The 57671-nt window shown below is 40.9% G+C and carries 44 protein-coding genes (1 of these 44 running past the window's edge); 18 read left to right on the plus strand and 26 right to left on the minus strand.

What is annotated here, in order from left to right; genetic code table 11:
• Nucleotides 1-78 precede the first annotated feature (78 nt).
• The gene (locus tag ACRRSQ_RS16535; protein WP_440876880.1) at nt 79-1752 is read right to left on the minus strand and encodes a response regulator; all 1674 of its coding nucleotides are present in this window, start codon (nt 1750-1752) and stop codon (nt 79-81) included.
• Nucleotides 1753-1906: 154 nt separating this feature from the next.
• Here ACRRSQ_RS16535 and ACRRSQ_RS16540 point away from each other — a divergent pair, with 154 nt between their 5' ends.
• Nucleotides 1907-3286: a DEAD/DEAH box helicase gene (locus ACRRSQ_RS16540; RefSeq protein ID WP_440876881.1), complete on the plus strand. Its 1380-nt coding sequence runs from the start codon at nt 1907-1909 to the stop codon at nt 3284-3286.
• Between the two features lie 19 nt (nt 3287-3305).
• On the opposite strand, the gene ACRRSQ_RS16545 is transcribed toward ACRRSQ_RS16540, so the two are convergent.
• A complete protein-coding gene (locus ACRRSQ_RS16545) occupies nt 3306-3758 on the minus strand; it encodes a YaiI/YqxD family protein (protein WP_440876882.1) in 453 nt (150 codons plus the stop codon).
• Nucleotides 3759-4017: 259 nt separating this feature from the next.
• Here ACRRSQ_RS16545 and ACRRSQ_RS16550 point away from each other — a divergent pair, with 259 nt between their 5' ends.
• The 3 genes from ACRRSQ_RS16550 to ACRRSQ_RS16560 are packed head-to-tail and all read left to right on the plus strand — an operon-like array spanning nt 4018 to nt 6152.
• The gene (locus ACRRSQ_RS16550) at nt 4018-4494 is read left to right on the plus strand and encodes an acyl-CoA thioesterase (RefSeq protein ID WP_440876883.1); all 477 of its coding nucleotides are present in this window, start codon (nt 4018-4020) and stop codon (nt 4492-4494) included.
• 27 nt (nt 4495-4521) lie between these two features.
• A complete protein-coding gene (locus tag ACRRSQ_RS16555; protein WP_440876884.1) occupies nt 4522-4911 on the plus strand; it encodes a DUF2750 domain-containing protein in 390 nt (129 codons plus the stop codon).
• Nucleotides 4911-6152 carry a DEAD/DEAH box helicase gene (locus ACRRSQ_RS16560; protein ID WP_440876885.1) on the plus strand — a complete coding sequence of 414 codons (1242 nt, stop codon included), beginning with the start codon at nt 4911-4913 and terminating at the stop codon, nt 6150-6152. The genes ACRRSQ_RS16555 and ACRRSQ_RS16560 overlap by 1 nt, the downstream gene beginning before the upstream one ends.
• Nucleotides 6153-6157: 5 nt before the next feature.
• Here ACRRSQ_RS16560 and ACRRSQ_RS16565 read toward each other — a convergent pair whose 3' ends face one another.
• Entirely contained in the window at nt 6158-6583 is a 426-nt protein-coding gene (locus tag ACRRSQ_RS16565) for a hypothetical protein (protein ID WP_440876886.1), read from the minus strand.
• A gap of 182 nt (nt 6584-6765) precedes the next feature.
• On the opposite strand from ACRRSQ_RS16565, the gene ACRRSQ_RS16570 reads away from it, so the two are divergent.
• Both ACRRSQ_RS16570 and ACRRSQ_RS16575 read left to right on the plus strand, forming a co-directional pair.
• Nucleotides 6766-6963 (plus strand): cysteine-rich CWC family protein, encoded by a 198-nt coding sequence (locus ACRRSQ_RS16570; RefSeq protein ID WP_440876887.1) that lies wholly within the window; start codon nt 6766-6768, stop codon nt 6961-6963.
• A gap of 149 nt (nt 6964-7112) precedes the next feature.
• Complete coding sequence (locus ACRRSQ_RS16575; RefSeq protein ID WP_440876888.1) at nt 7113-14441, plus strand: M4 family metallopeptidase; 7329 nt, start codon at nt 7113-7115, stop codon at nt 14439-14441.
• Between the two features lie 57 nt (nt 14442-14498).
• On the opposite strand, the gene ACRRSQ_RS16580 is transcribed toward ACRRSQ_RS16575, so the two are convergent.
• The gene (locus ACRRSQ_RS16580; protein ID WP_440876889.1) at nt 14499-15230 is read right to left on the minus strand and encodes a helix-turn-helix domain-containing protein; all 732 of its coding nucleotides are present in this window, start codon (nt 15228-15230) and stop codon (nt 14499-14501) included.
• 172 nt (nt 15231-15402) lie between these two features.
• Between ACRRSQ_RS16580 and ACRRSQ_RS16585 the strand changes: the two genes are divergently transcribed.
• From ACRRSQ_RS16585 to ACRRSQ_RS16615, 7 genes are all read left to right on the plus strand, one after another.
• On the plus strand, nt 15403-16560 hold the full coding sequence (locus ACRRSQ_RS16585; protein WP_440877003.1) for a Gfo/Idh/MocA family protein: 1158 nt from the start codon (nt 15403-15405) through the stop codon (nt 16558-16560).
• A gap of 42 nt (nt 16561-16602) precedes the next feature.
• Nucleotides 16603-17655, plus strand: a complete 1053-nt coding sequence (locus ACRRSQ_RS16590; protein WP_440876890.1) for a sugar phosphate isomerase/epimerase family protein — start codon at nt 16603-16605, stop codon at nt 17653-17655.
• 34 nt (nt 17656-17689) lie between these two features.
• A complete protein-coding gene (locus ACRRSQ_RS16595; protein ID WP_440876891.1) occupies nt 17690-18943 on the plus strand; it encodes an MFS transporter in 1254 nt (417 codons plus the stop codon).
• Nucleotides 18936-19559 carry a gluconate 2-dehydrogenase subunit 3 family protein gene (locus ACRRSQ_RS16600; RefSeq protein WP_440876892.1) on the plus strand — a complete coding sequence of 208 codons (624 nt, stop codon included), beginning with the start codon at nt 18936-18938 and terminating at the stop codon, nt 19557-19559. The genes ACRRSQ_RS16595 and ACRRSQ_RS16600 overlap by 8 nt, the downstream gene beginning before the upstream one ends.
• Before the next feature lie 19 nt (nt 19560-19578).
• Nucleotides 19579-21312 (plus strand): GMC oxidoreductase, encoded by a 1734-nt coding sequence (locus ACRRSQ_RS16605; RefSeq protein ID WP_440876893.1) that lies wholly within the window; start codon nt 19579-19581, stop codon nt 21310-21312.
• A gap of 8 nt (nt 21313-21320) precedes the next feature.
• Nucleotides 21321-22184, plus strand: a complete 864-nt coding sequence (locus ACRRSQ_RS16610) for a sugar phosphate isomerase/epimerase family protein (RefSeq protein ID WP_440876894.1) — start codon at nt 21321-21323, stop codon at nt 22182-22184.
• Between the two features lie 315 nt (nt 22185-22499).
• Nucleotides 22500-23321, plus strand: a complete 822-nt coding sequence (locus ACRRSQ_RS16615) for a nucleotidyltransferase domain-containing protein (RefSeq protein ID WP_440876895.1) — start codon at nt 22500-22502, stop codon at nt 23319-23321.
• A 111-nt stretch (nt 23322-23432) separates the two neighbouring features.
• Here ACRRSQ_RS16615 and ACRRSQ_RS16620 read toward each other — a convergent pair whose 3' ends face one another.
• The 10 genes from ACRRSQ_RS16620 to ACRRSQ_RS16665 all read right to left on the minus strand — a co-directional run bounded on the left by ACRRSQ_RS16620 (nt 23433) and on the right by ACRRSQ_RS16665 (nt 34640).
• Entirely contained in the window at nt 23433-25451 is a 2019-nt protein-coding gene (locus tag ACRRSQ_RS16620) for a hypothetical protein (protein WP_440876896.1), read from the minus strand.
• Nucleotides 25452-25453: 2 nt separating this feature from the next.
• Nucleotides 25454-26434, minus strand: a complete 981-nt coding sequence (locus tag ACRRSQ_RS16625; protein WP_440876897.1) for a hypothetical protein — start codon at nt 26432-26434, stop codon at nt 25454-25456.
• Nucleotides 26424-27116 (minus strand): hypothetical protein, encoded by a 693-nt coding sequence (locus ACRRSQ_RS16630; protein WP_440876898.1) that lies wholly within the window; start codon nt 27114-27116, stop codon nt 26424-26426. The genes ACRRSQ_RS16625 and ACRRSQ_RS16630 overlap by 11 nt, the downstream gene beginning before the upstream one ends.
• Nucleotides 27117-27493: 377 nt before the next feature.
• Nucleotides 27494-28675 carry an NAD(P)/FAD-dependent oxidoreductase gene (locus ACRRSQ_RS16635; protein WP_440877004.1) on the minus strand — a complete coding sequence of 394 codons (1182 nt, stop codon included), beginning with the start codon at nt 28673-28675 and terminating at the stop codon, nt 27494-27496.
• Nucleotides 28676-28686: 11 nt separating this feature from the next.
• Nucleotides 28687-29217 (minus strand): non-heme ferritin, encoded by a 531-nt coding sequence (gene ftnA / locus ACRRSQ_RS16640; protein WP_440876899.1) that lies wholly within the window; start codon nt 29215-29217, stop codon nt 28687-28689.
• Between the two features lie 562 nt (nt 29218-29779).
• Nucleotides 29780-29935, minus strand: a complete 156-nt coding sequence (locus tag ACRRSQ_RS16645) for a hypothetical protein (RefSeq protein ID WP_440876900.1) — start codon at nt 29933-29935, stop codon at nt 29780-29782.
• A 74-nt stretch (nt 29936-30009) separates the two neighbouring features.
• Nucleotides 30010-31953 carry a methyl-accepting chemotaxis protein gene (locus ACRRSQ_RS16650; protein ID WP_440876901.1) on the minus strand — a complete coding sequence of 648 codons (1944 nt, stop codon included), beginning with the start codon at nt 31951-31953 and terminating at the stop codon, nt 30010-30012.
• 167 nt (nt 31954-32120) lie between these two features.
• Entirely contained in the window at nt 32121-32909 is a 789-nt protein-coding gene (locus tag ACRRSQ_RS16655) for a class I SAM-dependent methyltransferase (RefSeq protein ID WP_440876902.1), read from the minus strand.
• Complete coding sequence (locus ACRRSQ_RS16660; protein WP_440876903.1) at nt 32902-33615, minus strand: DNA-3-methyladenine glycosylase I; 714 nt, start codon at nt 33613-33615, stop codon at nt 32902-32904. The genes ACRRSQ_RS16655 and ACRRSQ_RS16660 overlap by 8 nt, the downstream gene beginning before the upstream one ends.
• Nucleotides 33616-33725: 110 nt before the next feature.
• Nucleotides 33726-34640 (minus strand): LysR family transcriptional regulator, encoded by a 915-nt coding sequence (locus tag ACRRSQ_RS16665; protein ID WP_440876904.1) that lies wholly within the window; start codon nt 34638-34640, stop codon nt 33726-33728.
• Nucleotides 34641-34764: 124 nt separating this feature from the next.
• Here ACRRSQ_RS16665 and ACRRSQ_RS16670 point away from each other — a divergent pair, with 124 nt between their 5' ends.
• From ACRRSQ_RS16670 to ACRRSQ_RS16680, 3 genes are read left to right on the plus strand one after another with little or no spacing between them, the layout of a single operon-like run.
• Nucleotides 34765-35544 carry a (Fe-S)-binding protein gene (locus tag ACRRSQ_RS16670; protein WP_440876905.1) on the plus strand — a complete coding sequence of 260 codons (780 nt, stop codon included), beginning with the start codon at nt 34765-34767 and terminating at the stop codon, nt 35542-35544.
• 2 nt (nt 35545-35546) lie between these two features.
• Nucleotides 35547-37037 carry a LutB/LldF family L-lactate oxidation iron-sulfur protein gene (locus ACRRSQ_RS16675; RefSeq protein WP_440876906.1) on the plus strand — a complete coding sequence of 497 codons (1491 nt, stop codon included), beginning with the start codon at nt 35547-35549 and terminating at the stop codon, nt 37035-37037.
• Complete coding sequence (locus ACRRSQ_RS16680; protein WP_440876907.1) at nt 37024-37713, plus strand: LutC/YkgG family protein; 690 nt, start codon at nt 37024-37026, stop codon at nt 37711-37713. Before ACRRSQ_RS16675 ends, ACRRSQ_RS16680 begins: the two co-directional genes overlap by 14 nt.
• Before the next feature lie 142 nt (nt 37714-37855).
• Here the strand turns inward: ACRRSQ_RS16680 and ACRRSQ_RS16685 are convergent, their stop codons facing one another.
• The 3 genes from ACRRSQ_RS16685 to prlC form a co-directional block, all read right to left on the minus strand.
• The gene (locus tag ACRRSQ_RS16685) at nt 37856-38551 is read right to left on the minus strand and encodes a hypothetical protein (RefSeq protein WP_440876908.1); all 696 of its coding nucleotides are present in this window, start codon (nt 38549-38551) and stop codon (nt 37856-37858) included.
• A 98-nt stretch (nt 38552-38649) separates the two neighbouring features.
• Nucleotides 38650-39336, minus strand: coding sequence for a hypothetical protein (locus tag ACRRSQ_RS16690; RefSeq protein ID WP_440876909.1), 687 nt, complete (start codon nt 39334-39336; stop codon nt 38650-38652).
• A gap of 192 nt (nt 39337-39528) precedes the next feature.
• Entirely contained in the window at nt 39529-41574 is a 2046-nt protein-coding gene (gene prlC, locus ACRRSQ_RS16695; RefSeq protein ID WP_440876910.1) for an oligopeptidase A, read from the minus strand.
• 216 nt (nt 41575-41790) lie between these two features.
• On the opposite strand from prlC, the gene gorA reads away from it, so the two are divergent.
• A complete protein-coding gene (gene gorA, locus ACRRSQ_RS16700; RefSeq protein WP_440876911.1) occupies nt 41791-43143 on the plus strand; it encodes a glutathione-disulfide reductase in 1353 nt (450 codons plus the stop codon).
• 138 nt (nt 43144-43281) lie between these two features.
• Here gorA and fbaA read toward each other — a convergent pair whose 3' ends face one another.
• The 8 genes from fbaA to ACRRSQ_RS16740 form a co-directional block, all read right to left on the minus strand.
• The gene (fbaA, locus tag ACRRSQ_RS16705) at nt 43282-44361 is read right to left on the minus strand and encodes a class II fructose-bisphosphate aldolase (RefSeq protein ID WP_440876912.1); all 1080 of its coding nucleotides are present in this window, start codon (nt 44359-44361) and stop codon (nt 43282-43284) included.
• Between the two features lie 58 nt (nt 44362-44419).
• Nucleotides 44420-45037, minus strand: a complete 618-nt coding sequence (eda, locus tag ACRRSQ_RS16710) for a bifunctional 4-hydroxy-2-oxoglutarate aldolase/2-dehydro-3-deoxy-phosphogluconate aldolase (protein ID WP_440876913.1) — start codon at nt 45035-45037, stop codon at nt 44420-44422.
• Between the two features lie 75 nt (nt 45038-45112).
• Nucleotides 45113-46048, minus strand: a complete 936-nt coding sequence (locus ACRRSQ_RS16715) for a sugar kinase (RefSeq protein ID WP_440876914.1) — start codon at nt 46046-46048, stop codon at nt 45113-45115.
• A gap of 17 nt (nt 46049-46065) precedes the next feature.
• Entirely contained in the window at nt 46066-47397 is a 1332-nt protein-coding gene (locus ACRRSQ_RS16720) for an MFS transporter (RefSeq protein WP_440876915.1), read from the minus strand.
• On the minus strand, nt 47397-47744 hold the full coding sequence (locus tag ACRRSQ_RS16725; RefSeq protein ID WP_440876916.1) for a cupin domain-containing protein: 348 nt from the start codon (nt 47742-47744) through the stop codon (nt 47397-47399). Before ACRRSQ_RS16725 ends, ACRRSQ_RS16720 begins: the two co-directional genes overlap by 1 nt.
• Nucleotides 47745-47754: 10 nt before the next feature.
• Nucleotides 47755-49962: a heparinase II/III domain-containing protein gene (locus ACRRSQ_RS16730; RefSeq protein ID WP_440877005.1), complete on the minus strand. Its 2208-nt coding sequence runs from the start codon at nt 49960-49962 to the stop codon at nt 47755-47757.
• 90 nt (nt 49963-50052) lie between these two features.
• A complete protein-coding gene (locus tag ACRRSQ_RS16735; RefSeq protein WP_440876917.1) occupies nt 50053-52308 on the minus strand; it encodes a chondroitinase-B domain-containing protein in 2256 nt (751 codons plus the stop codon).
• A gap of 88 nt (nt 52309-52396) precedes the next feature.
• Nucleotides 52397-55726 (minus strand): TonB-dependent receptor, encoded by a 3330-nt coding sequence (locus ACRRSQ_RS16740; RefSeq protein WP_440876918.1) that lies wholly within the window; start codon nt 55724-55726, stop codon nt 52397-52399.
• A gap of 311 nt (nt 55727-56037) precedes the next feature.
• On the opposite strand from ACRRSQ_RS16740, the gene ACRRSQ_RS16745 reads away from it, so the two are divergent.
• Nucleotides 56038-56778 carry a FadR/GntR family transcriptional regulator gene (locus tag ACRRSQ_RS16745; protein ID WP_440876919.1) on the plus strand — a complete coding sequence of 247 codons (741 nt, stop codon included), beginning with the start codon at nt 56038-56040 and terminating at the stop codon, nt 56776-56778.
• Nucleotides 56779-57214: 436 nt separating this feature from the next.
• Here the strand turns inward: ACRRSQ_RS16745 and ACRRSQ_RS16750 are convergent, their stop codons facing one another.
• Nucleotides 57215-57671, minus strand: partial view of an NAD(P)-dependent oxidoreductase gene (locus ACRRSQ_RS16750; RefSeq protein ID WP_440876920.1) — the 3' portion only. The gene runs 422 nt beyond the window's last position; 457 of the gene's 879 nt are visible here — the last part of the coding sequence; its start codon lies beyond the right edge, outside the window; the stop codon is at nt 57215-57217.

A 57671-nucleotide genomic window follows, 5' to 3' on the forward strand; every position in this document is an offset into this window, starting at 1 on the left:
CCCGAGTGGCCAAAGGGATCAGACTGTAAATCTGACGGCTCCGCCTTCGGTGGTTCGAATCCACCTCCCTCCACCATCTTATTTTTGCAATGAATAAAATTTTTGTTTTAACTTGATAAAACGCTGGTTTTTTTCGTTTATCTTTTTGTTTTTCTTCAACTCTTTTATCAACTCTCTCGCTTTATTAAGCAATTCATCATTTTCGTCTTTTTCAAAGGCAACAAGAAGCACTTGTAATACGTTAATCTTAATTCCATTGTGATTGGGGTAAATAATTAATGCTTCTTTTAGGCTATCTAATGCTTGTTGGTACAGTTCGTTGTGATAGAAAGTAATTGCCTTTTCAACAGCTATCTGTGCTTTTTGTTTTTCGGTATTGGTCAGGTTTGTCAGGTTATCGTCTTCATGCTCAAGTAAAAACTCCTGATTGTCTTGCTTAAATTGTTCCATCTTAAACAGCAAGTTATTGGCTTTTACTTTGCGATCGAGTTTAAACAAGTTATTGGCAATATCAGCCATGCTCGATACGGGTAACTCATCAATACGTCGTTCCAAAATATTTTCTGCACGTTTTAAACATGCTTCATATTCGCCGATATTATTGACCGAATAATGCAACCTAGCATTAAATAATCCAGTTTGAATACTGACCTCTGGAGAGGTGAATTCTCTGCTGGTTTGACTAAGTACTTTAAAAACGCGATTGTTCAAAGCCTTGGTTTGTTGCAAAGGCAACTCTACTGAATATTCTAAACTCGCATCGGCTAACGAAAATGCAATTGCAGGTTCTTTATGCATCGTATTTTGGGCCAAATCGTTCGTCTGAAAATACGCATTAGTCGCTTGTTGATAATTGGTATTGGTATAGCAAATATGGGCGTATTTATTCATACGTGTATAGCTACGTGGCGATATTTCAATGGCTTTGGCTAAAGTCGCTTCAGCAGCGAGCAAATCGTTTTCTAACTGATGAGTTGTTGCGAGCCAATCATAAGCTGACAAATAGTAAGGATGGTTTTTAATAATGGTTTCAAAATACTTTTTAGCATCAGTATAATTTTTTTTATGCAGTGCTATTTTTCCTAAACCTATGTCTGCCCATTGGCAGTTTGGCGTTTTAGAAAAATTCATATAAATTTGGTTTGCTTGGTCAAACTGCTTTAATTGAAAATATTGTCGAGAAATTATTCCCGCACATTCAAGAGCGTAAGGGCTGTTGTCGTCGATTTTTTGTTGGCATAAATAAATCACTTTTTTGTGTTCATTGTTATCTAGTGCTTTATAGATAAACTGCATCGCCTTAATCTTTTTGAAAGAGCGGTCAATGCGAGTGGTTAAGTCTTTTAGGGTATACGGCTTAGCTAAATATTCATTGGGCTTGTGCTCTAATGCCGCTAACACCATTTCTTGTGATAGTTCCGCGGTGATCATAATTACGATACAGTGGCGTGATATGAGCTTTTTGAGGCGTAATTCTTCTAAAAGTTGCTGGCCGTTTTTTTTCCCTTGGCCTAAATCATAACCGAGTAAAATACAGTCATAATCAAAACTTTCACACAAAGATAAGATTTCATTTATTCGACTACTTTCGTCTACTCGAGCACAGCCTAAATTTTGAATGAAGTTCTTTAATGTTGCGCTAGATTGCTTAACAGAATCAACAATTAAAAATTTTGTATTGGTAAAATCAATTTGTGACATAAGACCTTTGGATGAGAGTACTGCACCAATAATGTTTTTAGACGAATTCATCTGAATAGTCTAGTCTATTTGACTAAATAAAGTACTAAGTATTTTGCTTTTGGGTTTAGGTTGAGCGCATAAATTGCACTTATATGCTTGATACTGTATGCTGCACCGCCGCTGAATTTCAGCCAATTTTTCACATCTAACTAGAGATCCATATATGAGTTTTAATACCTTAGGTTTATCTGCTCCAATTCTTGATGCAATTAATGAGCAAGGGTATAGCGAACCATCTCCAATTCAAGCTCAGGCGATCCCTGCAGTGCTTGCCGGAAAAGATGTGATGGCAGCAGCGCAAACAGGCACAGGTAAAACCGCAGGTTTTACTTTACCTATTTTAGAGCGTCTATCTGGTGGCAATAAAGTTAAAGCTAATCAAGTAAGGTGTTTAATTTTAACGCCAACACGTGAATTAGCCGCGCAAATATCAACAAGTGTCGAAAACTACGGCAAAAAGTTACCTTTAAATTCGACCGTGGTCTTTGGCGGTGTGAAAATTAACCCGCAAATGATGCGTTTACGCCAAGGGGTAGATATTTTGGTGGCAACGCCTGGTCGCTTATTAGACTTATACAATCAAAACGCGTTGAACTTTAAACAATTGGAAATACTTGTACTTGATGAAGCTGACCGTATGCTAGATATGGGGTTTTTAAGAGATATTAAAAAGATCTTAGCTTTGCTTCCTAAGCAGCGTCAAAACCTACTCTTTTCCGCAACTTTTTCTGATGACATTCGTCAACTGGCTCGTGGTTTAGTTCATCAACCGGTCGAAATCTCAGTTAGTCCTAAAAATTCAACCGCAGACACAGTTGAACAGTGGGTTTATCCGGTAGATAAAAAGAAAAAACCAGTATTATTGACGCAGTTAATTAACGAAAATAATTGGCAACAAGTGCTCGTGTTTATGAAAACAAAACATGGCGCAAATAAATTAACTCGTATACTTGAAGCGGCTGACATTAACGCTGCTGCTATTCATGGTAATAAAAGCCAAGGTGCTCGAACAAAAGCGCTAGCGGGCTTTAAAGACGGCCGAATTAATGTTCTTGTTGCAACAGATATTGCTGCCCGTGGTATCGACATCGATCAATTACCGCAAGTGGTTAACTATGAACTGCCAAATGTGCCTGAAGACTATGTGCATCGTATTGGACGTACAGGGCGTGCAGGAGCAGAAGGCAAGGCTATCTCATTAGTCTGTGCTGACGAAATTGATTTGCTGAATGATGTCCAACACCTAATTCAGAAGCATTTGCCACGTGAAATTATTGCTGGCTTTGAGCCAGTTAATCCATTACCTGAATCTCGACAACTACGCCCATTAAAAGCGAAAAAACCAAAGAAACCGAAACCGCAAAAGCAGCAACCAACCTCAGGTAAAGTTGAACATAAAGATGGACAACGTTCTGGTGAAAATGCGCGCGGCCATAAACCAACCGGTAAAAATCGACGTCATGTCGATGGTAATAAAACCAATAAAAAACCTGCGCAAAACAACAGTAATCGAAACCCTCGTCGCGCCAAACCAGCGAGCTAATCCAATATAACAGTACTAATTAACTGCGTGCTTGTTTTGCTAGTAGCTTATCTAAGTTATTAGCAAAGGCTTGACGATCGGCTTGGCTTAAAGGTGGCGCACCGCCCGTTTCAACACCACTTGAACGCAGTGTATCCATGAAATCACGCATGTTTAATCGTGCACGAATATTACTTTCAGTATAAAGCTCGCCTCGTGGATTTAACGCTAAACAGCCTTTTTCAACAAGCTCAGCGGCTAATGGAATATCGGCGGTTATCACTAAATCATTTGCCGCAGACCGTTTTACAATTTCATTGTCAGCAACATCAAATCCTGAACTTACCCGTATGAATTTAATGTGTTTTGACGGTGGTACTCGCATGGCGTGGTTTGCCACTAACGTAGTTAATGTGCCTGTACGCTCAGCGGCACGAAAAATAATTTCTTTGATCACTACCGGACATGCATCAGCATCAACCCAAATATTCATAGTCATTTTTCATTTGTTGAAGTGTTAAAACACGCATATTACACCACCATGTGCGTGTGTTGGTTATATCTATGAATAAAAATGTTTTTTACTTATGCACGTATATGGTGCAATCTTAACTTATGATGCATATTCTTATCGGTAAAATACAGCTTGATTAAAATTATGCCATAAAAATCAATATGATATTGTTTGTGCATTGTGGAATGCAACGTGCTTATAATTAAATAGATTAATAATGAAGTTTGAGAGAAGTAAAATGAATAAACCACAAAGAGATGTAACCTTACGATTTTTGGCTGAACCACAAGATGTTAACTTTGGTGGCAAAGTACACGGTGGTGCAGTAATGAAATGGATCGATTTAGCAGCTTATGCCTGTGCTGCAGGTTGGAGTGGTCGATACTGTGTTACTGCTTATGCTGGTGGTATTCGTTTTGTTGCGCCTATTCATGTCGGTAGTTTAGTGGAAGTTGAAGCTAAGGTGATTTACACAGGTAAGTCGTCGATGCATATTGCATTAGAGGTTAACGCTTGTGATCCTAAATCGTTAAACCGCCGCTTAACCACGCATTGCATTGTCATTATGGTGGCTGTTGATCAAAATGGTCAATCAGAGAGTGTGCCTCAATGGACACCCGTTACAGATAAAGACAAACAACAACACGATGCAGCAGTTAAATTGATGGAAATGCGCAAACAAATTGGCGAAGAAATGGAGATTTTTGTAGAATAGCCACTGCAAAAATCATTAGGACATCTCATGGCGAACGCCCCAGAAAATAGCAATAATATGTTAACCGCTGACGACGAGCAGCGTGCCAACTATTTTTTCAAAGAAGCAGCGGCAAGCAATAAAATTTGGTTACTTAAAGATGAGCATGGCTGTGTCATGCTTAATACCGAAGATGAAGACTGTGTACCCGTGTGGCCAAGTGAGTCTGCCGCACAAGCTTGGGCGACTGATGAATGGCAACATTGCGAGGCAGAAGCTGTATCGCTTAATAAATGGTTCAGCCGTTGGACCATGGGATTAATGGACGATGAACTGGCGTTAGTGGTTTTTCCAAGCCAGCAAGCACAAGGCTTAGTATTTTACCCAGACGAGCTTGAAAGCGCTTTAAAGAAGCAACAAAGCAAACAACGTCGCTAATGAGTACCGTTACCCAGTTTTCAGAACTTGCCCTGAGTAAACCTTTGCTTAGCGCGGTTAAATCGTTAGGTTATGACCAACCAACACCTATTCAACAACAAGCCATTCCTGCTATTTTAGCGGGTAAAGATCTTATGGCTGGTGCGCAAACCGGCACCGGTAAAACTGCGGCCTTTGCTTTGCCTTTATTGCAATTATTAAGCGAAACCTCTAATCCTGAAAACCATATTCGCGCGTTAGTCTTAACGCCTACCCGTGAATTAGCGCAGCAAGTGTATAAGAGCTTTGTTCGCTATGCCGAAAATACCGAGGTTAATATTGTTGTCGCTTATGGTGGCGTAAGTATTAATCCGCAAATTGAGGCGCTTAATAAAGGGGTTGATGTATTAGTGGCGACACCCGGCCGCTTACTTGATCATGTCATTAAAGGTTCAATCAACCTCTCGCAGCTTCAGCACTTAGTATTTGATGAAGCCGACCGCATGCTTGACCTTGGCTTTAAAGATGAAATTAACCGCATTTTAAAGCGCGTACCGATTAACAGACAAACCTTGCTGTTTTCTGCCACCTTTGACGACGCAATTTTCAAACTCAGTAAAAATTTATTAACTGAACCTGAGCTCATTGAAGTCAACGAGCGAAATACCACTGCAGCGAAAGTAGAACAATTGGTTTATTCAATTGACAAAAACCGCAAGCGTGAGTTTACCTCGCATTTAATTGGCGCTAAAAATTGGCAACAGGTCTTAGTATTTACCCGTAAAAAACAAACTGCTGATGAACTTGCCAAAGAAATGTGTAAAGACGGCTTAAAAACTGAAGCGATCCATGGCGATAAATCACAAGGGGCGCGTGAAAAAGCCTTAGCTGAATTTAAAGCGGGAAAAGTACGTGCTTTGGTCGCTACCGATGTTGCCGCACGTGGGCTTGATATTGCTGATTTAGCTGTAGTTATTAACTATGAATTGCCCTTTGTTGCTGAAGACTATATTCACCGCATTGGCCGAACCGGTCGTGCAGGCAACGATGGTTTAGCTATTTCGCTAGTCAGCCCTCAAGAAGAAGGGCTGTTAACTGCGATAGAAAAAGTGCTTGATACTCGCTTATTACAGCAATGGTTTCCAGGCTATGAACCAGATTTAGAAAAGTCGCTTGATGCCGCAAAAAAGCAGCGCCGAGGCGGCAGTAAAAAAAGAGCTAGAGCCAAAGCGCTCGGTAACGCTAAACGCAAATCACGCTAAGCAGGTTACTTTTTTAATACGCTTTTTATTTTATCAAAAAAACTGCTTTGCTGCGGTTGGTATAAATAGGTTTCAGGTACCAATAACAGCCTAAGTGAGTAGGTGCCGCCATGCCCCCATGGCCACCACAAGGCAATGATAGTTGGATGATTATCTGAAGCAGGTAATGAAAAAATAAGTTGTTCTTTATTGAGTTTGGTAAACTCACCTAGCTGAGACTTTAACTCGGGTGGCGCTTGTTTAATGGTTTTTTTATTCCATTCATGGGGAAAGCCTTTGCGCAGTGCTACCAAGGTTTTATCTTTTTTATCGCGAGCGAATTCACTGAGCATTACTGAAAACCTTGCTTCCCAACGCCAACTTAGTTCATGTCCCAAAAGTGGTGTGAACACTGCGGTAATTTCTTCAACTTGTTGCTTAGTAAACGACATTGCCTTTCCCTGTAAACTTATTAGCTTTTGTCTCTATTAATAAGTTAACTTACTCTTTAATCTGAATTTGTATGAATTGTTAATATTATCTCTACAAATAAATAAAAATAAAACCAAGAACATACATTTTATTAACATATAATTTTTATCTGAATGAATTACACCACAAGTAAACTATTTTTATGAATCAAAATTTAACAACCTGTCCACTTTGCCAACAAGAAAATAAATGTGCTGTGTCAGCCAAAGAAGGTTGTTGGTGTATGAAAACCCCCATTCCTAAAGCGTTAATTGCACAACTACCAACTGAGCTAAAAAACAAAACCTGTATCTGTAACGCCTGCGTCGAGAAATTTAACAAAGCCCATCACGCTAAATAATCACTGCTCATTATTAGCAAATATTGTCTTTTAAATTGTAAAACAATCGAGATGAATTTACGTTTGGTTACAAAAACCGTGTGGTTGATTAGCGAGTTATAGTATTATCAGCAGATAATGTTCAGGTTAATTGTAAACAGGGATTGTTGGTGGGAAAATTAAATTCAAGCGTATTTTTACTTTTATCGCTAAGTATATTTAGCGTACAAGCGGCAAAAGAACATAAAGTTAAAAGCCTCGGCGCTATCGCGTTAAAAAATCAAATTCAAGCGGATCGTACATTAGCGGCAAAATCTTCTGCTTCTGATGCATTTGCAAGCATCGCCCATAATCTTAAAATGGTAAATCAGCTCGATAGTCGCTACCAATTTAAAGCGGCAAAAACTAGCTCATCAATTGCAAGCGATCGCCATGTTAGGTTTCAACAGTATTACCAAAATACTCCTGTTTGGGCACAGCAAACCATTGTTCATTTTGATAAAAATAATCAGATCCATAAATTAAATGGTAGTTATGTTAGTCAAATTGAAAATCACTTCTCAACAGATATTGCTGCAATAAAAGTTATTGATCAGCAGCAGGCACTTATTGATATTCAAAAACGTTTTATTGAAGCCAATCAAGAGTTTGCGATTTCAAGCCAGTTTAGCCAAGAAAAAACAGAGCAAATAATATTTCTTGATCATAACAATACCGCGCATTTAGCTTTTTATTTTCAATTTTTAGTTGAAACTAAGACGGGTGAAGTAAGCAAACCTGCTTTTATTGTAAATGCCAGCAACGGCAATATTTTAAGCAAATGGGATAGTTTAGCTCATAGTGAGGCAACAGGCCCTGGCGGCAATGAAAAAATAGGGCAATATGAATATGGTACTGACTTTGACCCGATAGACGTTAGCGAAGCTGATGGCACTTGTACCATGGAAAATGCCAATGTTAAAACCGTTAATTTAAATCATGGTACCTCGGGTGATAGTGCTTTTTCTTTTCCTTGCTATCGCAATACCGAAAAAGAAATCAACGGTGCATATTCACCATTAAACGACGCGCACTTTTTTGGTAACGCCATTTTTGCCATGTTTAACGATTGGTACTCAGTGAGTCCGTTGTCATTTCAATTAGTGATGCGAGTGCATTATAGCACCAACTATGAAAATGCATTTTGGGACGGCCGAGCGATGACTTTTGGTGATGGTGCCAGTCGCTTTCACCCGCTTGTTTCACTTGATGTGGCAGCGCATGAGGTTGCCCATGGCGTCACCGAGCAAAACTCGGGCCTTATTTACAGTGGGCAGTCAGGTGGCATTAATGAAGCTTTTTCTGATATGTCAGGTGAAGCTGCAGAATATTATTTACGTGGTAGTAATGACTGGATGAGCGGCGCCGATATTATCAAAGGCGAAGGCGCATTAAGGTACTACGAAGATCCAACACGTGATGGTCGCTCTATTGGTCATGCTGATGATTTTAGTAATGGTATGGATGTGCATTACAGCAGTGGTGTTTTTAACCGTGCATTTTATTTATTAGCAAATACAGAAGGCTGGAACACCCGAACGGCATACGATGTGATGTTTGATGCTAATAGAAACTACTGGACTCCATCGACTGACTTTGTTGATGGTGCGTGTGGTGCAATTAATGCCGCGCATGACTTAAACTATGATTTTGTTGATGTGATTAACGCTTTTGAAATTGTTGGCGTGGTGTGTGACAACTTACCGTTTATTGACGAAGATAATGACGGTATGTCTGATTACTGGGAGCAAAACTATGGCTTAGACCCTACAGACCCAAGTGATGCCGAAGGCGATTTAGATAACGATGATTTATCAAACCTTAGTGAATACCTATTAGGCAGTTACCCTAACAATACCGACAGCGATGGCGATACCTTACTCGATGGAGAAGAAGTTAATCTTTATTTAACTAGCCCTGTTAATGTTGATTCAGACAGTGACCAATTATCAGATGGTGATGAGGTTAATACTTACTTAACAGATCCAACCTTAGCTGACAGTGATAGTGATGGCATGCCCGACGGTTGGGAAGTGAGCTTTTCGTTAAATCCTTTACTGGATGACAGCCTACTTGACCCAGATAACGATCAGCGCAATAACCTGCAAGAATATAATGAAGGCACCAACCCGACTAGTGCAGAAATTGTAGATATCGAGCCAAACGATAGCATTGAACAAGCACAACATATCGAAAATGGCTTTAACTTAGGTTATTCACCTAATATTGGCGATCGCACTACCAATACCTCTGAATCGATACCACATGTCTCGATTCGTGGTGCAGGTAATGGTAGTTATAATTATTACAGCTTTACGGTAGCAAGTGCGCCGTCAAAAGCGATATTTGATATTGATGAAGCCTCGTTTGACACCTACCTTAGACTTTACAATGATGAAGGGGCGCGCATAGCCTCAAATGACGATAGCAGCACGTCTTATGGTCAAGGTGGCAGTGTTAGTGGCTTAGACTCTTTTCTTACTTATGATTTTACTGCTGCAGGCACGTATTATTTAAAAGTCTCTCGTTTTTCAGACTCGCCGATAAGTGATGGCAACAGTTATGTGCTGCACATGTCGATTGAACACATTAATGGCGATCTTGACGATGATGGCTTGCCTGACAGCTGGGAAAGTGAATACGGTCTTGATAATTCCGATCCATTAGATGCCGGTTTTGATAATGACCAAGACAGCTTAACTAACATACAAGAATATACGTTCGGCACTAACCCCATTGTTGCTGATACTGATGACGATGGCTTAACTGACGGCGAAGAAGTTAATGATCACGGCACCTCACCGTTAAATAGTGATACTGATGGCGATGGTTTAACTGATCATGAAGAGATCACGACTTATTTATCAAATCCACTTTCGATGGATAGCGATGCCGATGGACTGTCCGACGGCGATGAAGTTAACCTATACAATACCAATTTATTGTTAGCTGACAGCGATAGTGATGGCTTAGCCGATGGTTTTGAAGTTGAATTTAACTTCGACCCTAATGTTGATGCAGGTGAAGGTGATATTGATCACGACAATGATAATTTAAGCACCTTAATTGAATTTCAAATTGGCTCTAATCCTCATGTTCAAGATACTGATGCCGACACACTAACTGATGGCGACGAGTATTTAATCTACCTAACCAACCCGTTAAGCGCAGACAGCGAAAATGACGGTATGCCAGATGGTTGGGAAATTGCTTTTGGTTTAGATCCATTAGTTGATGATAGCAATGGCGATCTCGACGGTGATAGCTGGAGCAATAAAAAAGAATACCAATATCAAACCGATCCAACTAATGCAGCTGAGTTTCCAAACGTTATTGAAGCCTACGCAGTTAATGAAAATAACGAATTACATTTGTTAGAGCTGATTACGGGTGAAATCCAGTTAATTGGCACAGTATCTACGTCAGCAATTTCAGGGCTTACCTTTGTTGAAAACCACCTACTTTATGGGGTAAACCCATTAACGGATAGTTTGTATTCTATCGATACCACTACGGCTGAAGCACAATTAATTGGTGCGCTAGGCGTTGATATTAGCGAAGCCGGACTGACTTTTGATAATAACAATCGCCTGTACATGGTAACTGGTGGCAGCGATGGTCATTTATATACCTTAGACACCACAACCGGTAGTGCTGAGTTAGTGGGCGCATTTGAAGCCGACAATATTGACGCGGTTTCTTGGGACGGTGTTTCTATGTGGGCGCTTAGTTCTGATGGACAAAATAGCCTGTATAAAATAGATCGTAATTTAGCTACGTCGAGCTTTTTTGGTGAAATTGAAGGGTTAACTCTTAACAAACAAGCAGGCTTAACCACCGATATTTACGGCAACTTATGGGGAATGGACGAAGACGGCATTCTCTTTATGTTAGATAAAACAACCGCAACCATTACTGAGCAATTTCACATTGGCGTCGGATTTGAATCTATTGCGGTGGATTGGTTAATTGATAGCGATAACGATAGCTTGCCTGATTTCTGGGAAGACCAGCATGGTTTAGATAAAAACGACCAAACGGATGCGATCAATGACAACGATGAAGATTTGCTGAACAATCTAAGCGAATACCACAGTGGCTCTGATCCGCATGATGCTGACAGTGATGATGACTTATTATCTGATGGAGAAGAAGTTCATACCTACAATACCAGCCCACAAAACAGTGATACTGATAACGATGGTTTAGACGACTATCAAGAGGTGGTGACTTATCAAACGAATCCGTTAATAACGGATAGCGACAATGATGGCTTGTCCGATTATGAAGAAGTTACCCGCTACCAGACCAATGCAAACATGCTTGATACTGATGAAGATGCAATGCCTGATGGTTGGGAAGTAAGAAACCACTTAAACCCGTTAATTGATGATAGTGCGTTAGATTTTGACGGCGATGGCGTGAATAACTTAGCCGAGTTTATAGCGGGTACGCCACCGGCGTTTTTTGTGTTAGCTGAAATTGAAGACAATAACTCGATTGAGCAGGCGCAAAATATAGATACCAACTTTAATTTACATTTTTCTGAAGATATTGGCGACACTTCAACCAATACATCAGAAACCATTCCCCATGTCACTATTATTGGCAGTGGTGACAATAGCCTAGATTATTTTAGTTTTACTGTTAGCACTGTGCCTTCAACTGTAGTTTTTGACATAGACTATGGCGCAGGTGGTTCCGGCTCATTTGACAGTTATTTACAACTTTTTAATAGTGCTGGCGTTAGGTTAAGCAGTAACGATGATAGCAGTACTTCTTATGGTCAAGGTGGCAGCGCTAGTCGTTTAGACTCTTATATAACCTATACTTTCAGTGACGTTGGAACTTACTACATTGAAGTGTCGAGGTTGCCTGTTTTTCCTATTCCATTGGGTGATAATTACCAGCTACAAGTATCATTAACCGATGCTTTACTTGATTCCGACGGTGACGGTTTACCGGATCGATGGGAAAACTATTACGGTTTAAATAGCAATGATGCAAGCGATGCAAATTTAGATAGTGACGGTGATAATGTCACTAACCTAGATGAATACTTTTTGCAGATTAACCCTTTGTTAGCCGACAGCGACAATGACGGTTTGCCAGATGGTTGGGAAATTGACAATCAACTTAGTCCAAGAAGCGCGTTAGATGCTGAATTAGACCGAGATGACGATGGTCTATCTGAATTGCAAGAATACCAGCTTAATACCAATCCATTGTCACAAGATACCGATGGTGACGGGGTATTCGATAGTGAAGATACTGCACCATTAGACGATACTGCAGGTGAAAATTTGGCGCCTGTTTTTGCAGATATTGCTACATTAACATTTGAAGCCACTGGCGAATTTTCTTACCTCGAATTACCGACGCCATTGGTGACTGACAATAATGCAAATGTACCGAATGTAACACTAGCAACGCCTGGCCCTTATCAACTTGGCGAAAATCAAATAGAGTGGTTAGCCACAGATTTTGTCGGCAATGAGCAAACAGCAATGCAAACGATCATGCTTGTTGATACTACTGCACCAGAACTTAATAACATTGTTGTGCCTAATGTCAGTGGGCAAGGACTGCTGACAGATATTAGCCAAGCAGTTAGCAACAGTATTTATGCTTATGATGCGGTTGACGGTTATATTTCTCAAGCTGAAATTACTAGTGACGCCATTTTAGCTCCGGGTGCACATCAAGTTTCAATCGTGGTAAGCGATAGTAGCGGTAACCAAGCCTTTGCCGACATCGATGTATTTGTATTGCCGCAATTGCAGGTTGAACCTTACGTTACTGCTGTTGCAGGCGGAACTGCGTCAATTAAACTGAGCTTAAATAGCGCATTTGGCGATGACTATTTCACCGATTTTTATTTTGAATTAAATGGCTTAACAGGTGATAACTCATTAGGTTGGTTGAACTTTGTCGGCAATGAAACTCAATTAGAATTTATTATTCCTGAAACCGCAGTTGCAGGCGATACTTTAGCTTTTGTAATACACAACGTTATTGGCGCAAGTTTTGCCGAAAATAGAGTCAGTGTTATTGAAATTGTTGAAACGAATACCGCGCCGACTTTGCATCTTGATATTAGTCAAAACAATAATAATATCGTTGTTGCGGACCAACAAGACGGTGAAGTCACCTTTAATTTAACGGTTAGTGATCTGCATAATGACGCTGTCGCCATAGCATGGTCAGCTGATCAAGCCTTGCTTGCAGCGTCGAGTACGCCACTTGATACCCAGTCTTTTATCTTTGATCCAAGTAATGTTGCTGTTGGTAGTTATCAAGTGAGTGTGCTTGTCAGCGAAACATCGACTACTGAGCAACTTTCTTCAACTGTTAATCTGCAGTTAGAAATTGTTGATTCTAAACCGATATTAACTAATGCTGACTCGGATAACGATGGTGTAAGTGATATTAATGAAGGTTTAACCGATTCGGATAACGACGGTATTCCTGATTACTTAGACAATAATGCGGTTGCAAATCAATTACCGTTAAACGATGTGTCAACAGTTCTGCAATCAGTTGCTGGAACCCAGTTAACCTTAGGTACTATTGCGCGTTTATCTAAAGGCTTGTCAGCCGATAGTGCGGTAATTACTACTGAAGACATCGTTAATGCCGCCAATAAAGGTTTGCCAACCATAACAACTGATGACCTGCATTATGTTGCAAATAGTGCGCTGATTAATTTTGTTGTTAGCAGCGATAGCGGTGTGATGGACAGTGCCACTGTGGTTATTCCTTTAGCCGATCAGCAGTATATTGTTGAAGATGCTATTTATCGAAAATACTCACCAACTTTAGGTTGGTTTGATTTTGTGATTGATGACAACAACAGCCTTTATTCTGCGGAAAAAGATGATCGTGGTAATTGTCCTCAACCAAATTCTGAGCGTTATATCGCGGGTTTAACCGTAGGGGATCACTGTATTCAATTGATCATTGAAGATGGCGGTCCAAATGATATTGATGGGCTAAAAAATGGTCAAATAGAAGACCCCGGCATGATCACCCGATTTGTTAATCAAGTACCAAGTTTTAGCTTAGTTGAAGAACTTAGCGCAAATGAAGGTGACAGTGTTGTACTAACGGCAACTGATATTATTGATGTTGAAGATGATCAGCTAAGTTATAGCTGGCAACAATTAACTGGGCAAACCGTTGTCTTTAGCGGCGAAAACAGCCACGAGTTATCTTTTACTGCGCCAGATGTTAGTACTGTTGAGCAGCTAAGCTTTGAGTTCACTGCTGCTGATGCATACAGCAGCACGACTAGCACAATAACGATTACCATTAACCCTGTTGCCGAGGTACCAACCACGCCAACAACACCAGGTAATAATGCAACAAGCTCAGATAGTGGTGGTGGTTCATTAACGTTAAGTATGTGGTTATGGTTATTAATGCTGAGTTTAGTGCGTAATCGAAAAGCTAAAATATAACCTGAAAATAGCTTAATTAATTGATCAAGCCACCAAAATTATTTGGTGGCTTTTTTATTACTTGGCGACTCTGGTCAGTGTTCTTAGTGCTGAAGGTAGCTTATTAAACATCAGTTTAAAGTGACGACTAAAATAACTGTGATCGGTATAACCCGACTGATAGGCAATTTCTGCAATCGGCAAGTTGGTTTCAATGAGTAATTTACGTGCGTGCTCTAAACGTACTTCACGAATAAATTGTTTGGGTGTTTTGGCAAGGTGCTTTTTAAAACGGCGCTCTAAGGCGCTGACCGAAATATGCGTGATTTCAGCGAGCTTCTCGATGCTAATTTCTTGATGAAAATGTTGATGGATATAGGTTACTGGCGTATTTAATTGTTCAGCAGCAGAAAGTGTTTTAACGGTTTTTTGTAAATGTCGGGTATAACCATAAGAGCCGATAATACTTCCGTGGTCATCAAAAAGCGGTCTTTTGGTGGTTGAATACCAAGCAATTTGTCCAAAATTGTCCATATTGAGCTCTAATCGTTCAGTCACTAAATCGCCTGTCATTACTTTTTTGTCATCAACCATAAACTGATTAGCAATATGAGCAGGAAAAAAATCAAGGTCTGATTTACCAATAATTTGCTCAACAGCTTTACAATTCATGTGATTTACAAGTAATTGATTTCCGTATACAAAGTCGCAGTTTTCGTCTTTTATCCAAAATAAAATATCGGGCAAAATCTCAAGTATGTTTAGCGCTTGTCTTACGGTGAGTTGCTGCATTATTTGACAGGTCGTCATGGCTAATTCTCTTCATTTTTTATACCACAATAGCAAAGTTGAAAATAAGAGAACACCGAATTTGTTGCATAAGTGACCGATTTCATCTTACCGCTAATCAATCGGCTTTCGATACACTCAATTCAATGGTGCTTTTAATATAAAACAAAAATTAGAGAAAACTATGGCAACTGTGGCAAAACGTAAGTTAAGAATGGGCATGATAGGCGGGGGCAGTGGCGCATTTATTGGTGCTGTGCATCGCATTGCAGCACAAATTGATGGACAAGTAGAATTGGTGTGTGGCGCATTTAGTGCCGATCAGCAACGTAGTAAAGACTCTGGTGAACAGTTGTTTTTACCGAGTGAACGCTGTTATGGCTCGTACGAAGAAATGATCATCACCGAGCAAGAACTACCTGCTGATCAGCGTATGGAGTTTGTCGTGATAGTGACACCTAATCACTTACATTACCCTGCCGCTAAGCTTGCCCTTGAAGCAGGTTTTCACGTATTAAGTGATAAACCAGCGACCCTTTCTTTAGCGCAAGCGCTATCGTTAAAAACTATTATCGAACAAAGCAATTGTTTATATGGTTTAACCCATACTTACACCGGCTATCCGTTAATTAAACACGCTCAAGAATTAGTGGCAGACAATACGCTTGGCACTGTTCAAAAAATAGTTGTTGAATATCACCAAGGCTGGCTGGCCGACCAAGAGGCTGAATCAGGTAAACAAGCAAGCTGGCGCTTAGATCCAAGCCAAAGTGGTATCAGCTGTTGTATGGGCGATATTGGCGTACATGCTGCTAACTTAGCTGAATATGTTTCAGGGTTAACCATTAGTAAAATGTGTGCCGACTTAGTGCCTGTGGTACCCGGCAGGCAACTTGATGATGACGGCACGGTATTACTTAGGTTTAACAATGGTGCCAAAGGCGCGTTATTAGCCAGTCAAATAGCCGTAGGTGAAGAAAACGGGTTGCGTTTACGTATTTATGGCGATAAAGCGAGTATCGATTGGTCGCAGCAAGAACCCAATACGCTTTGGCTTAAATTTAATGATCAAGCTAGTCAAATGATCCGCACAGGTGTCGGGCAATTTAGCAGCCGAGTACAAAGTGCGATACGCACGCCAGCAGGGCATCCAGAAGGGTATTTAGAAGCCTTCGCTAATATCTATGTCAATTTTGTTGAGCAAGTACGACTTTTTCAACAAGGTGAACTTGATGCGGCAAGCCAAGTTGATGTGCCCGATATTGAAGATGCAATTCGCGGCATGGCGTTTATTGAAAATGCTGTTGCCGCCAGTAATAGCGACCAAAAATGGCATAACTTCACTATTTAAACTGAACAACAATAACAACAGATTTTTAACAAGGTAATAATAATGAAACAGATAAAAGGTCCGGCTATTTTTCTCGCCCAATTTATTGGCGATGAAGCACCATTTAATAATTTACCCAATATTTGCCAATGGGCGAGTGAACTTGGCTACAAAGCGATCCAACTTCCGACTTGGGATGCTCGTTTATTTGATCTAGAAAAAGCGGCGAAAAGTAAAACATACTGCGAAGAAGTTCAGTCAATTGTGGCGAATGCAGGTTTAGAAATAAGTGAACTATCAACCCATTTGCAAGGGCAATTAGTGGCGGTGAATCCTGCTTACAATGAAATGTTTGACGGTTTTGCTGCGGCTCATGTACAGCAAAATCCAAGTGCGCGCACCGAATGGGCGATTGAGCAACTCATGTTTGCTGCGCAAGCAAGTAAAAACTTAGGCTTAACGGCGCATGCGACGTTTTCAGGCGCTTTGCTTTGGCATACGGTTTATCCATGGCCGCAGCGTCCAAGTGGTTTAGTTGAAACCGGTTTTGCTGAACTTGCCAAACGTTGGTTGCCGATATTAGATGCTTTTGATGAAGCTGGCGTTGATGTTTGTTATGAACTGCATCCAGGAGAAGACTTACATGATGGTGTTTCATTCGAGCAGTTTTTAGAAGCAACCAATCATCATCCTCGCGCTAATATTTTGTACGATCCAAGCCACTTTTTATTGCAACAACTCGACTATTTGGCGTTTATCGATATTTATCATGATCGCATTAAAGCCTTTCATGTTAAAGATGCTGAATTTAATCCGACCGGAAAATGCGGTGTTTATGGTGGTTTTCAAAACTGGCAAAACCGAGCAGGGCGTTTTCGTTCATTAGGTGATGGCCAAATAGATTTTTCTGGCATTTTTAGTAAATTAACCCAGTACGGTTTTGAAGGCTGGGCAGTGCTAGAGTGGGAATGTTGCATCAAAGATCCGCAAGTTGGCGCACAAGAAGGTGTACCATTTATTAATCAGCACCTGATCAAACCAACAGAAAAAGCCTTTGACGATTTTGCCTCTGCAGGGCAAGACGAGGTGTTAAATAAAAAGATACTTGGCATATAACGAATAACTAACCAATAAACAGCAGGGGAAAATAATGACGATAACAACAAACAACCCTAATATTTTTCGATTGTGTTGCCTAGCGCTTACGGTAACTGCAATGACATTTGCGATTCGCGCTGGCATATTAGGCCAATTAGGTGTCGACTATCAATTAACTGGCGCGCAATTGGGCTGGGTAAATGCAATGGCCTTTTTAGGCTTTCCTATTGCAACTATGGTCGGTGGCGCACTTTATAACGCCTTAGGTGCACGTAAGTTAATAGCATTAGCGTTTATTTGCCATATGCTAGGTTTAATTTTAACTATTACCGCAGGCGGTTTTTGGGGCTTATTGGTTTCAACCTTTTTTATTGGTTTTGCCAATGGCGCGGTTGAAGCAGGTTGTAACCCCTTAGTGGCAGAGCTGTCACCTAACAACAAAGTAACTATGCTCAACCGGTTCCATGTTTGGTTTCCGGGCGGTATTGTTATTGGCGCTTTAGTGTCGAGTGCAATGACTCACTTTGGTTTGAGCTGGCAATTGCAAGTGGCGGTTATTCTTGTGCCGACAATTATTTACGGTGTGTTGCTATTAAAGTCTGAATTTCCGGCAGCGGTCGAGAAATCCCATTCAACCGCGGAAAATTTCAAATATCTATTTTCACCGCTGTACCTATTTTTGCTGTTATGTATGGCATTTACCGCGACGACCGAGTTAGGAACGCAGCAGTGGATTGAACGCATTTTGTCGTCTTCTGGTGCATCACCTATGTTAATACTTGCGCTAATTACTGGCTTAATGGCCGTTGGTCGATATTTTGCTGGTCCTTTAGTCCATAAGTTAAATCCAACGGGTGTATTGCTAGCTTCAGCAGTATTAGCGGCACTTGGCATTTACATGATGGGTAACGTACAAGGCAATAGTATTTATTTTGCCGCAATATTATTCGCAATTGGTTGTACTTATTTTTGGCCAACGATGATCGGCTGTGTTGCTGAATATCAACCAAAAACCGGTGCATTAGGCTTATCGCTAATTGGTGGTGTTGGTATGTTTGCGGTTAGCATGTTTAATCCGGTTATTGGTGGTTGGATTGATAACGCGCAGCAGCTTGCCCAAAGTCAGCAGTTAACTGAGTTACAAACCGAAGTGGCCATCGGGCAGGCAGTATTAGGTAATTTATTATTGTTCCCTGTAGTGCTTATTTTTGCCTTTGCAGGTTTGTATTGGCTGATCAACAAAAAACAAAGCAAGTGTCAGCAAGATTCAACACGATTGAATTTGGCAGGGAATGAACATGACTAATCAGTCTACTAATACCGAGCAGCTCAATAACTCGCGTCGGCATTTTATTCGCCAAGCAGGGATTAGTTTAAGTACGTTAGCGGCGTGCTCGCTAGTTGCTGGTAATAGTATTTCAACGGCAATGGCTTATACCTTTAAAAGCAATAGTGCCGACAGTGACGGGTTTGTATTTAGCCAAGCGCAGATGCAGACTCTTGAACATATTGCCGCAACAATATTACCCAAAACCGATACACCAAGTGGCGCTGAACTTGATTGCCATGGCTTTATTGATCATCAATTAAAGTATTGCCACACAAGGGATAAGCAGCAGCAAGCCGTGAAAATAATTAAAAAGATTAATCAATATTGCCAAACATATTATCAGCAAGGTTTTGCTGAGTTAGCGAGTGAAAAACAAACACAAACACTGAACAGTATTGAAGCTGAACAAGGTTTTTCTGCCATTGAAAAACAGCAGTTTAAGTTTGTTAAAGCGTTACTTGTGTTTGGCTACTTCACCACTGAAGTAGGCGCTACCCAAGCGCTCAATTACCAAGCGGTGCCGGGTGGTTTTACTGGCTCTATTTCGTACAACGAGCAAAGTAAAGCATGGGGCTCGCTAGGGTTTTATTAATTCCGGTAGAGAATAAAAAATGAATGAACAACTTTATATCAATGAAACAAAAGAAACGTTCGATGTACTTGTTGTCGGCTCTGGCATTACCGGTGGCTGGGCGGCAAAAGAGTTTTGTCAGCGCGGTTTTAAAACCTTAATGATCGAGCGCGGTCGAGTGGTTGAACACCGCAAAGACTATATTGGTGAAGGTAAGGGACCGTGGCAATTTCCACATCGAATGAAGGTCGATAATTTATTGCAAGAGCAGCAATATAAAGTACAGAAAAAATGTTATGCCTTTAACGACGCAACGAAACATTTTTTTGGTAATGACCAAGAGCTGCCTTATACCACCAAACCAGGCACTAAATTTGACTGGATACGTGCGAATCAGCTAGGAGGTAAGTCGTTACTTTGGCATCGGCAATCATATCGGTTTAGTGATTTTGATTTTAATGCTAACAAAGCCGATGGACATGGTAACGATTGGCCGATCCGCTATAACGATTTAGCTAAATGGTATAGCCATGTGGAAAAGCATGCCGGCATTAGCGGTAGTTACGAGCAACTTGCACAGCTACCTGATAGCGAGTTTTTGCCAGCGTTTGAACTAACTGTGCCAGAGCTTTCGTTTCAAAAAGCGATGAAACAGCATTTTCCAGACAAACCCGTGATTATTGGTAGAACGGCACATTTAACCAAGCCGACCGAGCTTCATATCAGTCAAGGTCGAGGTCAATGTATGGCGCGTAACGAGTGTCAAAAAGGTTGTTCATTTGGCGCCTATTTTTCTACTCAAAGTTCAACCTTGCCTGCAGCGGCGGCGACCGGTAATTTGCATATTGCGCCTAATAGCGTGGTTCATAGCCTAATTTACGACGAAAAAACCAATCGCGTGAAAGGGGTTAAGGTGATCGATAACGACACACTTAAAACCCGTGAGTATTTTGCTAAGGTGGTATTTTTGTGTGCCTCAACCCTAGGCAGTACTCAAATATTGTTAAATTCAACCAGTAAAAAATTCCCTAATGGTTTAGCCAATAGTTCTGGTGTATTAGGCCATTACCTAATGGACCATAATTATAACGCCGTGATTAGAGGTGAGTTTGACGGCTTTGACGATGAATATTATTCAGGACGCAGACCGACAGGATTATATATACCAAACGCACAATACCGACCTGACAAATATCGTAAACACTATCTTCGAGGTTACGCATTATCGGGCTCAGCGGGCAGGGGGGATTGGCGAGGTAGCGCTTGGCAAGACGGAATAGGCAAAGACTTTAAGCAAAAACTAACACAAGCAGGTCCTTGGTATATGTCGTTAATGGCACAAGGAGAAATGCTACCGAGGTTCGAAAATCAAGTAAGCCTTCATCGCACAAAAACTGACAAGTGGGGCATACCGCAGCTGGAAATTAACTGCCAATGGTCACAAAATGAAATTGACATGATGGAAGATGCGGCGGAAGTTGGCAAAGACATGATGATAAAAGCTGGCCTTAAAAATGTGCGCAGCTTTACCACAACGAAAGAAGGTGCACCGGGGTTAGCAATTCATGAAGTTGGTACGGCTCGAATGGGACGTAATGCAAAAAGCTCGGTACTTAATGGCTATAACCAGAGCCATGATATCCCCAATTTATTTGTTACCGACGGCGCAAGTTTTTGCTCAAGCGCAGTGGTAAACCCATCACTTACTTTTATGGCATTAACGGTGCGAGCTGTTGATTATTGTGCTCAAGAAATGAAAGCGAAACGTATATAAGGACACGAATGAAACGACTAATTAAACCAATACTATGGGCTAGCTTTTGTACATTATTAACCGCCTGTAGCCACGGTACCAAAGAAAGTGAAATGAAAACAATGCCAAAACTTAGTGTACAACTATGGTCAGTAAAAGATGTGATTAAAACCGACTTTACCGGCACGCTTGAACAACTAGCTGCAATGGGGTTTGAGGGAGTTGAGTTTGCTGGCGAATTTGGCGTATATAAAGACGATCCGCAAGGACTAAAGCAGTATTTATCATCGTTAAATTTACAAGCAAGTGGCGCACATGTTTCATTTGAGCAGCTAAACGACGACAACTTTACGAAAACCGTTAACTTTTATCAGCAACTTGGCGCTGAAACGTTAATTATTGGTTGGGATGAACGTGCATGGCACCCCGAAGGTATTAAAGAGGTTGTTGCTTTGCTAAATAAGCTTGAGCAAAAACTGCAACCTTATGGCATCAAAACCGGTTTTCATAATCATGACCATGAATTTGACGACTACCTCGAACAAACCTACTGGGATTATTTAGCAAAAAATACCGGTGAAAATGTTGTGCTGCAACAAGACGTTGGTTGGACAACCTATGCTGGTAAAGACCCTGTAGATTATGTACAACGTTATCCGCAGCGTACCTATACCACGCATTACAAAGTACGATTACCCGAAGGCAGCATAGGCAAGCTTCCTATCATAGGTAAAGATACCATTAACTGGTCAGCACTATTACAAGCCAATATCGCCGTTGGCGGTACAAAATGGATTGTGGTTGAACAAGAAGAATACCCCAACGGGCTAAGCTCACTTGCAGCCGTTGCCCTATCGAAAAAAGGCTTAGATGCCTATATCGCCAACTTATAAAAATGAAAAATCCGTATTTAGCCAAGGCTAACGACGGATTTTTTTGGTTAGTTTGATGGTTAATAAGTAGCTAATTACTCAGATTTCTTTCAAAATTCACACAATTTACGGCAGGCTTGAATTTGTATAGTTGAGCCTGATACTTTCCAACCACTTATTTTTCATTGGTTTCTTCAAACATATCGCTAGCTTCTACTCGATGAATTACTCATTTCTATGGTAATTAGCTTTATGATAACAATAATAGTGTACGTTAAACTATTGTTCATTATCAGCACTTACAATGGTTGGCTTAAAAAATAGGAGAGGTAAGTCATGGATTTGATTACAACAACAGAATTAATAAATGCGGATGTCAAAAAAGAAATCTTACGTAGAATAAAAGCCGCTGAAACTGAGCATGATGTAAAGGTACTTTATGCCATTGAGTCGGGCAGTAGGGCGTGGGGCTTTTCTAGCCCTAATAGTGACTACGACGTGCGTTTTATTTATGCCCATAAAAAAGACTGGTATCTGCGCGTTGACCTAGAAGGCAAGCGTGATGTTATCGAATACCCGATAGTGGATGAAATTGATATCAATGGTTGGGATATTCGAAAAGCGTTGAAGCTATTTTGGAAGTCCAATCCTGCATTTGTCGAATGGTTGCAGTCGCCAATTGTTTATGTAGACGATGGCCATTTCGCCCAACAAGCAAAGGCTTTAATACCCAATATCGTTTCTTTACATAAAGGCATTTATCATTATCTGCATATGGCAAAAGGTAATTTTCGTGGTTACTTAAAACAAGATGTCGTGCCGTTGAAAAAATACTTTTATGTATTAAGACCCTTGTTGGCGATTATGTGGATAGAAAAGTATAACCAAGCAGCGCCGATCGAGTTTGAAATATTGCGCCAGTTAGTTGCTAACAACAAAGTGTTGGATGAGGCGATAACAGAATTATTAGCTCGCAAACGTGTAAGTTTAGAAAAAGAATATGCGCCAACCGTGCCTGTGATAAATGAATTTATCGAATCTGAGTTACAGCGCCATGAAAACTATATCGCAACCAACAAAGAACGCGATGCCGAATTTGATTCACTAAATCGGTTGTTTAAAGCGGTTTTGGAAAGAAATGATAATTGCCCTAGTTAATAATGAAGTACTAAATAGGGCAATTTTTATCAGTTTGAATTGTAATAGTTCGGAGTCGATGTGGTTTGTAATTTTTACCGACACATTCTGCGTTTAATAGCCTAATAAATCTTAACCCTCGAGCTTAAAAAAGTAATTACCAGTGCCATTAACACCAACAATTCTTAAAACATACTCACCTTGTTGAGCTGAATCTAAGTCCCATTGAAATTTACGTTTTGACTGCGTAGTTCCTGAACGAAGTATTCGTTTGCCGATGCTATCATATAACTCAAGTCTGTACGTTACATTGTTTCTCTGCGGTTTGGCCGTAATTTTATATGCTGCGTTACTCTTAAAAATTATTTTGTATTCTGCATATGTTCCGCGTGATAGTCCGCCTGATATTGAGTCGTTTAGACTGATAATATTACTTTTTGATATTAGCTCTTCAGGTGTCGCAACTGTCTCAACTTTAAAGTTAAACATACCGCTCTTTGACACGCCTACAATTCTCAATGTGTATTCGCCAGCCTTGGTAACACCAACTCCCCATTCAAGTTTTCGTTTTGATTGTTCAACATTTGAACTAAACAGTTCATTGCCTGCATCATCCAATAAAGTTAGTTTGTATTTGACATTTTTTTGCTGTGGTTTGGCAACAATATTGTATGCAGTGTTGCCTTGAGCTAGTATTTTGTATTCTGCATATGTTCCATGAGATAAACCACCGGAAATTGAAGCATTTGTACCAATTACATTACTCGGCGATAGCAACTCCTCAGGAGTGGCAACGGTATTAACAGCAAGGTTGTATTCACCAGAGCCAGACACACCGACGACCCTTAATGTGTATTCACCAGCTTCGGTAACACCAATTCCCCATTCAAGTTTTCGTTTTGATTGCTCAACATTTGAACTAAACAGTTCATTGCCTGCATCATCAATAAAAAATAGTTTGTACTTAACATTTTTTTGCTGTGGTTTGGCAACAATATTATATGCGGTGTTGCCTTGAGCCAGTATTTTGTATTCTGCGTACGTACCACGTGATAAACCACCAGAAATCGAATCATTTGTACCAATTACATTGCTCGGAGATAGCAACTCCTCAGGGGTGGCAACAGTATGAATAGCAAGGTTATATTCACCAGAGCCAGACACACCGACGACTCTTAATGTGTATTCACCAGCGTCGGCAACTCCAACTCCCCATTCAAGTTTTCGTTTTGACTGCTCAACATTTGAACTAAACAGTTCGTTGCCTGCATCATCAAAAAAATATAGTTTGTATTTAACATTTTTCTGCTGAGGTTGTGAAACAATATTGTATGCGGTATTTCCTCTGGCCAGAATTTTCACCTCTTGCACATCACCCTCAGATAAAGTGCCTTTCGACTCTATTTTGTCGGGTTTCAAATTGGTTTGTGTTTGAGGTTTTTCATGAGCAGTAACAGAGCTTGAAGCTTGAGTGTTGCTTTGTTGAGTGTTATTTATGGCGCTGACTTCTCCCATCTCTATTTTTTCTTTATCTGTAACGTAGCGTAAAATGACACGCTTTGATAAGTCGGCCATAGTATCCATTCGTAATACTTTTCCAATATCGCCTTCAACAGATAACAGCATGCCAATAGGGTAGTCGCCTACAGTAACAATGGAGCCGCTCATGCCTTTGCGGAACTCTTTATTATTTTTAAGTTTTATATCAAATGTAGCGTCTAACGCTTTATCTGTAATTTCAATATCAAATATTTCTATGCGACCTTGTTTATGCTTATAGTTCAGTCTGCCAGCCCTGACCACGTCAAGTATGGCGTCTACACGCTCACCACCACCTTTCCAGCTACTTTCTTCACATGCGCTAGCGTCTTCTAATTTCGCTATGGCTAAATCTTGCGGATATGTATTGATTAATTCAGCTCTAATTCGTTTTCGTAACCTTGTTTCTACGAGTGCGGCTTTGGCTCCTGTTATTACATGAGCAGGTGTATATAAAAAACAACTTGAGCCTGCCTTTCTTAAAATACCTTGTCCTTCTTGATATTTTGTTCTTACATAAGCGTCAGATGCAATCGCTAGCTGAGTGCTGGTATTGAAGACAAACAAGGTTATTAAAGTGGTAAAAATATACTTAATTTTTATTGTTACCATATTTATTCTTCTCTTTGTTTTTCATCAGAATTTGATTTAGCGGCAAAAGATAGCCTGATTAATGTGGTTACTAAGTACATCAATAAGTGTAATACGACGATGCTCGCGCTAAGTACTATTGCCAAAACATTGTCGCTATAAATCCGCTCAAAAAAGCTTATGCTTATTGGTGTTCCTTCGTTTGGGGCAAAAGGCTTAACAATTCTTATCTCGCCACCTTCTCTTCTAAAAACAGTATCCATGTATTCAGCATCTAAATTAGCTATTACCATGCCCATCGCTTTTTTGCTTTGATTGGAGGACAAAATGGCAGTATCTCCAGTGCTAAGAATGGTGGACGGTAGTGAAATTGAATCTTCAAAAATAAAGCTTTTATCTTTAACTTGAATTTCTCCACTTTTAAGTAGCGGTGGCATAGTTTCTGTTGCGTAACTTAGTGGCGAACCTATTGTTACGTCACCAACCATAAACATAATGAATTTTTTTTGATTTTCATTAAGTTCAACATCAATTGTGACGTCTTGCTTAATTTCGCATCGTCCTTTTTTTGAAATGAGCTGAGCTACCTTAGTTCGCTCTCCTGACGGAGCATTAATCCCTATTTCAATGGTGTTGGGAGGTATAAATAAAAGATTAACAAGGCTATCTTTGTATACTTTAAGCTCACCTTTTTCATACCACTCGCCTTTCACTAATTTGGCACAATTATCAATCGTGTCATAGAGTTTGAACTTCCCTAAGTTAGTATCTTGAATCGATGTTTCAACAGGCGAATAACTAACAATTTGTGTTTCCGCTTGGATAGAATACTCAGTGTGAGCATCAAGCTTAGTAAAAAAAGCTTTCGCTAGAACGGTAAAGAAGAATGCTATGGTCAATAGTGCGACGACAGCTAATATTAAGGCTTGTTTAATTAGGTTTTTAGACAGTACCCAACCCATTAAAGAGTCGAATAATGGTTCATCTTTTGATTCATGTGTCATTGATATTCCAAATTACGTAGTCTTTACCTGCGCTTTTTTTATCTGGGCTAAATGTCACGGTAGCTTGCTTGTCTAAGCTATGTTTTTTTATGCTACACAAATGATTAAATACTCTTGTCAAAGAAGCTTGTATTCTCGTACATTGATTGTTAATAACAGCTCCAGAGGTGTTTTTAAATGTGATATTTGGCGATCTGCCAGCACTGTTAATGAAAAATTGAAGGGAGGAGCCTGTTGGTTGCCCCCAAGACGTAGGAAATACCTCTTGCACATAGTCTCCAAACATATCTTCGCTATCTGTGTATGCGAACGCGACTAATTGATTAGCTTTATATTTTTTGATTTCTGTCGTGTAGCTACTGGGTAGCTTAATCTGTATCCACCCAACTTGTTCAGATTTCAGATTTATTTGTGTTTCAGCAGTATACTTACCATCTATGCTTGCCAATATAATATGAACAGTTGGTGTGGGATTGGGGACAAATATATGTAAGCCATTAGGTTCGACAAATTTACTATTACCGTCTACATAAGATGAGGCTAATACTGAGCCACTTACATCTACGCTTTGTGAGTAGTTTTCAGTGAAGTTAGAAGCGTTAATTTCGATTATAGTTTTGGAGTAACAACAAAAACTAACGGTAAAAAGTAATGTAATAAAAAAGCGTGGTAAAGAATTCACATTGGCATTCCTTTGCTCACAAAGTATACGCCTCATTCTGAATGAAAGTGTAAAGAAAATCAAAAATATCAGTGCTTGTTCAGCACACTTTCTCCATTGTTCGCCAGCAAAAACTACGAAACTGTTTTTTAATATTACTGTCTAGTTTAATAAATAGCTGCTTTGTTCTTAAGAGAATAAAAGGGGTCAGAGCCGTTTTAAATGGTCTTTGCTGTTTTATCTTTTAAACCGACGCTACAGTTAAATGAAATATTCAAAGCTCAACGAAGGTGAATTGGTGACTTTCGTTGTGAGTTTTTTGATATTAGCCGGTAGTCAAAAACATCAAATTAGTTTAAAAAGTGTGTCTTATTCTATTTTAATATTGAAAGTAAACACTAAACCGCCAAGCCACACGCTACGCCTGAGCTCCACGCGAACTGAAAATTATAGCCGCCTAACCAACCGGTTACGTCGATCACTTCGCCGATAAAATAAAGCCCTGGGGCTTTTTTTGCTTCGAAGGTTTTTGAGCTGAGCTCGTCGGTATTTACGCCACCTAACGTCACTTCTGCTGTTCTATAGCCTTCGGTGCCATTGGGTTTAATTTGCCATTGGTGGAAGTAGTCGCTTAAGGCCTTTATTTCGCTATGGCTCAGTTGGTTGACCGCTTTTTCTGGTACTACTTTTTCTGCAACTAACACGTCGATAAAGCGCTTTGGCAAAATTGTCGCTAATAAATTTTTAATCGACTTATTCGCTTGTTGCTCGCGCCATTGTTCAATGGTGGTCGCTAAGTTTTGCTCGGGCAATAAGTTAATGGTTATCGCTTGGCCTGCTTGCCAAAAAGACGATATTTGTAAAATTGCTGGGCCTGACAAACCGCGATGGGTAAATAAAATATTTTCTTTAAAACTGACGCCATTTTCACTGGTGACTTCACTGGCGATGCTGATCCCTGATAAACCGTCAAAGCGTTGTTTGTCGTGATCGTGCAAGGTAAAAGGCACTAATGCAGCAGTTGTGGGTAATACGTCTAGGCCAAATTGCTCGGCAATTTTGTAGCCGATTGGGCTAGCACCGAGTTTTGGCATGGTTAAACCGCCAGAAGCGACCACTAATGATTTACACTGGTAAGTATTCTCATTGGTGGTAACGGTATAGCCTTCGGCGTTTTTTTCAACCGATAGCACTTCGTTACGCAGTTTTACCTCAACGCCTGCCCATTCACATTCGGTCATCAAAATATCAACGATGTCTTGTGCGCTGTTATCGCAAAATAACTGGCCTAAGGTTTTGTGATGATAATTCAAACCGTGACGGTCAACGAGTTCAATAAAGTCTTGCGCGCTATAACGGCTAAGGGCCGATTTAACAAAGTGTGGGTTTTGACATAGGTAGTTGTCTGGCCCGGCATTTTCGTTGGTGAAATTACAGCGGCCGCCGCCACTGATTAAAATTTTTCGACCGGCTTTTTTGCCCATATCCAGCACCGCAACACTTAAGCCGCGGTAGCCAGCAGTAGCCGCAGACATTAAGCCTGCAGCACCCGCGCCAATGATAATGACATCTTTGTTTATTGTTGCCACAATTACGCCGGCGTATCTGTCATGATGCTGGCGCTAGGGCCATTTTTTGCCATTTCTGCAAGGTCTTTATCAACAAAGAATAATGCGTGACCGTCATGGCCAACTAAGTTGATTTTATCTAAAACGCTTTTGAATAAGGTTTCTTCTTCATGCTGCTCAGCAACATACCATTGTAAGAAGTTAAAAGTAGAATAATCTTGGTTAGTAAATGCTTGGTGAGCAAGACTGTTAATGCGTTCGGTGATCAAGCATTCGTGCTCATAAGTTTTCTCAAAAATATCACTTAATGATTCAAACTCATGTGGTGGCGCGTCAATCGCCCCTAAAATTGGCAAGGCTCCGGTTTCACTAACGTAGGTGAATAAACGTGTCATGTGATCCATTTCTTCTAAGGCGTGTTTGCGCATAAATTCAGCGGCGCCTTCAAAGCCTTTTTCTTCACACCATGCACTCATTTGTAAGTACAAGTTCGACGAGTAGAATTCAAGGTTAATTTGATCGTTTAATTTTGAGACCATTTCAGGTTTAAGCATTAGATTTTCCTATAAAGCGTTGTTAGGGGCAGTGTGCCTTTACTATCGATAATGTTCAAGTAATACGGGCTTAATAACGTGATTTCTTTAATGGTTTTAGTGCAATTATTTAGATTGTTGATTTTGGTAATGTTGGCGTGCGTAAATTTACGACAAACTGGAGTGATGTTTCTGGGGAGTGGAATTTTTGAAAACACAGGGGGCGGTGACAATAAAGAAAGGAAATGAATGGGATTGGGCTAGTGTTATAAATGTCACCGACCCCTTATTTTCTTTTTTTGACAAGCTCCCTTCGACAAGCTCAGGGCGAACGGAAAGTTAAATATACTCACTTGCCGCTCAGGGCGAACGGAAAGCTATAGATGTTTCCTTGGTTTGGCAGGCTTCCTTCGAAAAACTCAGGACAGGTAGGGCGAACGGAAAAGTTAAATATACTCACTCGCCTTTCAGGCTGAGCTTGTCGAAGTCTCAAACACAGGGGTCGGTGACAATAAAGAACGAAAATAACTGGGGTTGGTTAATATAATCAATGTCACCGACCCCTTCTTTTTAAACGAATGATTTATTTGAGCTTAATGGGTTTGCACAAAAAGCCTTTGTCGTGGGCACTTCGTGCGCAGTCTTTGCAAATAAAGCGTGGCTTATCAACAATATGAATTAATTCGTGAATATTGCGTTCTATGTCTTTTTTCTTCCACTTACACAGGGATTTTGCCATAACGTTATCCTAGCGAGCAATACTTCTATTGTAGAAGAATAACGTTATTTTGGCAGTATCGGCTACCAATTTACTTAACTTGCCAGTTTAAGTGTTTGTTTTATGTCCGTTACTTGGTTATTGACATCAAGCGAAATATTATTGGCAATGTCTTTTGCTTGATTCACTTCTTGATTGACCTGCTCCATTGCTTGTTCAAACGAGAAATAATGCTGGCGTTGTTCGGTGATTTGACTCAAGGTTTCTTGCGATACTTGAGCTGAAATATTAGCCTGATCGGTAACTTTTTCGGCATTGCTTTTTAATTGTTGCGCAATTTCTTTTTGTTGACTTGATGCATGCTCGATGGCATTAATCGTGTCACGTATGCTGCTACTTGCATGTTGCAGTTGGTCAAGACGTTGACTAATTTGTTGCAGCGAGTCTTGGGTTTTACTGGCGAGCTGTCTCACTTCGTCGGCAACGACCGAAAAACCGCGGCCATGTTCGCCCGCGCGGGCAGCTTCAATGGCAGCGTTTAATGCCAGTAAATTGGTTTGGTCGGCTATAGCGCTGATCACGTCAACAATTGAACCGACACTGTCGACTGAATTACCCAATTCCGTAATTGCATCTTTACCCGATTGCGCAGCAATATTGGTTGATTCACTTGCACTAAGCACTTGTTCTACCTGTGATTGGCTCGATTGCATCGACTCTTTAGTCGCTTTGGCATTTTCTACCACTTGATGGGATAAATCGTTAACGGTTTCAGTTACCACAGACAAGGCCTGCATAATTTCACCAACCGATTGCAACTGTTCACTGGTAATTTGTGACGAATTTAAAATAGTTTTTGCTTGGTTTTCCATGGTTTGCATAGCACCAGCAACAAGGTTTAATTGATTCGCTTTTTGTTTGTCTTCTTGGGCAAGGTTGTTAACCATGTCATTAAAGCTTTTTGAAATTTCACCTAACTCTGTTTTTGCGGAAATGCCGGTAATGTTGTCAACACGGCCTTGCTCAACCAGTTGCACAAAACTGTCGCGTAATTTACGTAATGGCGACAAAATAACGCGGCGCATTAACCAGTAATTAGTGATCAAAAACAGTATTAAAAAGGCAATTAAACCGCTTACAACCCAAGTGAGTTGTTGGTTCAGCGCTTCTTGGTCTTGGCTTAGTTTAGTTTCACCCGATACAATGAGTTGCTCTATTGTTTCAACTTGCTGATTAAGCTGTAATAAACCATCGCTGCGCTGCTGACTTTGTTTCAATGTTTGTGATAATTCAAACGGATAGCGATTGATAATGGAGCTAAGCTCGTCGAGTACTTCTTCGCTTAAGTCAGCGCTTTCTTCATCGTCATCAAATAATAAATCGTCTTCATCTTCATCTGATATTTCAATAATGTTAAGCAGCGGCAGGCTTTTTAACTGATTGAGTTGTTTGCTGAGAATCGCAATAGCGTTATTTACCGATTGCGTATTGTGTTGCTGTTGTTGAAATAACTGCGCTCTTGCGCTGACTAGCGTATTTAATTCATTCGCGAGTGTTACTGTTTGGCTTAAATAGTTAAGTTGCTGATCGCTTGTTAATTCGTTAGTTTGATTAACATAACCGCTTAGCGTGGCAATTAATGCGGCGATACTTTGCTCGCTATTTTTGAGCAAAACTAACGGATCGCCACTAAGTTTGCCTAAGGCGCGATATTTACCTTCAAGATCGGTTTTTAACTGTTGCGTTTGCTCAAGTATTTTTTCTTGCATGCCTTGGTCAACAGAAGCTGTTAGGTATTGTTCGATTTGACTAAGTTGTTGCTGTGCTTGGGCTAAGTCGCTAGCATCACCTGATTGCAAATAATTGCTAATGGTGCGGTAGAATTCGACAGTGGTTAACGATTTTAACTTTTGGTATTCGCCGTATTGCTGCTGGCTATCAGACAAGGTATTAACGACCTGATACATTACCGTAAGAAAAATAATGGCGAAGGTGCTAATAGCCACTACAGATAGTTTTGAAAAGCTAGATACTCGCACAGCATCTCTCCTTGTATTGCGATAATGTTTAGCGAAAACTGCTGCAGTCTATTACTTTTATATGACAGTTTTGTTACAAGTCGCTGAGAATGCTGTACTTTATTATTAAAATCTAATTTTACTTTTGTGCGATTTATTCTAGGCGGTTACCACGGCACTAATAAATACTAACCTTTAGGAATGGCTTGATTGACATAAACATCAAAACGGTTCTTTTTCATGTTAATGCTAGTTGACGGTTTTTTATTGGCTAATGGTGGCGCATAAGAAGGGCGTTTTACCACCACGCGATATTTGGCCAGTTCAAGTGCTGGCGCGAGTAAAGCATCGGCGTCTAAATCTTCCCCGACTAAACTTTGAAATACGCGCATTTCTTTTTTCACTGCGGCTGATTTTTCGCGGTGTGGATACATAGGGTCAAGGTAAATAACATCCGGTTGCTGCGCTAAATTCATCGACTCAATTGATGAGGCATGAATTAGTGACATTTGCGATTGCATCATTTCACCAATATCACTGTTTAGCTGAGCACGTTCAAGGCCATCTGCCAATAAAGCGGCAACCACAGGCATGCGCTCCATCAAGGTCACTTTACAACCGAGCGAGGCTAAGACAAAACCGTCACGACCTAAACCGGCAGTGGCATCAAGCACATGGGGGGTAAAGCCGTGTTTTAAGCCAATGGCTTTGGCAATGTCTTGGCCACGTCCGCCACCAAATTTTCGGCGATGGGCAACCGCGCCTTCAACAAAATCAACACAAATACCGCCCAGTTTAGGCTCGTCTAATTTTATCAGCTCTAAATACTGCTCGTTGACTTGCAATAAAAAGGCAAGTTCTGGGTGACTCGCTGCGGCATTTTTATCGCCAATGTAGGTAAACTTCCATTTGTTGGCAATGCGTTTGGCTTGCTCTGCGTCGGTTGAATTAACGTAAGCAACGGCAATATTATTCATGGCTTTCAACTTGAATGTGGTTATCGCCAGTAGCGTAGGCAACTAAGCGGCTTAATTGCGCTAAAGAAAAATCGCTTTCTTGTTGCCACTGATTAAAACTCGCTTGAATGGCGGCTAAGCTGCCTTTGGTTTGAATGCCGCCGCTAATAATATCGCGGCCACGAAAATAGGCTTCAATATCGCGTGTTAATAAAAAGGTATCTTTGCCTAAAGCGCGCAGGGCATAAGGGCCAGTATTGCCGCCTAATCGGGCGCCATGTTTTTTCAAATAGGCCCATAAACCAATAATGTCGTTACTAGGCCAGTTAGCGATAAATTCGGCAAAACTATGGCCGTTTTGCTGTTCTTCAAACATCATTTGCGCATTGGCTTTAATGGTTTTGACTTTGTTGAAGTTGCGAATAATTTTAGGATCAGCGGCTTTTCGCTCAAGCATTTCTTCGGGCATCATTAAGATTTTTTCAATGTTAAAACCAAAGAAACTTTCTTCAAAATCAGGCCATTTATTTTCGACAACGCGCCAAACAAAGCCCGACTGAAAAACTTTTTTAGTGAACGCAGACAGCACTCGGTCATCAGAAAGGTCAGTTAAAAAACGATCGTTATTGCCTTCGCCTAACAATAACATTAAGGCTGCTTGTCCGCCCTTACGCTCTGCCGCGCGATTGAAGATATCGTCAATACTTTCAAGAAGAGTTAAATCCATAAAATAGCGCCTAGCTGCCAAGGTTACCGAATAAAAGATGGCTAATTGTATAGTCGAATGGCGTTAGTCGCCAACTACTTTCATCAGAAGAATGCTAGAGCCTTACATGGTTACTGCATTTCTTCGAAATAATGAGCAAGTGCGTGGTAGCCTTGTTTAATATGCTCGATAAGCAAGGTGATTTTTTCCGGTTTATAGCGGGTGTAAGGGTAAACGGCAAACACACCTAATGATCGGGTTTTGTAGTTGCTTAATACACGCACCAATGCGCCACTTTGTAATTCGTCATAAATACTGCATTGCGGCACATAAATTAGGCCAATATCATTTAATGCCGCTTTTTTTAACGATAATGCGTTATTTGAAGACATGCTACCGCTTACTAACACAGACTTTTGCTCGCCGGAATCTTCAAATCGCCATTCGTTACTTCCTTCGGCTTGCAGATCATAACAAAGACAATTGTGGTGTTTCAGATCGTCAATGTTATCGAGCTTTTCAGCATTCGTTAAATAATTAGGTGACGCGCAAACCACCCAATTTGAGTCTAATAAAGGCACAGCAATTAATGAGGAGTCTTCTAATACCGCGGTGCGTATTGCCAAGTCGACACCTTCTTCTACCAAATCAATCAGCTTATTTTCTAGTCGTAATTCGATCGAGACATTAGGGTAGGTTTTGCAAAATTCGGCGATAAGATCTGCCAACAACAATTCCCCTGAAATGGTGGGTACCGACATGGTGATGTGGCCTGAGATATCTTTTGATAGTTCATTAACGGCGGTAAAGGCGTCATGTGCTTGTTGGTTAATGCCTTTGGCGTGTTTGTATAACAAGCGTCCTGCGTCGGTTAGGCTTAACTTTCTTGTGGTTCTATATAACAGCTGGGTATTTAACTCTTTTTCTAATGCTGAGATTTTTTTGCTGACTACCGTTTTCGACAGCCCGGTTTTTTTAGCCGCTTCGCTAAAAGAGCTTTCTTCAACTACTACCGCAAAAATGGCTAATTCAGACGCACCGCTCATATTGCTCTCATTATGTGTAAATTGGAAACAGTTTGTTTTTTTATTGTCAATATACAGGTAAATGGCAAAGGAGTATATTGTCAATATGAGCCATTATTAGTTAAGCCACTATACTGAGAAAGTTATGACCATACTGAATAGCCAACATTTACGACATTATCCGCAAAAGCCAGACAAAGTATATTTATACGGAACTTGCTTAGCTGATACCTTGTTTCCTGACTCTGGCATCGACGCCATTACATTGCTCGAGCAACAAGGCATCGAGGTTATATTTCCAATGGGGCAAACTTGTTGTGGTCAGCCTGCGTACAATTCGGGTTATCAAGAAGAAGCAAAAAAAGTGGCTTTGGCGCAAATTAAAGAGTTTCCGCTCGACATTCCTATTGTGATTATTTCAGGCTCGTGTGGCGGTATGATGCGTCATCATTATTTAGATCTGCTTAAAGACGAACCTGGCATTCAAGCATTCAGTGATCGCATTTTTGAATTTACTGAGTTTTTAGTCAATGTTGTGAAAATCGAACTTAATGATAAAGGCCATTATGAAAAAGTTGCCTTACATACTTCGTGTGCGGCGAGACGTGAAATGGGCGTGCATATTACCGGCCAAAAACTGTTAGGCCAGCTTGATAATGTTGAGCTTGTTGTTCATAACAACGAAAGCGAATGTTGTGGTTTTGGCGGTACCTTTTCAGTTAAACATGGCGATATTTCAGCGGCAATGGTTAACGATAAGTCAGACAGCTTACTGAACGCTGATGTGGTGCGTTATATTTCTGCTGACAATGGCTGTATGTTGAATATTAACGGCGCTCTTGAATACAAAAAAGAAAACTTGCGTGGCGAACATATAGCGAGCTACTTATTGTCTCGTGTTAATACTGCAACAGGAGAAAGCTAATTATGAGCGCACATCAAGTGAATCCTGGCGAAAGTAAATACGCAGAAACCGCCAGACAATTTCGTGAAAATGTTAAAAAAGATCTCGCCAATGACGAACTTCGGGGTAATTTTCGTGGTGCAATGAATTATTTAATGGATAAGCGCAAAAATGCTTTTCCAGACAGTAACGAGTTAGAAACGCTGCGTGAGCAATGTAAATTAATTAAGCAGCGCTGTTTGCTTAAGCTTCCTCATTTGCTTGAACAGCTTGAAGAAAACCTTACCAACAATGGCATTAATGTGCATTGGGCTGAAACTATCGACGAAGCTAATGGCATTATTGCCAAGCTGATTAAAGACAAAAACGGTTCGAAAGTGGTGAAAGGGAAATCGATGGTTTCGGAAGAAACCGCCTTAAATGACTACTTAGAAGCGCGCGATATTGAATGTTTAGAGGCCGATATGGGCGAGTTTATTGTTCAGCTTGCCAACGAACATCCTTCCCATATTATTGTGCCGGCAATTCATAAAAACAAAGATCAAGTTGCAGATTTATTTGCCGAGAAAATTTCTGGTTTTGAACGCACTAACGATGTCGATAAATTGATTAACGAAGGTCGCCGCGTACTAAGAGATAAATTTAAAAACGCCGATGTTGGCATTACCGGTGTTAACTTTGCCGTCGCAGAAACGGGTACTTTATGTTTGGTTGAAAACGAAGGTAATGGGCAAATGTGTACTGCGGTGCCTGATCTGCATATTGCCATTACTGGTATAGAAAAAGTGGTGGAATTTTTAGACGATGTGCCGCCGCTACTAAGCCTATTAACGCGCAGTGCAACCGGTCAGGCGATTTCAACTTACTTTAATATGATCAGCAAACCGCGTCAGAGCGATGAAAAAGATGGGCCGGAAGAAGTGCATCTGGTGTTGTTAGATAACGGTCGTAGTCAAGCGTTTGCTGATGACGAATTACGTCAAACTTTACAGTGTATTCGCTGTGGCGCGTGTATGAATCATTGTCCTGTGTATACCCGTATTGGCGGTCATGCTTATGGCACTGTATACCCGGGTCCAATTGGTAAAATTATTTCACCGCATATGTTAGGGCTTGAAGCGACTAAAGATTTGCCAACCGCTTCGTCTATGTGTGGCGCATGTGGAGAAGTTTGTCCGGTAAAAATTCCAATCCCCAAATTATTACAGCGTTTGCGCCAAGAAAGCGTAAAACCTAAAGGTGATGGCGCGCAAGTCATGTTAGGCCAAGGTTCAAACCGCAGCTCGATTGAAGCTATGGTGTGGAAAGGTTGGAGTTTAATGCATCGCAATAGCACCCTTTATCGAATTTCAATGTGGTTTGGCACGCGATTTAGAGGGCTAATGCCATCAAAAATCGGCGTATGGACTTCGGTGCGCTCAGCGCCAAAGCTTGCCCCTAAAACCCTGCATGAACGGGTAAATGAACGTAACAAGCAAATGAGTCGTCAAGGAGATAAACATGGTCGCGGTTAATGAAACAAGCGCTAAGTCGAGAAAAAACATACTGGCTAAACTAAAAGCACAAGTGGCTGGCGCTGATTATGACAAACTTCCTGATGAGCCAACATTTGCTTATCCAGATATTCCACATGAGCAATGCGTGTCGAAATTTGTTGATAATTTAACGTTGAATCATGCAGAAATTATCGAAGTTAGTGAACAGACCGTGGCAAGCGTTATCGAGCAGCAGCTGAAAAAACGAGATATTGGCCAACTGCTTTATGGCGCCAACGGAAAACATGCGGCAATGTTAGAAGGTTACTTCAATGATGATGCATCAACAGGCATTAAACTTGAACAATATGATTTTTTGCTAACCGATAATAAAGCGCGATTATTTGATCACTGCCCAGCGAGTTTTACCAGTTCAAAATGCTCGATTGCGGCAACGGGGACCATAGTGTTATGGCCTACAGTGGCAGAGCCTAGAACCTTATCGTTAGTGCCACCGGTGCATTTTGTCTTAGTTGACGCCAACGATATGGTCAGTGATTTTGCCACGTTGATTAAAACCCAGCAGTGGGCTGATAAATTACCTACCAATGCGCTATTAATTTCGGGCCCGTCGAAAACGGCGGATATTCAACAAACCTTAGCTTATGGCGCGCACGGGCCAAAAGAGTTGATTGTATTGTTGTTAAATAGCTAGGGTCTGTTGATCTTTCGAGGTGAAAGCAAGTTTTTATAGCCGGGTTTGTGGACGTTTTAGGTGATAAGACTGCTTATCACCTAAACGCTATTCTTGGCCTGAGAAGTTGATATGAAACGTTAGAATGAATTTTTATAAACGCTTACTTAAATTCGTAGGTATATGAAACACCTACTTTGCTCACGGTGCCGTAGTCATCGTCAGATACAAAACCAAAAACATTCATAGAATGTTGGTTGTTAAATTTATAAGTGGTGCCTGCGCCACCCCATGCATTTCTATAACCACCAGAACCCATACCGCCGCCGCCGAAGGTCATAAAGGTCCATTTGTCTGTAATAGGACGAAGCGCAAAAGCACCTAAATAACCACCATTGCTTGCGTTTTGTATCATGGTCATTTCGCTGGTTAATTCAGGCTCTGTTTCTTGAAAGGTTTCAGTTTTGTTGTGGTTAAACCCACCCGTTGCAAAAATTTGCCATTTACCAGTATCAACACCTAATTTATTTATCGGTAAAAACGTCCCTACCGAGTAGCTGTTTTTATTGCCACCATCGTCATATTCGCTGCGGTTTAATGAAAAGTTTAAAATACCAAAATCAAATAACCATGAACCGCCAATACGCCATTCGCTAGCGTCTGTGTTGGTTCTCACATTGATTTTTCTGGCTTCATCTAGCGCTAATGAACCTGAAATAGCGACCTCGTCGGTGTAATTAAAACCAAGTTTGGTGATAACTTTAGTCGGGTCATCAGGGTGTTTTTCTTCTTCAGCGTATGCGTTGGCAGCAAAATTTGCACTAGCGAGCAATACGGCAGATATAATCAATTTTTTCATAAACGTTTCTCTAAAAATGAGCTTAAACAAATTATAACGCTTAACACAGTTAAATTGGGGTTAAGGATAAAGCCATAAATGTAAAAGTATGTAACAAGTTAAAACTCTAAGGTGTAGTTAATGCCAACGCGGCTTTGGCTGCCAAAGCTGTCTTCAGAGGTCGAGTATGAAACATTAATGGTTTGCTGCTTCGGCATTTTGTAACTCATACCGGCGCCAATCCAGTGATTTTCGTAATCGTTGGAACCTCTGCCTAAACCGCCAAAGGCTTTAAATGTCCAACGTTCAGTGAGTGGACGTAACAAAAGCGTACCTACGTAACCGCCGTAATTGGTACTTTGTTGCATTATTTCATTTTGATAAGGGTCGAAGTGCTCTTTTTCGCCTTGTATTTCACCTTGATTATAATTAGCGCCCGCCATACCAAACCATAACCATTTGCCGGTATCGAAGGCCTTAATTGGCATAAAGGTACCTACTGAATAGTTGTTTTTGCTGCCGCCATCGTCATATTCACTGCGGCTTAAGTTAAAATTAACAATGCCAATATCAAATAATATCGAACCACCGAAACGCCATTCACTAAGGTCAGTATTAAAATTTCCGCCTATTTTGTGTCGTTCACCAAAGGCTAATGAGCCATTAAATTTCAAACTATTGTTGTAGCCTGCACCAACGCGAGTGATCACTTTGGTTGGGTCGTCGGCAAGCTTTTCAGACTCAGGTTGTTTAGCTGATAAGGAAAGTGGAGCAAGTAAAATAAGTAAGGGCAGTAAATAACGCATAATTCAGCCAAATAAAATGAAAACAGAGTGTGATTTTAGCTGAGCGGAAGTGGTTAAGCTGTGTGATAAATAACCGTTGCTGTTAACAATTGTGTGTCAAGGTTACGTAAAGTAATAGAGAAGTTGGAAGAGAAGCCAGCACAAGCGAGATAAGCCGCTTGTGCTGGGCAATTAAGCTAACTTGCGCAATTGTTAACTATTAATGCCATTATGGCGAAGTAGGGCGTCAATGCTTGGCTCGCGGCCGCGATACGCTTTAAATAGCTCGCTTGGTTCTTGCGAACCGCCTTTTTCTAGAATGTTGGTTAAGAAGTCACTGCCTGTGGCCTTATTAAAAATACCTTCTTCTTCAAAACGCGAAAATGCATCAGCCGATAATACTTCTGCCCATTTGTAGCTGTAATAACCGGCGGCATAACCACCACCAAAAATATGACCAAAACCATGTTGGAAACGATTAAACGTCGGTGGTTTTACTACCGCATATTGCTCGCGTACTTGGTCAAGCACATCTTGAATGTAGCTGCCTGAAACTTCTGGTGTGTAATCGGCGTGCATTTTAAAATCAAATAAACTGAATTCAATTTGACGCAACATTTGCATGGCGGATTGGAAATTTTTTGCGGCCAGCATTTTATCAAGCATCGCCTGTGGTAATGGTTCGCCCGTTTCAAAATGACCCGAAATAAAGGCAAGTGCTTCTGGCTGCCAACACCAGTTTTCTAAAAATTGACTGGGTAATTCTACCGCATCCCAAGGCACACCGTTAATACCGGCAACACTGCTGGCGTTAATTTGTGTAAGCATGTGATGAATGCCGTGGCCAAACTCGTGGAATAAGGTCACCACTTCATCGTGGGTAAATAACGCCGGTTTATCACCGACTGGGCCATTAAAGTTACAGGTTAAATAGGCTACTGGTAATTGCACGTCGCCATTGGTTAAACCTATGCGGCCAACACAGTCGTCCATCCAAGCGCCGCCACGTTTTTTCGCGCGGGCATAAAGGTCAAAATAAAAGCTGCCACGTTGCTGGTTGTTGGCGTCAAATACATCGTAAAACGTCACGTCTTTATGCCATGTTTCTACGTCGGTGCGCGGCTTTATGGTTAAACCAAATAAGCGGTGTACTACTTCAAATAACCCTGAAACCACTTTGCTTTCTGGGAAGTACGGGCGCAGTTCTTCATCTGAAATGGCATAGCGGCTTTGTTTGAGTTTTTCACCGTAATAGGCAAGATCCCAAGCTTGTAAGTCGGTTTGGTTAAATTCGTCGGCGGCAAATTGGCTTAACTCGTTAAAGTCTTGCTCGCCTTGGGTTTTCGATTTCACCGCTAGGTTTTCTAAAAAGCCTAATACTTCGTCAATATTGTTGGCCATTTTGGTCGCTAACGATTTTTGTGCGAAGTTGTCAAAACCTAGCAGCTGCGCTAGTTCATGACGTAGCTTTAATAACTCGTCCATAATTGGGCTGTTATCAAACTCACCGCCATTTGGTCCTTGCTCTGAAGCGCGAGTAACAAATGCGCCGTAGAGTTTTTCACGTAATTCGCGGTTGTCGCAATACATCATCACCGGGAGATAGCTTGGAATGTCTAAGGTAAATAAATACCCCTGTTTTTCTTGTGCCTGGGCTAAGGCTTTTGCGGCTTCTTTGGCGCTTTCAGGCAGTCCAGCAAGCTCTGCTTCATCTAAAATATTGACCGTAAAAGCGTGAGTCGCATCTAGGGTATTATTGCCAAAGGTAGAGCTTAGTTCTGATAAACGGGTCACAATTTCGCCGTAACGTTTTTTGTCGTCGTCATTTAAAGCAATGCCGCTTAATTTGAAATCACGCAGCGCGTTATCAATCACTTTCTTTTGCGCAGTATCAAGCGTGTTGTATTCGTCGCTATTGGCCAGTTGCGTATAGGCATCAAACAAACCTTGATGCTGACCAACAAACGTGCCGTATTCAGATAAAAGCGGTAGGCAAGACTCGTAAGCTTCACGCAGTTCATCGCTGCTTACTACTGAATTCATGTGTGATACTGGCGACCATAGCTTGCCTAAGACATCATCAACTTGGTCGATTGACTCAACAAGGTTTTGCCAAGTAAAGGTGGTGTTTTGGCTTAATACTTCATCTATCACTTTTTTACAGTTAGCAATGGCCTGTTCAACGGCAGGTTTTACATGTTCGGGTTTGATCTGTGAAAAGGGCGGTAAGGTAAACGAACTTAATAACGGATTGCTCATAGTTAGGTCAAATTTGCTGAATGTTAACTATAGATGTAATACCGCAAGCGGAGTTATTCAAGCTAAAAACAAAATTTATACGGTTTTTGAAAACTTTATCTGCCATCGGCGGTCTGTAAGCTAAGCGTTTATTTATAAAATGCTTACAAACTCAACCTTGAATAACCGTTAGATGACGCCCATATTTATTAGCAGACCCTTATTTAGGAATGAACCATGACTCAACATTTTGACTATATCGCCATTGGCGGCGGTAGTGGCGGTATTGCATCGGCCAATAGAGCAGCACGTTTAGGTAAAAAAGCAGCAGTAATTGAAGCGAAATACATTGGCGGTACTTGTGTGAATGTCGGTTGTGTGCCGAAAAAAGCGATGTGGTATGCCGGACAAATTGCTGATGCATTAAAATATGCTTACGACTACGGCTTTAATACCGAGCAAAAAGCCTATTCATGGGATCGCTTAGTGAAAAATCGTGAAGCCTATATTGAACGTATTCATGCCGCTTACCAACGCGGTTTTGACAGTAATGAAGTTACCGTGATTAATGGCTTTGCTAAATTTGTTAATGCCAATACCGTTGAGGTAAATGGTGAGCATTACACCGCCGAGCATATTACTATTGCTACTGGCGGCCGTCCGCAAATTCCAAACATTGAAGGTGCTGAATACGGCATTACTTCAGATGGTTTTTTTGAATTAACCGAGCAACCTAAAAGCGTTGCCGTTATTGGCGCAGGTTATATTGCCGTTGAACTTGCTGGCGTTTTACAAGCCTTAGGTAGCGAGTCGCATTTATTAGTGCGTAAAGCCAAACCACTGCGTAGCTTTGACAATATGCTTAGCGATACGTTGGTTGAACAAATGGCGAAACATGGGCCTAAATTACATACTCACAGCATTCCTACCCGTGTTGAAAAACATGACGATGGATTATTTACTGTGCATTTAGAAAACGGTAAGTCAGTAGGACCGATTGAAAAAGTGATTTGGGCAGTAGGGCGCGAGCCAGCGGTTGATAATATTAACCTTGAAGCGGCAGGCGTTGAGTTAAACGAGCGCGGTTTTATTGAAACTGACAAATACCAAAATACCAATGTACCAAATATTTATGCGGTTGGTGACAATACTGGTCGTGCCCAATTAACCCCAGTGGCGGTAGCAGCAGGTCGCCGTTTATGTGAGCGTTTATTTAACAATAAACCGTATGAGCATTTAGATTATTCAACCATTGCGACTGTGGTATTTTCTCACCCAGTTATTGGCACCGTCGGTTTAAGTGAAGACGAAGCCATTGCTGAATACGGCGAAGAGCATGTGAAAGTTTATAACTCGCAATTTACCGCGCTTTATCAAGCGATTACTGAAGATCACCGTGACCCAACCCGCATGAAGCTTATTTGTGTTGGTAAAGAAGAAAAAGTGGTTGGCTTGCACAGCATCGGCTTTGGCAGCGATGAGTTATTACAAGGTTTTGCGGTAGCGATGAAAATGGGCGCAACTAAAGCAGATTTTGACAATACCGTTGCCATTCACCCAACCTCGGCGGAAGAATTTGTCACCATGTAAGCATGGTGTGCATTGACGATACTATTTATCGTTTTATCGTTTGAGACAAAAAAAAGTTACCGATGAAATGTCGGTAACTTTTTTGTTTTTATGCCTTGGTATTTAATAACCTGAGCTTAGCTTAAATAACGTTTGGCTTTAACAGTAACGATTCATGCAATTGAGGTCTTTAAAACTTTTTTGCAGTCGCGATACCATGTTTTCTTCACCTTTGCGTAGCCATACACGTGGATCATAAAACTTTTTATTCGGGCTGTCGTCGCCTTCCGGGTTACCAATTTGCGCTTGCAAGTAGTCTTCTTTTTCTTTGTAGAAGTCTAATACCCCTTGCCAGCTCGCCCATTGAGTATCGGTATCAATATTCATTTTGATGGTGCCGTAAGAAATGGCTTCTTTAATATCACCAACATCAGAGCCTGATCCGCCATGAAAAACAAAGTCTAAACTGTGATGTGGCAAGTTAAACTTTTCAGAGACATAAGCTTGCGATTTTTTCAAAATCATTGGTTTTAAAGTGACATTGCCCGGGCTATAAACGCCATGCACATTGCCAAAAGCCGCCGCTATAGTGAAATCGGCACTGATGTTAATCAGTTGCTCGTAAGCATAAGCAATTTCATCTGGCTGGGTATACAGTTTTGAGCAGTCTAAATGGGTATTATCAACGCCGTCTTCTTCACCACCGGTGCAGCCTAGTTCAATTTCAAGGCTCATGTTTATTTTGCTCATGCGCGTTAAATACTGCGCACAAATGGCGATATTTTCTTCAAGCGGCTCTTCTGATAAATCTATCATGTGCGAGCTAAATAAAGGCTCTCCATGTAAATCAAAATAGGCTTCGCTTTGCTTAAGTAGACCGTCGATCCATGGCAATAATTTTTTTGCCGCATGGTCGGTATGTAAAATAACCGGCACATTATACAGTGGCGCGACTGCGCGAATATAATGCGCAGCAGCTGTAGCACCAGCGATGGCTTTTTCCATGCTTGGCAATTCAACACCTTTACCGACAAAAAAGCTGGCGCCACCAAACGACAATTGCAAAATAATGGGTGAATTTGCCAGTTGCGCGGCTTCTAACGCGGCATTGATTGAATTAGTACCAATAACATTGACCGCAGGATAAGCAAACTGGTGATCTTTGGCATAATTGAGTAGCGTTTTAGCCTGTTCACCGGTTACAACACCAGCAGGTACACTTTGTGATAATGGTTTCATATTGATTGCAGTATTCATACGTTTGTAAAAATTAAAGATTGATTAAACAGAATTCGGCTTACTTGCACGCTTGCGCACAAGCGTCAGTAATATTTTGCCATTGTTGGTTTTCAACCCAATCTGCTTTTGCCACCCAAGTACCGCCAACGGCAAACACATTGTTTAGCGCTAAATAGTCTTTATTGTTGCTGGCGCTAATACCACCTGTTGGACAAAAAATAATGTCGCCAAAAACAGAAGACATGGCTGATAAAAATGGAATGCCGCCTGAAAGTGACGCAGGAAATAGTTTCAGTTCGCTGTAACCATGTTCACGTGCTAGTAAAATATCAGCAGTATTTGATACGCCCGGCAATACCGGCACTGGCGAGTCAGCTAAGGCTTTTAATAACGTATCAGAAGTGGCTGGCGTAATAATAAAGTCTGCACCAGCATCAAGCGCTGCATGATGATCTTTAGCCGACAAGATAGTACCGGCACCTACTTTTAGTTGTGGCAATTGCGCTTTTATCGCTGAAATTACCGCTAACGAAGCTGGCGTTCTAAGCACAACTTCTACTAATGCAATACCTGCATCAGCCATAGCTTTGGCGATATTTACCCCTTCTTCAACGCTATTTGCTTGAATAATGGGTAATAGGGTTTGTTCTCCCATAAGCTGAGAAAATGATTTCATAGTATTCCCTTTGGAAAATATTTTAAAAATTTTGCTAATAGCGCCAGTGAATACCGACGCTACATTATGTGTTATTTAAACTTGTAGCTCTTTTTCAACAAAAGGTTGAAAGAGTTCGCTAGGCACTATTGCGCCTTTATGTTGAATAACAAAACCTGCGGCAGCCGATGCCATCTGCATGGCTTTGTTTGCGTCTAGGTTTTGCATTCTAGCGCCTAGATAGACACCATTGAATGAATCGCCGGCAGAGGTAGTATCAACAACGTTTTTAACCGGCTCTATGGCAAATTTGCTTAGCTTATTATCGACGTAAGCTAAAATGCCTGCTTCGCCATTTTTAATGATTAATTCACCAATGTCGTATTTTTGACAAAAATCGTAAACTTGCTCAGCTGTGGTTAATCCGTAAAGTTGCTCAAAATCGTCTACACCGGGTAAAGCAACATCAGCGTGTTCTAATGCTAATTCAAATTGTTGTTTCGCGTGTGCCGGACTTTGCCACATACGGGCGCGGTAGTTCGGGTCAAAAACAATTTGCACCTGTTTGCTTTTCAGTTGCCTGATAAAGGTCCAGAACTGCGCGCGATCTTGCGGATGAATGACCGCAAGCGAAATACCCGAGAAGAAAAATACATCGTCAGCGCTAAATTGTTCAACAGTGTCAGCATCAATAAACTGCATTACATCACGAGCTGCAGAGTTTTCACGCCAGTAAGTGAAACTACGTTCGCCATGCTCATCAAGCTGAATTGAGTACAGCCCAGGAATTTTAGTTGCTGAGCTAAACACTAAGTCGCAGTTGATATTTTCGCTAGCAAAATAGTCGCGCATCTCGTGGCTAAACTGGTCTTTACCTACCGCAGTGACCAAATTGACACCTGTGTTAGCAAAGGTGCGTTTTAAGTACACTGCCGTATTAAAAACATCACCGGCGAATGATTGATGCATGCTATTGGCCGAGGTTTTTCTTAACTCGACCATACATTCGCCGAACAAATAAATGTTTTTCATTGATAAAGCCTTATAACTTATGAATGTGCTTTCGATAATGGCTTATCGATAGTCTTTTTAGGTGTTAGTGGTTCAATTTTTGGAATTAATACCCAAACAGCCACCATCGCAATAATGGCAAGCGATGCACCAATCACAAATGCTGGCGTATAGTTACCGTCAGCGGTTAAAATTGGCACTAATGCGGTTAAACCTAAAGCACCTAATTTTGCCGCCATACCTGCAAAACCAGATAAAGTACCAACCGCTTTTTTACCGTATAAATCACTTGGTAAGGTTTGCACGTTACCGATAGCGGTTTGGAAGCCAAATAAAATTACCGCCATAATAATGACCGCTGTTGTTGGGCCGCCAGGATTTGCCATTGCTAATAAGGCTGGGAGCATGATTAAACAGCCTAAAGTAATAGTAAGCTTACGAGTTTTATCAACATTCCAACCGGCTTTAATGCGGTTTTGTGCTAACAAGCCACCAAACCAAGCACCAAACATGGCACCAACATAAGGAACCCAACCATAAATACCGATAGACTTAACATCCATGGCATAAACTTCGTTTAAGTAAATCGGGATCCAGAAAACAAATAACCACCAAATTGGGTCGATAGCCGCCGATGCGATAATCACGCCCCAGCTTTGCTTACGCGATAATAGTTCACCTGTAGATGGGTTATATTCTTCTTCAGAACATACATTGTTTGCATCAACTGTTTTTTGACCAGTTAATATGTATTCACGTTCTTCGTCAGTGATCCAAGGGTGATCTTTAGGTGGCGCTTTGACCAAAATAATCCATGGAATTAGCCACAATAAACCAACTAAACCAATTACTACAAAAACCATTTTCCAGCTAAAAAACACCGTTAAATAGGCAATTAATGGAATGGCGACAATGCCGCCAATGGCTGCGCCTGAGTTAAAAATACCTTGTGCTAAGGCACGCTCTTTACTTGGGAACCAGTCAGCATTACTTTTGGCTGCACCGGGCCAGTTACCCGCTTCGGCAACACCTAAAATAGCGCGGAAAATACTAAAGCTTAAAACGCCTTGAGCAAATGCGTGGGCAGCAGTGGCTAACGACCAAACACCAATCGATAATACAAAACCTAAACGTGTGCCGACCCAGTCAAAAATTTTGCCAAATATTGCCTGACCAAAGGCATACGATAAGATAAAGACAATGGAGATGTTCGCATAGATTTGTTTGCGCTCTAATGCCGACTCATCAGGGAATAACTCTTCTACAATGTCTGGCCATAAAACACTCAGTGCTGAACGGTCAATGTAGTTAATCACGGTAGCGATTGCGATTAACGCAATAACCCACCAGCGTAAATTTTTCATTTTCATTATTCATTGTCCTTTAAAAAGTCTTCGCGAGGAGGGCTAAAGGTATCAATTAATATGCCGCCAGTAGGACATGTCGCACCGTGATCAGCATGCGGAGGAATCATGCAGCTGTCACCAGGTTTCATGATCTTGGTTACGCCGTCAATGTTAAAGTGAAATTCACCTTCTACTACGTAGGTCACTTGAGAATGTCTATGGGCATGGTTATAGCCAATAGCACCTTTTTCAAACCAAATTTTTACCGCCATTAATTCTTCGTTATACCCTAACATTTGACGTTTTAACCCGCCGCCTATATCTTCAATTTCAGTTTCGTTACCTGATAAAAAGTGTGCGCTCTGACTCATAACTACCTCTTTATTTCTTAATTTCGAAAAGTTTAAAACGGCCATTAAACTTATAATTTGAGCCATTATGTGAAAACTTGTTGGTTGTAGCATTATTAGCACTGTTAAAAGCAAGCATGTAATGCGTGTTATTAACTAAACTAATTTCAATGACATCGATATCGTTAACTTTAGTATGTGCAAGTGCTTGTACTTTACTAACAGCGTCGACGGTAAACTCTTTTGATGGATTAAATTCACCGTGTGGCTCTAATAAATTAACAAAAGTATGGTTTTTAGCATTTGTTTTGCGGGTGATAAACGCATTTTCATTACGTAAATTAAATAATGGATCGTTAGCACCAATTTGGGTAAATAGTATCGATGAATCGCCATCCATTAATGATGAATGTGTATAAAATCGACCATTTTCATTTAACCAAGTAATTTGTGATAAACCATTTTTCGGCTGGGCTTTTGCTTTAAGCCATAAATGTTGATAACCGTTGGCTTTACCTAATACAGGTAACTGCGTTAATTGCGTATTTAAATCAAAATTAGTACTAATTAAGTGACCTTTATAGTGCACCGGTAAGTCATATTGATGACTGTTGTTTGATTGCACGTTAAATACGTCGACAACAATAGGTTGCTCAGCCGTCGATTTATCGCTTGTTGGTAAGTTAATTAATGCCATGGTGCGCTTTAAATTTACACCTTCATAGGCAGAATCAATTTGTGCTGAGCTAATGACAACATTGTCGTTCTTAGCAAAGAATAATAGTTCAGGGTGGTTTTTATTGCCTACTTTTACGTTACCGTTAAAGTGCGAACTTTCGTCAACCACTACGGTATTATGCGCTACGGTTTGCTTGGCCCAGGTTTTGTTTTCTGGCAGGTAACGGCCACCAAACTTTGCTTCAACGTTTAAGAAACGTGCTGCGCCGTAGTCTGAAACTATTTCTTCACCCTTGTCATAAAACTGCCAAGTTAATTTGTCAAAGTGACCGTGACCTAAACCTTGTGCTGCTGGCTTAAATAATAACGCTTGTTCACCTTGTACGTCTTGGCGCATTACCACCAAGGCACCTTGTTTACCGTTGTTACCGTCACCAAAAGCGACTGAGTCAAATTGGTAAGGTGTCGCTAAGTTATTGTCTAATGCCTGTGCGACTTTTAAACCGTCGCCGGTTAAAATTATTTGCCCTTGTTGCTTAGCAATATCTAAAAAGCCGCTATCGCCAGTTAAGCCATAGGCCATAGTGACACCGATAACTAATTCAATGGTATCAATGCCTTTGTCTTTTATCGCATCGTTAATGGGGAAAAACAGTTCGTTGTAGCTTAATTGAATTGTTGTATCGATAGCGTTTAAGACAATGCCATTGCGGTATTCAAAAATTTTGCGCTCTGGTTGATTATTTTCGATTGCTTTAGCAAAAGTCACAAACGGCATTAACGCATAACGTTGATAATAAGGCCCTTCGTTGTAATAACCTTGTGGTGAAAATAGCTCATCTAGCTGCTTTAAAAAACCGCCTTTGCCTGACTTATCTAAGCCATAAAGTGCTTGTTCAACCCACTCTAATTCACCTAATACATAGCCAGTCATGCCAACTGCAGCCGTTGTCCAAGTGCCGTGATTGTGAACTTTGTTAAAGGTGTCTGGCGACTCTACTGATAAAAATTTAACAATAGGGTGAAATAAGCCTTGTTCAATCGTATTTTTTTCATCGGCAGTTAAGCTTGGTAAAATCAGATCATATGCTTGGCTGGTGTGCACTAACCACACTGCTTCGTTTAAGCTTTGCCAAAAAAGTTTACCTGGGTTTTGCTTGCCCACTTTGCGTTTTGGGTGCAAAGGTAGAGTAGGGTACAACTCCGCATAGACAAACAGCATATCGCGCACATATTGCGCATATTTTTCGTCTTGTGATAACTGGTAAATAATACCGGCATCTAACATTAATTTGTAATTCTTCTTATGGCGTTCGTGGGTATAACCACCGCCGCCATCTTTAGGTAAAGGCACGGTAATGTCTTGGGCTATTTGTGCGTCAACTGAGGCCTTACTGTTTAAATAGGTTTGTTGAAATTGACCCGGCTGCGCAATGGCTTTGCGCATTTCCACTACGTCGTTACTGTCGATAACTAAATTCGGATGTGTTGCCGCTTTACTGATGGCGGTGAATAGTAAGGCAATGCCAACGATAAATATTATGACAGCGGTAACTAACATCGACTTGTCTAATGTCGATGATGACAACACGTGCGCTGTGTTATCCGTTTTGTGATTATATGAAATGCTCAAGATACTAACCCCTACAACTTACTTGTGCTGATTATTTTTTAATACGGCGGTATGCGGCATTGGCGCATGTAACTCTACTACGCTTGGTAGCTGGGTAGAGATGAACTGATTATCGGTAATGCGAGTAACTGGTTCGCCAACAGTGTGCTCAGTTTTAATCAGTGCCGATGTTTTAATGCGGTTGTTGCTAATGTTGGCAACCTGCACACCATGCAAATGGATAAGCGCTTGTTGCTTGTTGCGCTTGCCTTTGGCTGAGTTTTCAACGGTATTATTTTTAAAATAAAGGTGCGGGCCAAACGTACTTTCGTCTTTACCGCCTCGGTATAAGTTTACTAAGGCGCCATCGACTTTATTAAAGCGATTGTTTTCAATAATTAGGTATTCTGCGTTGTAAATGCCTAAATCGTCTTGCTCTTTATTCAGTCTAAATAAATCGCCAGTGATGTTATTAAATTGATTGTTTTTAATCACAATGCTGTCGGCAAATGCGCGACTACCTGAGTCAAAAAAGTGAAATGAATGGTTAATATCCAGTTTTTCGATAATCGAGTTAGTCACTTCAAAACGGTAGTTTTTATACATGCCCCATTTTGCTGTTCTAGCGAGAGTATTGCCTGATGAATCTGGGCTATTAATACCACTTAGCGTTAAACCATTAAGGGCTAAGCTACCGCCATTTTGAATTTCAAATAAAGTGCCACGTTCAAACGTGATCACAGCTTGATGTGGCTGAGCCGATTTAATGGTAATCGTTTTATCTAATTTGATGATTTTGCTAACGGTGTATTCGCCAGCACTTAGCACTAAAGTATCGCCGTCAGCCGCGTTTTTAACGGCATCAAATAAGGCATTTTCAGCATTGCTCACTTCAATGGTTTTGCCGGAGTTAAATGCGGTAACTGGTTCTTTTTTCGTGTACCAAGGAGCACCCGTTTGTGCTTTTTGGGTAACGACTAAATCTTTACTAATGCCAACATTGCCACTATTTGGGTAAAACAAGCCATTTTCAGCACGGGTTAAACTCACATTCTGGCTTTTTATGCCTGTCGTTATTTTGTTGTTTTTTACAGGATTTGAAATGTTGTCTTGAAAGCGAATACCACTAATATCATCAAACACTGAAAAAGGTGCTTGTTGGTTTTCATTAACAAATAGGTTGTGGCTAAATTGAGAGTTTTGCGGAGTTGCTGAGCGTTCACTATCGCTACCGGCCGCTAAATGAATATGGTCAACATTAATGAAACTGTTGTTTTCAATTTGTGCATTAACCACTTGGTGATAACGATTAATAGGCGAGTTTGGTACGCCGTTCATTACAGTAAAACCACTACCAAAGCGATAACCTGTTAACCCTTCTAAGTAGTTGTTGCGAATAATTTGGTCGCGGTTGATGACACGAATACCGCCAGTGTGGTCAACGCCATTACCAAAAAATACATTATTTTCAATAAGGTTGCCGTTACCATGGCGCATGGTTAAGGTGCCACGCGACTCAAAAAAGGTATTATTGCGAATTTGGTTTTTACCCGATTTAATTGAAATAATTTCAACTTCGCCGTCGCAACGGTCAAAAAAGTTATTTTCAACTAAGGTAAATGAGTCTGTTAGAGAATAATGACTGGTGCCAATACGAAGCGTTTCACCCCCATTTGAACCTAAAATAGGACGTGGACCAAAGTAATTGTGGTCGATGCGGTGGTAGTTTTCTTGGCTGTCTTTGCTATTTAAGCGAACGGCAAACGTTACGCCTTTATTGCGTTTACCTTCAAGGTGGCTGTGGTCAAAACGGTTGTTTTTACCGTACATGCCAACCCAGTAGTCAGACTCAAAGCGATCTGGATTTGAAAAGTTGTCGATAACCACTTCAGTTACGCGAGAATGGTTCGCCAATTCGTTTTTGTTGCGGCGAAAACTAATCACAGCGCTGCTAGGGGTGTACCCATCTTTAAACACTAAGCCCGATACTTTCAAATACTCACCGGCAAGGCGAAGATTTGATTGACCCGATAGAATCACTTTACCCTTAGTTTCAGCAGTCAATTCAATCGGCTGATGTTTTTTACCTTTACCGGTAAAAAGAATTTCAAAATCGTTCCACGTGCCATTGGCCAAAATGACTTTATCGCCAGCAACTAATCTTTTAACTGCGTCTTGATAGCTAGCTTGATCTTTCACTAGGTAATCTTTTGCTAATAACTGTTGTGGTAACAAGCTGGTTGCTAGGCTAAGCATACTAACTATAAAAATTTTTGACGTTCTTAATGGCAACATATTGAACTCTTTTACAATGAATGGAAAAAGTAGGGCTCTCAGTTGGGAGACGTAAACTGAGAACCCTTAGACTAACTACAGCGATTAATTAAAACTTCGCTTTAACACCTAGGAACAATTTACGACCTGAATAAGAATAATCAGAAATTGTGCCCGGACCACGTGTTTGAACTTGTGCTTCTTCAAGTAAGTTCAACGCTTTTAGTGATACTGAGAAGTTGCTATTAATTTTGTATTTAATCGCAGCATCTAAATAGTCACTGTCTTCTACCCAACGATTGCCTTTATGTGGGAATGGCAAGTTGTTTGGTTGGAAGTAACGTGAACGGTACTTATACATTAGGCGCATCGTTAAATCGTCGCCTTCCCAATAGATAGAACCCGAGGCAACATTTTTAGAGAAGCCAAATAAGTTGGCGTCTGGGCTTATGCCCCAGTTAGCAGGCTCTTCTGAGTTAAAGTCTGAAATGGCATGGTTCCATGCACCTTGCACACCTAAACCACTTAATACGCCTGGTAATTCAGTAAAGTGTTTCTGGAAGGTTAACTCAAAACCTTTAATGGTTGAGTCTTCATCAGAAACTTGGTTAGCGCTATAGGGTATTGCTTGTGAATATGGACCAACTGAGGTTGTGCCATCAGCCAAAATAGTGGTTACCGTTGGTACACGATATTCTGTGACTCGAGTAGTACCGCCATTAAAATTTTTCCAATAACCGGCTAACGTAATTGCCATATCTAGACTTGGGTACCATTCAAGTGATAAGTCATAGTTATCAGCGGTGTAAGGCTTCATCATGTTACCTTGTGCAGAACCTTCCGCTAATGCATCGTCATAAGCGCCACATTCATTTTCCTCACTTGCTGCTGCGCTGTCACAATCAGTCAACGTTTGACCTGCAGACATTGCATTCATTGGGAAACGCGACATTGAACGATATGCGGCTGTTCTTAGTAACCATTCATCCGTTAAATGAAAGGTTAAGTTCATGCTAGGTAATACTTCGGTGTACTCATCTTTTAACGATAATCTTGCCGTTTCTTCAGAGTATTCCCAAATTTCTTGACCTTCTTCATCGATATCTTCTGTCGCTGGATCATCTTCAGCAAATGTTTGCGTTAAAATGGCTCTTTCACCCCAAGACTTAGAATTGGTTTTGGTTTCAACGTAGCGTACGCCGATATTACCGGTCACAGGTAGGTCAAATAGCTCAGTATCAATGTTGGCCATCGCATAGATTGCAGTAACTTCTTCTCTGACGTCTTTAAGTTGACCGCTACGTTTGTCTGGGTCTTCGCCAATGTCGTAGAAACCCACATCTGGGTTATTACCTTCTTCAGTTAAAAAGCCAACTTGCCCTAAATAGGCGCCAATAACACATTTTGAATCAAAGGTTAAAAAGTTTGAGGCATCACCGGCACCGCCAGCAGCACTGTGAAAGCCTTCAAGGCTATGACCATTATCACCACAAGTCATCGCACGAGCTGTTACTTCAGCATGCTCTTCAGGATAAAGGCTGTCAAAATCATTATTTGCGCCATCTCTGTCTACGTGATCGTCTGAGTTCCAGTTGTCGTCAAGAGGGCGGCGTGAACCATCGTCTACGTTAAATGCGGTTTGAATTTCTGAGTAATCGTATAAATGTTCACGTGAATGGCGAACACCTACTTCAATTGATGAAACGACTTCGTAATCGTCGAACTCGTATTGTGACGAAAATTCTAATGCCCATACGTCATCTTCGCGTTCGTCGTTTTCACGACCATATTCAAGATAAGCGCCGCCATCGCTGCCGACAAAGCTTGCCATATCACTTACATCAAAAGCAGCGCCTTGATAAGCTTCATTTCTGACTAATTCACCACCAACATTTTGGTAATAAAAGTTCGCGTTTTCAATGGCTTCATTGTCACCAATATATAACTTAGGTACGTCGCCGCGAGAATCTAATGAATAAGCAGTGGTGCTTTCGTGACGGAATTTAGCACGTTGGCGCAAACGGTAACGATACGATTTTGAGTACGACGCATCTACCGCAAATGATAAATTGTCGTTTGCAAAAAATTCAACGTTGATACCATAGCCGTCGTATTCATCAATTTGATTACGATTTTCACCTTGTAAGGTAAGTTTACCTTCACCTTCTTCATACAATAAGTTACCGCGACTATCGATAATTAAGGTTTCAGGATTTAAGTTTTTAGCACGCTCTTGTGCTAACTCCATGCGTTGTTCAGTATATTCTAAACGTGATGAAGCATAATCGATGTTGATGTCCCATTTATCATTAGGTACCCATTGAAAAGTACCCACTATATTGCGACGTTCGTCTTCATCATGACCGGTGCGCCAATATGAATCGTCTGGAATAAAGAAAATAGAGTCTGGGTCAAATTTTGCTAGGTGGTCAGCGCCGTTTTCACCAAAGTGATCAGGATTGGCATTTGGACCTAAAGTGACTAAATCGTTTGAGCGACCAGGGCTTACCATAGTATCGTTTTCAGGAACGCCATTGCTCATATCACGATCGCCACAACGTTCTTGTGGGTCGAGTGTTGTGCCACCATCGGTAGTAATAAGCGGCGAACCATCAGCTGCTCTAAAGCTACAAGCGGCTAACGTTGAGCTAGTACCATAATTTTCTTCTGGGTTAGCAGAATTACTTTGCACATAACCAAAACTAAAACCCATATCGCCTAATGCGTCGGTTTCAAAGTTTTGTACTGTTGATAGTTTAAATTCATTACCCCAAGGCGATTGATTATCTGCTTGAGTGTAATAATCATTGTATGCAGCTTGTGCTTCTATGGTTGTTTCACTTTTTCCATAATCTACTGCACGTAACGAATTTACGTCGATAGTACCTGATGTACCGCCTTCGACTAAGTTAGCTTGTTGTGATTTATAAATCGTCACTTTGTCGACTAAGCTCGATGGGAATTTTTTGAAGTTAACCGCGCGACCAGGACCTGCATTGGTAATAGTACGGCCGTTAAACGTTGAATAGCCCCAGTAAGAACCTAAGCCACGGATCGAAATTTCGTTTTGGCTACCTTTTAGGCGGTGACCAGAAGCACCAGAGACATTTTCAATTACATCAGAAAGTGATAAACCGGGTAAATCACCAAAGTCGGCAGCAGCAATTGAATCGACAATAGCTGGGTTGTTTTTCTTTTCATTTAAAGAGCGAGTCATTGTGCCGCGCATACCGCGTACTTCAATAACTTCTATTTGACCGTCTTTGTTTTTTACTTCGATGGTACTAGCCGTTTTGTCTTGCTGCTGAACTTCAACCTCTGCTTCAGCTGCATATGCGGCAGTTGTAAGTGCTGTAAATAACGCGGTGCCAAAAAACATGGCTTTGCTATTAATACTTGTTTGTGTCCTAACCGCATGACTAATTTTGCTTAGTTTCATTGTTATGCCCCGATTCTTTTATAATTTTTGTGCATCTGGCGTGCAGACGTAATTATTTGTAATTATGAACGAGTTAAATTTAACCAATAGTGCGATATTTTGTCAACCACTTTTTATTACCAATTATTTGTCTTGCGTTATTTATTGGTAATATGCTAGTTTCAATGGTCAGAACGATTGGTAAAGTTTTTTATAGCAAATATAAGGTGTTCTTACAATTGTACAGTTAATTGTTTTTGCCTTAGAATCGATAAATCGTTATGATGCCTTTACTAAAATGTAAAAAATGGTTTAACAAAGAAGGATTGGATATGGGCAACCGCAGGTTGTTTTGGCACATCGTTGACAAAATTGAAGCATTGATCAATTCAGGTGTTTATTCACCTGGTAGTCGTTTGCCGCCAGAACGCGAATTAGCTGAAACCCTTAATGTTAGTAGACCTACAGTACGTGAAGCTATTATCGCACTTGAAGTGCGCGGACGTGTAGAAGTGAAAACTGGCTCAGGTGTATATGTACTTGAATTGGATGACCAAGCACATAACCAAACTAAAATTAATGCCTTTGAAGTGACTCAAGCACGTGCATTGATTGAAGGTGAGGTGGCTGCTATTGCTGCAACGTCAATTACTGAAGAAGAGCTCGAGCGACTAAACAATACACTGATTAGTATGGAAAATGGTGTCAATGTTGAAGAAGCCGATGAAGAGTTTCATCGGGTAATTTGTCAAGCAACGCGTAATAGTGCGATGGTTTTGTCAGTAGAAAATTTATGGAAACTACGTTCATCAACGCCTGAAATTGTTGAAGATTATAATAGCGTATGTAGCATGGATAATTCTAAAACGCTTGCTGAACATAGAGCGATTTATCAAGCGCTAAAATCGGGCAACGCGACCAAAGCACGTAAAGCAATGCACAACCATTTTAATCGTTTAATCAATGCGTTATTTGATGCTGTTGAAACGCGTGCTCTTGAAGAAATAAAACGTAAGAATAGCGAAAAGCGCGGCCTTTATTCAATTCCAAACGTAACGTTAGACCAAGTCTAATTCCCGCATAAGCGTTATCTGAAGTTAAAATCGGATAACGCGTTCTATATTCTATTTAGCATCCCATCGTATTAGCCTCCTAAACACTATTTTTCTAGCCAAATCATCACTGCCATACTTGCCCTAGATAATTAACTTTAAAGCGTAGAATGCTGTTGTGCGCGCCTATTAAAACTCATGTTTTACCTCGCAGTTAGTGCCGACGCACGCCTATGTCAATGTCACTGATATTAACTCGTCACTGGGGTGCTGCATTGAAGGGCGGAGTATCAGGAGTGGAGAGTCAAGCGTTGAATATTAGCACTAAGGGCTTAGTGGTTGTGACGAAGTGCTTTTCATCGTCATTAATTGAGATCTTGAAAAAAAGGTATAAAAAAAGCCTTTCAAATGAAAGGCTTTTTAGTCAGTAGGACTGCAGTCCCATCAAGGTGCAGTATTACTTCTCTAGCTTAAGGAAATAATCGAATATTTCCGGAACATTGCCATGACCCATCCCTGCATCAAATGCAGCTTGTAGGTTAGCTGATGTGCCTTCTGCGATTTGAGCTCTAGTGCCTAAATCACTTACCATTTGTAGGAAGTAGCCTAAATCTTTATTGGCATTACCAATTGAGAAGCCTAAGTCACTTACGCCATCTACTGCGTAGTTTTTACAAAACTGCATGAAAGGTGAGTTAGAAGGGCCTGTCGACATAATGTCAAAAAGTTGTTGGCGATCTACGCCGGCAAGCTCGGCAACAGCAAAGGCTTGAGACATGGCGGTAACTGTGGTCATGCCCATAAAGTTGTTGATCAATTTAGTTGTATGGCCAGCGCCTAAAGCTCCTAAATTAAATACGTTTTCACCTTGTAGCTCTAAAATTGGCTTAACTTTTTCAAACGTTTCGGCATCA

The organism is Thalassotalea sp. PLHSN55, assembly GCF_052030545.1.
GTDB lineage: Bacteria > Pseudomonadota > Gammaproteobacteria > Enterobacterales > Alteromonadaceae > CANMXU01.

Excerpts from the sequence above, each read along its gene's own strand:
- ACRRSQ_RS16535 (WP_440876880.1), bottom strand. The coding sequence starts at position 1,752 with ATGAATTCGTCTAAAAACATTATTGGTGCAGTACTCTCATCCAAAGGT.
- ACRRSQ_RS16735 (WP_440876917.1), bottom strand. The coding sequence starts at position 52,308 with ATGTTGCCATTAAGAACGTCAAAAATTTTTATAGTTAGTATGCTTAGC.
- ACRRSQ_RS16615 (WP_440876895.1), top strand. The coding sequence starts at position 22,500 with ATGGATTTGATTACAACAACAGAATTAATAAATGCGGATGTCAAAAAA.
- ACRRSQ_RS16565 (WP_440876886.1), bottom strand. The coding sequence starts at position 6,583 with ATGTCGTTTACTAAGCAACAAGTTGAAGAAATTACCGCAGTGTTCACA.
- prlC (WP_440876910.1), bottom strand. The coding sequence starts at position 41,574 with ATGAGCAATCCGTTATTAAGTTCGTTTACCTTACCGCCCTTTTCACAG.
- ACRRSQ_RS16715 (WP_440876914.1), bottom strand. The coding sequence starts at position 46,048 with ATGAAAAACATTTATTTGTTCGGCGAATGTATGGTCGAGTTAAGAAAA.
- ACRRSQ_RS16675 (WP_440876906.1), top strand. The coding sequence starts at position 35,547 with ATGAGCGCACATCAAGTGAATCCTGGCGAAAGTAAATACGCAGAAACC.
- ACRRSQ_RS16720 (WP_440876915.1), bottom strand. The coding sequence starts at position 47,397 with ATGAAAATGAAAAATTTACGCTGGTGGGTTATTGCGTTAATCGCAATC.
- ACRRSQ_RS16595 (WP_440876891.1), top strand. The coding sequence starts at position 17,690 with ATGACGATAACAACAAACAACCCTAATATTTTTCGATTGTGTTGCCTA.
- eda (WP_440876913.1), bottom strand. The coding sequence starts at position 45,037 with ATGAAATCATTTTCTCAGCTTATGGGAGAACAAACCCTATTACCCATT.
- ACRRSQ_RS16540 (WP_440876881.1), top strand. The coding sequence starts at position 1,907 with ATGAGTTTTAATACCTTAGGTTTATCTGCTCCAATTCTTGATGCAATT.
- ACRRSQ_RS16570 (WP_440876887.1), top strand. The coding sequence starts at position 6,766 with ATGAATCAAAATTTAACAACCTGTCCACTTTGCCAACAAGAAAATAAA.
- ACRRSQ_RS16560 (WP_440876885.1), top strand. The coding sequence starts at position 4,911 with ATGAGTACCGTTACCCAGTTTTCAGAACTTGCCCTGAGTAAACCTTTG.
- ACRRSQ_RS16600 (WP_440876892.1), top strand. The coding sequence starts at position 18,936 with ATGACTAATCAGTCTACTAATACCGAGCAGCTCAATAACTCGCGTCGG.
- ACRRSQ_RS16620 (WP_440876896.1), bottom strand. The coding sequence starts at position 25,451 with ATGGTAACAATAAAAATTAAGTATATTTTTACCACTTTAATAACCTTG.
- ACRRSQ_RS16590 (WP_440876890.1), top strand. The coding sequence starts at position 16,603 with ATGAAACAGATAAAAGGTCCGGCTATTTTTCTCGCCCAATTTATTGGC.
- ACRRSQ_RS16680 (WP_440876907.1), top strand. The coding sequence starts at position 37,024 with ATGGTCGCGGTTAATGAAACAAGCGCTAAGTCGAGAAAAAACATACTG.
- ACRRSQ_RS16625 (WP_440876897.1), bottom strand. The coding sequence starts at position 26,434 with ATGACACATGAATCAAAAGATGAACCATTATTCGACTCTTTAATGGGT.
- ACRRSQ_RS16580 (WP_440876889.1), bottom strand. The coding sequence starts at position 15,230 with ATGACGACCTGTCAAATAATGCAGCAACTCACCGTAAGACAAGCGCTA.
- ACRRSQ_RS16660 (WP_440876903.1), bottom strand. The coding sequence starts at position 33,615 with ATGGATTTAACTCTTCTTGAAAGTATTGACGATATCTTCAATCGCGCG.
- ACRRSQ_RS16740 (WP_440876918.1), bottom strand. The coding sequence starts at position 55,726 with ATGAAACTAAGCAAAATTAGTCATGCGGTTAGGACACAAACAAGTATT.
- ACRRSQ_RS16685 (WP_440876908.1), bottom strand. The coding sequence starts at position 38,551 with ATGAAAAAATTGATTATATCTGCCGTATTGCTCGCTAGTGCAAATTTT.
- ACRRSQ_RS16690 (WP_440876909.1), bottom strand. The coding sequence starts at position 39,336 with ATGCGTTATTTACTGCCCTTACTTATTTTACTTGCTCCACTTTCCTTA.
- ACRRSQ_RS16655 (WP_440876902.1), bottom strand. The coding sequence starts at position 32,909 with ATGAATAATATTGCCGTTGCTTACGTTAATTCAACCGACGCAGAGCAA.
- ACRRSQ_RS16725 (WP_440876916.1), bottom strand. The coding sequence starts at position 47,744 with ATGAGTCAGAGCGCACACTTTTTATCAGGTAACGAAACTGAAATTGAA.
- ACRRSQ_RS16645 (WP_440876900.1), bottom strand. The coding sequence starts at position 29,935 with ATGGCAAAATCCCTGTGTAAGTGGAAGAAAAAAGACATAGAACGCAAT.
- ACRRSQ_RS16555 (WP_440876884.1), top strand. The coding sequence starts at position 4,522 with ATGGCGAACGCCCCAGAAAATAGCAATAATATGTTAACCGCTGACGAC.
- ACRRSQ_RS16545 (WP_440876882.1), bottom strand. The coding sequence starts at position 3,758 with ATGAATATTTGGGTTGATGCTGATGCATGTCCGGTAGTGATCAAAGAA.
- ACRRSQ_RS16605 (WP_440876893.1), top strand. The coding sequence starts at position 19,579 with ATGAATGAACAACTTTATATCAATGAAACAAAAGAAACGTTCGATGTA.
- ftnA (WP_440876899.1), bottom strand. The coding sequence starts at position 29,217 with ATGCTTAAACCTGAAATGGTCTCAAAATTAAACGATCAAATTAACCTT.
- ACRRSQ_RS16665 (WP_440876904.1), bottom strand. The coding sequence starts at position 34,640 with ATGAGCGGTGCGTCTGAATTAGCCATTTTTGCGGTAGTAGTTGAAGAA.
- ACRRSQ_RS16730 (WP_440877005.1), bottom strand. The coding sequence starts at position 49,962 with ATGTTAGTTACCGCTGTCATAATATTTATCGTTGGCATTGCCTTACTA.
- fbaA (WP_440876912.1), bottom strand. The coding sequence starts at position 44,361 with ATGAAACCATTATCACAAAGTGTACCTGCTGGTGTTGTAACCGGTGAA.
- ACRRSQ_RS16745 (WP_440876919.1), top strand. The coding sequence starts at position 56,038 with ATGGGCAACCGCAGGTTGTTTTGGCACATCGTTGACAAAATTGAAGCA.
- ACRRSQ_RS16670 (WP_440876905.1), top strand. The coding sequence starts at position 34,765 with ATGACCATACTGAATAGCCAACATTTACGACATTATCCGCAAAAGCCA.
- ACRRSQ_RS16550 (WP_440876883.1), top strand. The coding sequence starts at position 4,018 with ATGAATAAACCACAAAGAGATGTAACCTTACGATTTTTGGCTGAACCA.
- gorA (WP_440876911.1), top strand. The coding sequence starts at position 41,791 with ATGACTCAACATTTTGACTATATCGCCATTGGCGGCGGTAGTGGCGGT.
- ACRRSQ_RS16610 (WP_440876894.1), top strand. The coding sequence starts at position 21,321 with ATGAAACGACTAATTAAACCAATACTATGGGCTAGCTTTTGTACATTA.